38 protein-coding genes (2 of these 38 cut by a window edge) are annotated in these 57671 nt (G+C 47.1%); 28 read left to right on the forward strand and 10 right to left on the reverse strand.

The genetic code is table 11. The annotated features are described in order from the left end of the window. The 12 genes from QEH59_RS10085 to QEH59_RS10140 form a co-directional block, all read left to right on the forward strand. Positions 1-600 carry the 3' portion of a prepilin-type N-terminal cleavage/methylation domain-containing protein gene (locus QEH59_RS10085; protein WP_308985245.1) on the forward strand. The gene continues 117 nt to the left of window position 1, outside the view, so only the last 600 of its 717 coding nucleotides appear in the window; its start codon lies beyond the left edge, outside the window; its stop codon occupies positions 598-600. Further along, positions 597-1565, forward strand: a complete 969-nt coding sequence (locus QEH59_RS10090; RefSeq protein WP_308985246.1) for a hypothetical protein — start codon at positions 597-599, stop codon at positions 1563-1565. Before QEH59_RS10085 ends, QEH59_RS10090 begins: the two co-directional genes overlap by 4 nt. After that, positions 1562-3442 (forward strand): FAD-dependent oxidoreductase, encoded by a 1881-nt coding sequence (locus QEH59_RS10095; protein ID WP_308985247.1) that lies wholly within the window; start codon positions 1562-1564, stop codon positions 3440-3442. Before QEH59_RS10090 ends, QEH59_RS10095 begins: the two co-directional genes overlap by 4 nt. A gap of 89 nt (positions 3443-3531) precedes the next feature. Further along, positions 3532-4224 carry a GDSL-type esterase/lipase family protein gene (locus tag QEH59_RS10100; RefSeq protein WP_308985248.1) on the forward strand — a complete coding sequence of 231 codons (693 nt, stop codon included), beginning with the start codon at positions 3532-3534 and terminating at the stop codon, positions 4222-4224. 80 nt (positions 4225-4304) lie between these two features. Continuing rightward, positions 4305-6815 (forward strand): DUF4838 domain-containing protein, encoded by a 2511-nt coding sequence (locus QEH59_RS10105; RefSeq protein ID WP_308985249.1) that lies wholly within the window; start codon positions 4305-4307, stop codon positions 6813-6815. 48 nt (positions 6816-6863) lie between these two features. Next, on the forward strand, positions 6864-8123 hold the full coding sequence (locus tag QEH59_RS10110) for a LacI family DNA-binding transcriptional regulator (RefSeq protein WP_308985250.1): 1260 nt from the start codon (positions 6864-6866) through the stop codon (positions 8121-8123). Continuing rightward, positions 8120-9391, forward strand: a complete 1272-nt coding sequence (locus QEH59_RS10115) for a pectate lyase (RefSeq protein WP_308985251.1) — start codon at positions 8120-8122, stop codon at positions 9389-9391. The genes QEH59_RS10110 and QEH59_RS10115 overlap by 4 nt, the downstream gene beginning before the upstream one ends. A gap of 137 nt (positions 9392-9528) precedes the next feature. Then, positions 9529-10368, forward strand: a complete 840-nt coding sequence (locus QEH59_RS10120; RefSeq protein ID WP_308985252.1) for a LamG-like jellyroll fold domain-containing protein — start codon at positions 9529-9531, stop codon at positions 10366-10368. A gap of 250 nt (positions 10369-10618) precedes the next feature. Continuing rightward, positions 10619-13981, forward strand: a complete 3363-nt coding sequence (locus QEH59_RS10125; RefSeq protein WP_308985253.1) for a DUF4838 domain-containing protein — start codon at positions 10619-10621, stop codon at positions 13979-13981. Between the two features lie 73 nt (positions 13982-14054). Further along, on the forward strand, positions 14055-15371 hold the full coding sequence (locus QEH59_RS10130) for an FAD-dependent oxidoreductase (protein ID WP_308985254.1): 1317 nt from the start codon (positions 14055-14057) through the stop codon (positions 15369-15371). 3 nt (positions 15372-15374) lie between these two features. Then, entirely contained in the window at positions 15375-16625 is a 1251-nt protein-coding gene (locus QEH59_RS10135; RefSeq protein ID WP_308985255.1) for a hypothetical protein, read from the forward strand. 53 nt (positions 16626-16678) lie between these two features. Further along, positions 16679-17344, forward strand: a complete 666-nt coding sequence (locus QEH59_RS10140; protein ID WP_308985256.1) for a type II secretion system protein — start codon at positions 16679-16681, stop codon at positions 17342-17344. Positions 17345-17362: 18 nt separating this feature from the next. Here the strand turns inward: QEH59_RS10140 and QEH59_RS10145 are convergent, their stop codons facing one another. The 4 genes from QEH59_RS10145 to QEH59_RS10160 all read right to left on the reverse strand — a co-directional run bounded on the left by QEH59_RS10145 (position 17363) and on the right by QEH59_RS10160 (position 22305). Next, positions 17363-18394 carry an ROK family protein gene (locus QEH59_RS10145; RefSeq protein ID WP_308985257.1) on the reverse strand — a complete coding sequence of 344 codons (1032 nt, stop codon included), beginning with the start codon at positions 18392-18394 and terminating at the stop codon, positions 17363-17365. Between the two features lie 56 nt (positions 18395-18450). Next, complete coding sequence (locus QEH59_RS10150) at positions 18451-19653, reverse strand: Gfo/Idh/MocA family protein (RefSeq protein WP_308985258.1); 1203 nt, start codon at positions 19651-19653, stop codon at positions 18451-18453. Between the two features lie 240 nt (positions 19654-19893). Next, on the reverse strand, positions 19894-20946 hold the full coding sequence (locus QEH59_RS10155; protein WP_308985259.1) for an SGNH/GDSL hydrolase family protein: 1053 nt from the start codon (positions 20944-20946) through the stop codon (positions 19894-19896). A gap of 36 nt (positions 20947-20982) precedes the next feature. Beyond that, the gene (locus tag QEH59_RS10160) at positions 20983-22305 is read right to left on the reverse strand and encodes an endo-1,4-beta-xylanase (RefSeq protein WP_308985260.1); all 1323 of its coding nucleotides are present in this window, start codon (positions 22303-22305) and stop codon (positions 20983-20985) included. A gap of 171 nt (positions 22306-22476) precedes the next feature. Between QEH59_RS10160 and QEH59_RS10165 the strand changes: the two genes are divergently transcribed. Further along, positions 22477-23514, forward strand: coding sequence for a LacI family DNA-binding transcriptional regulator (locus tag QEH59_RS10165; protein ID WP_308985261.1), 1038 nt, complete (start codon positions 22477-22479; stop codon positions 23512-23514). Positions 23515-23734: 220 nt separating this feature from the next. On the opposite strand, the gene QEH59_RS10170 is transcribed toward QEH59_RS10165, so the two are convergent. Both QEH59_RS10170 and QEH59_RS10175 read right to left on the reverse strand, forming a co-directional pair. After that, positions 23735-24622, reverse strand: coding sequence for a helix-turn-helix domain-containing protein (locus QEH59_RS10170; protein ID WP_308985262.1), 888 nt, complete (start codon positions 24620-24622; stop codon positions 23735-23737). Between the two features lie 535 nt (positions 24623-25157). Further along, positions 25158-26177 (reverse strand): LacI family DNA-binding transcriptional regulator, encoded by a 1020-nt coding sequence (locus QEH59_RS10175; protein ID WP_308985263.1) that lies wholly within the window; start codon positions 26175-26177, stop codon positions 25158-25160. Positions 26178-26519: 342 nt separating this feature from the next. Here QEH59_RS10175 and QEH59_RS10180 point away from each other — a divergent pair, with 342 nt between their 5' ends. The 7 genes from QEH59_RS10180 to QEH59_RS10210 all read left to right on the forward strand — a co-directional run bounded on the left by QEH59_RS10180 (position 26520) and on the right by QEH59_RS10210 (position 39942). After that, entirely contained in the window at positions 26520-30158 is a 3639-nt protein-coding gene (locus tag QEH59_RS10180; RefSeq protein WP_308985264.1) for an exo-rhamnogalacturonan lyase family protein, read from the forward strand. Positions 30159-30416: 258 nt separating this feature from the next. After that, positions 30417-31313 (forward strand): hypothetical protein, encoded by an 897-nt coding sequence (locus QEH59_RS10185; protein WP_308985265.1) that lies wholly within the window; start codon positions 30417-30419, stop codon positions 31311-31313. A gap of 400 nt (positions 31314-31713) precedes the next feature. Further along, positions 31714-32388, forward strand: a complete 675-nt coding sequence (locus QEH59_RS10190; protein WP_308985266.1) for a prepilin-type N-terminal cleavage/methylation domain-containing protein — start codon at positions 31714-31716, stop codon at positions 32386-32388. 128 nt (positions 32389-32516) lie between these two features. After that, a complete protein-coding gene (locus tag QEH59_RS10195) occupies positions 32517-34556 on the forward strand; it encodes a sodium:solute symporter family protein (protein WP_308985267.1) in 2040 nt (679 codons plus the stop codon). A 115-nt stretch (positions 34557-34671) separates the two neighbouring features. Further along, complete coding sequence (locus tag QEH59_RS10200; protein ID WP_308985268.1) at positions 34672-36444, forward strand: chondroitinase-B domain-containing protein; 1773 nt, start codon at positions 34672-34674, stop codon at positions 36442-36444. A 102-nt stretch (positions 36445-36546) separates the two neighbouring features. Next, positions 36547-38577, forward strand: a complete 2031-nt coding sequence (locus QEH59_RS10205) for a sialate O-acetylesterase (protein ID WP_308985269.1) — start codon at positions 36547-36549, stop codon at positions 38575-38577. A 30-nt stretch (positions 38578-38607) separates the two neighbouring features. After that, positions 38608-39942, forward strand: a complete 1335-nt coding sequence (locus QEH59_RS10210) for a Gfo/Idh/MocA family protein (protein WP_308985270.1) — start codon at positions 38608-38610, stop codon at positions 39940-39942. Positions 39943-39969: 27 nt separating this feature from the next. Here the strand turns inward: QEH59_RS10210 and QEH59_RS10215 are convergent, their stop codons facing one another. After that, entirely contained in the window at positions 39970-40947 is a 978-nt protein-coding gene (locus QEH59_RS10215; protein ID WP_308985271.1) for a PocR ligand-binding domain-containing protein, read from the reverse strand. Positions 40948-41163: 216 nt separating this feature from the next. Between QEH59_RS10215 and QEH59_RS10220 the strand changes: the two genes are divergently transcribed. The 4 genes from QEH59_RS10220 to QEH59_RS10235 are packed head-to-tail and all read left to right on the forward strand — an operon-like array spanning position 41164 to position 47556. Then, on the forward strand, positions 41164-42741 hold the full coding sequence (locus QEH59_RS10220) for a hypothetical protein (RefSeq protein ID WP_308985272.1): 1578 nt from the start codon (positions 41164-41166) through the stop codon (positions 42739-42741). Between the two features lie 40 nt (positions 42742-42781). Next, the gene (locus tag QEH59_RS10225; protein WP_308985273.1) at positions 42782-43897 is read left to right on the forward strand and encodes a hypothetical protein; all 1116 of its coding nucleotides are present in this window, start codon (positions 42782-42784) and stop codon (positions 43895-43897) included. A gap of 28 nt (positions 43898-43925) precedes the next feature. After that, on the forward strand, positions 43926-45782 hold the full coding sequence (locus QEH59_RS10230) for an FAD-dependent oxidoreductase (RefSeq protein WP_308985274.1): 1857 nt from the start codon (positions 43926-43928) through the stop codon (positions 45780-45782). Positions 45783-45801: 19 nt separating this feature from the next. Continuing rightward, positions 45802-47556 carry a glycoside hydrolase family 36 protein gene (locus tag QEH59_RS10235; RefSeq protein WP_308985275.1) on the forward strand — a complete coding sequence of 585 codons (1755 nt, stop codon included), beginning with the start codon at positions 45802-45804 and terminating at the stop codon, positions 47554-47556. A gap of 423 nt (positions 47557-47979) precedes the next feature. Here the strand turns inward: QEH59_RS10235 and QEH59_RS10240 are convergent, their stop codons facing one another. The 3 genes from QEH59_RS10240 to QEH59_RS10250 all read right to left on the reverse strand — a co-directional run bounded on the left by QEH59_RS10240 (position 47980) and on the right by QEH59_RS10250 (position 49938). Further along, positions 47980-49317 carry a GDSL-type esterase/lipase family protein gene (locus QEH59_RS10240; protein WP_308985276.1) on the reverse strand — a complete coding sequence of 446 codons (1338 nt, stop codon included), beginning with the start codon at positions 49315-49317 and terminating at the stop codon, positions 47980-47982. 112 nt (positions 49318-49429) lie between these two features. Continuing rightward, entirely contained in the window at positions 49430-49684 is a 255-nt protein-coding gene (locus QEH59_RS10245) for a hypothetical protein (RefSeq protein WP_308985277.1), read from the reverse strand. Between the two features lie 71 nt (positions 49685-49755). Continuing rightward, entirely contained in the window at positions 49756-49938 is a 183-nt protein-coding gene (locus QEH59_RS10250; protein WP_308985278.1) for a hypothetical protein, read from the reverse strand. A 103-nt stretch (positions 49939-50041) separates the two neighbouring features. Here QEH59_RS10250 and QEH59_RS10255 point away from each other — a divergent pair, with 103 nt between their 5' ends. The 4 genes from QEH59_RS10255 to QEH59_RS10270 form a co-directional block, all read left to right on the forward strand. Beyond that, positions 50042-50860: a PEP-CTERM sorting domain-containing protein gene (locus tag QEH59_RS10255; RefSeq protein ID WP_308985279.1), complete on the forward strand. Its 819-nt coding sequence runs from the start codon at positions 50042-50044 to the stop codon at positions 50858-50860. A 305-nt stretch (positions 50861-51165) separates the two neighbouring features. Continuing rightward, on the forward strand, positions 51166-54687 hold the full coding sequence (locus QEH59_RS10260; RefSeq protein ID WP_308985280.1) for a hypothetical protein: 3522 nt from the start codon (positions 51166-51168) through the stop codon (positions 54685-54687). Positions 54688-54773: 86 nt separating this feature from the next. After that, a complete protein-coding gene (locus tag QEH59_RS10265; protein WP_308985281.1) occupies positions 54774-55439 on the forward strand; it encodes a hypothetical protein in 666 nt (221 codons plus the stop codon). Between the two features lie 71 nt (positions 55440-55510). After that, positions 55511-57671, forward strand: the 5' portion of a protein-coding gene (locus QEH59_RS10270) for a DUF4838 domain-containing protein (protein ID WP_308985282.1). The gene runs 284 nt beyond the window's last position; the window shows 2161 of its 2445 coding nt (coding positions 1-2161); its start codon is at positions 55511-55513; the stop codon falls past the right edge of the window.

Genomic DNA, 57671 nt, shown 5'->3' on the forward strand with positions numbered 1-57671 from the left:
ATTCGCAGTCGTGCCGAGTCGATGGAGTGCGTCTCCAATCTCAAATCGATTGGGCAGGCGGCTCTTCTTTATTCCGCGGCGCATCAGAATAATCTTGTTCCGTTGCGTATGGATCCAGTTGGAGACCCCGCCGGGTTTTGGTACGACCATCTATATGAGTATGTCGATCGGGAGCCGGGACGCGCGGGGCGCTATGTTGGTGGCGTGAAGCAGGAAGATCCTACCTTCCTCTGTCCCACCGTTGGAAGAAGATATGTTATTAATAGAATCTGTGGTTGGAATGGTCACGGTGATAAGGGAATTATGCCATGGTACATCAAAATGGGGCAAGGATTTGTAGAGAATGAGACCATTCAGCTGCCAGGAGATCTTTCGCGAACGGCTTGGTTTGCTGATCCGATGGAATCGGGGGATGGGTATTTTCTTCCAGAAAACTACAACGCTACAAATAACAACTTCATCGGGTTTCCGCATTCCGACTCATGCAATGTTCTTTTTATGGACGGTCATGTTGAGAATATTCCAAATCCGGATTTTGTAAATAACCCTTCTTTGCTTAGCGAGCGTAAATGGGTTGGCTTTTTCGGGAAGAATCCATGAAATATTTATCTACCTATTATTTTCACGGGCAGGATCTTTGCGTGGTTCCTCGGCATGTCCGAGAGGATGTTGCGTGGATGGTTGATCATCAGGTTGATGGGGTCTTTGTGGGGATGCATGATGCAGACTTGATGGGAGGGAATACCGCAATGGTCTGTGAGATTATTCGCAGCGCGGGCTTGGATGTATGGCTGATCCCCTCGCGTTTAGGAGGTCTGATGGCTGGTTGGGGCCGACAGCCAAGCTTCCTGTCGGTGAATCATCCTGAATGGTGGGCTTATTCTGCTGATGGTAGTCCACGGACTTGCTTCGGCCCTCAGGTGAGTGTGTTTCATCCAGAGGTTCCAGATGCGATCGCGGACACTGTTGGAGAAATGCTGAAGCAGTGTCCCGCGACTGGTATTGTTTGGGATGAACTGAAAACCCTGAGTGGGGAGGACCATAGTCAGCTAGCGATTGAATCGCTAGGACGTCCCGCCAATGAGGAGGATCTGGTCGAAGCTACTGTGAACTGCTTTTCTTTAATCAATTGTCGTCTCAAACGAAAAATATCTGACCTTCGGATTGCATGCTTTCTATTTGCATCTGTCAAACAGCAGTACGTCGAGCATTGTGCGACTATAGACTTGCTGGATGAATTTGGCTGTGATGGGAAGTGCTACAAGCCTGGTGAAAGTGATATTGGAGAAGGCGGCTCAGATAAGGTGTTGATGGGAGGGAATGATAAGCGTTTTGCCGCCGCTGCAGTGAAAAACAATTGCACCCCATTCACATTGCTTGAAACGCAGTTGCTCGATGAGAGGACCTTGGAACTCAGTCTTTCGCGAATGCCAGAATACCTGCAGACAAAAAACGGACATTTGGCATTCTATTACTATCCTTATGGTCTCGCCGATCCTGAACGTTTTATGCCAGCGATCGGGAAGATGTTGTCTACTTGGCGATCCGGAGATATTTCCTTATGAATACTAAATTAGTAAATGAAGTTCACGAAGTCGACGTCTGTGTGGTTGGCGGTGGTATGTCTGGTCTGATTGCTGCGATTGCGGCGGCTCGTCGTGGCAGTTCCGTTCTGTTACTTCACGACCGTCCAGTATTGGGTGGTAACGCTTCATCTGAGGTGAGGATGTGGATCATGGGAGCGCATGGTCGTAATAAGAAAGAGGCAGGCATTCTAGAAGAGATTCAATTGTGCAATGCACATCGTAATCCCTCTGGTAGCTATTCAGTTTGGGATTCGGTGCTATATGAGTTTGCTACTTTCACTCCAGGTTTAACTACTTTGTTGAATTGTAGCTGTAACAATTTGGAGATGAACAACGGAAGGATTTCTTCAGTGGATGCATGGCAGTTGACCACGCAAACTTGGCATCGCGTAGTGGCAAAACTGTTTATTGATTGCTCTGGGGACTCGATTTTGGCGCCACTATCTGGTGCCGATACGCGATGTGGCCGCGAAAGCAGAGAAGAGTTCAATGAATCCATTGCGCCGCTTAAGTCAGATCTCAAAACGATGGGTAATAGTGTTTTATTGCAGCTCGAAGAGACGACGGAAGCGCAGGATTTTACTCCGCCAGGTTGGGCTTATCGATTTGATGAAGCTTCAAATCTCCCCAGCCGCATAGGATCTAGTATGGGGTCTAACTTTTGGTGGATTGAGCTTGGGGGGTTACAAAATACGATTGATGATGCGGAGTTGATTCGTGATGAACTTTTCAAAGTAGCTTGGGGAGTCTGGGACTATATGAAGAATGCTGGCCCACAGGCCGAAAAGTTGAAAAACTGGCGTTTGAGATGGCTGGGCTCACTTCCTGGCAAACGAGAGAATCGCCGCTACATAGGAGATCACGTGCTGACTCAGAACGATGTTCAAGCGGGTGGCCTCTTTGAGGATATCGTGGCTTATGGCGGGTGGAGTATGGATGATCACCACCCGGCAGGACTTTATTATCCAGGGAGGGCAACGCTTTATCATAAAGCCCCATCGCCTTATGGGATTCCATTTCGTTCACTTTACTCGCGCAATGTGGCGAATTTGCTTTGTGCGGGTCGTAATATTTCTGCGACGCACAGTGCGCTCTCCTCAACTAGAGTGATGGGCACTTGCTCTATTCTGGGGCAAGCGGTAGGCACGGCGGCTGCTCTGTGTGTGGCTCAGTCGATTACGCCACGGCAGATTACGGGTTCCATTTTAGATGAACTGCAAAATCAGCTGATGCAGGACGATTGTTGGTTACCTGGTAAGATACGCGATACTTCCGAACTGATGCAGGCTGCCCGTATTGAATCTTCGGATGCAACAGATCTGGCAGCGTTGAGAGATGGACATGAACGTAATAATGACGATGCGCATGCTTGGGTTGCTTCGATAGGTTCGACTCTAACGCTTAGTTGGGATGAGCCTCGTTATGTAGATTGTCTACGTCTTGTGTTTGACAGTGATCTTAGCCGAAGGAAAGAGATGCCGTGTAAGTACCCGTTAAAAGGTCGTTGGATGAATATGCCACAACAATTGGTTCGAAGCTTTTGTGTTGAAATTAAAACTGCAAACGGAGAGTGGAGAATGATTAAACAGGTGGCGGAAAATCGTCGTCGTCTTGTTGTGCTTCCTGTGTGTGATGATGTGATTGCATTGCGCTGGACGGGGCATTCGACTTGGGGGGATGCCGAACTCCGTGTGTTCAGTATCGAAGCCATGGAAAGCTCGATGCCTTTGTCATTCGACCCACCAAAAGGTCTGGCTTGGACTGAAGTCATTTCAAAGCTACCTAGTACAGATTTGGCAGTGCCAGATAATGGCTGTGAAGAGGGGACTCGTGGCAGCTCACGCGTGGGTGCATAGAGATTGTTGATCATTTCTACACTGAGCCTCGGGCGATTATATGCATCGCAGTCATCATATTTAACATAAACCAAACAATAAGATAAAACATGAAAAAACTATTACATCTCATTTTCATAGTTCTATGTGTGAGTTCTATTTCAGTGCTCAGCGCAGACACAACTACTATTCTAGCCTTCGGTGACTCCATCACTGCGAAAGGTGGCAGGGGATTTGTCACTTACCGGCATGTGTTAATTCCTGAATTACGAAATGAATGTTTAGATTTTGAATTCATCGGCCCGAAGAGGGACCATGACTCCGCCTATGCGGGGTATGGAGGGAAGAATACCAGTTACTTGCTTAGTATTTCGGAAGAAGTTTACAGCCAGTATCCCGCGGATATTGTTATGATCCACTCAGGCCACAATAGCTTCAGTAAGGATGATCCAGTTGCTGGAATCGTTCGTGATACTGAATTGATCATGAAGAATATGAGAAGCATTAATCCAGATGTAATATTCCTACTGGCACAGGTCATACCTGCTGGGAAGCTTCCCAAATACTCATATATTCCCGATTTAAACGAGGAACTTGCGGCACTTGCAACACGCCTGACGGAACAGGGGTACAACATTATTCTAGTCGATCAAGCTGATGGCTTTGATTGGAAAGAAGATACGATCAGTGACATGGTGCATCCCAATCCTTCAGGTGCAAAGAAAATGGCAGATAAATGGATGCAAGCTCTGCTTCCTTTACTTGACATTAAGGATGTGAAGTTGGTTGAGGCAGACAGTTGAATCATTCTTTTCTTGGGAGGGAGTGTCTGAAATACATAATTAAACTTGTGTTAATACGTATTAGTAATACGTATTAATTTATGCTTATACCTATTGCTGCTATATTGGTCAAATTACCCCGTTTATTGTCTGTCGGACTAGTTTTGACTAGTTCGCTTTGGTCGCATTCGATGGCGGCTTCGGTCAAGCGGTTGGCGGTGCAGGAGTTTGTCTGGGATGCTAGCTCGGGCGTTAAGCTGGGGGCAGCGCTGCAGGCCGTTCCAGAGGGGGAGCAGGTCTTGCAGATGCTTTCTTATGTTTTGGAAGGAGCCACGGGACAAGTAGTTGAGGCGGGAGAGGATGTGGAGCGGGGTATTTACTTAGGCTTGCCAGCGGATGCTCCACAGCTAGCTGAAATGGCTTCTTTGTCGGAGGACGATGCGTTTGGTCGCGAGGACTACCTGCTCTATTCGACTGCAGACTGTGTCTATGTAATTGGAGCCACTGGCATGGCGGTTCGTCATGGTGTGGTGGATTTGGTGAATCGATGGGGCTATCGGCGCTTCTTTCCGACTTCCAATTGGGAAGTGTTTCCTGCGTTCAAAGATCTTCGGGTGAAAGTAAATGTGGTCGAATCTCCTGCCTATGTCGTTCGTGATATTTTCGACGTGAACTTCTTGCCGGGCGAGAAAGAATTATTTTTGGAATGGCGGGATTGGAATCGATTGGGGTCGGGCTTTGGGCTGAAGACCAAGCACTCCTACGATGGGATTTTTTTGAGGAACCGAGAGGCATTTGATGGGCATCCTGAGTATTTTGCTATGGTAGATGGAGAAAGAACTCCGGATGCCAAGTATAAGAAGTTTAATGTTTCGAATCCGGATTTGCAGCAAATTGTCTTAGATGATGCTCGTGCTCGACTCGAGGCGCTGGAGTTGTCAGATTCCGTGAGTATGGATCCGAGTGATTTTGGCGGCTGGGATAATAGTGGTGAGTCGTTTGAGGAATTGGGGTCGCCAACGAATCAAGCCGTCAGCCTGGCTAATTTGGTCGCGCGTGAGGTGGCGGCTCCGGAAGGGAAGTTTGTGGGGATGTATGCGTATTATCAGCATCAGAGTCCGCCTACAATTGAAGTGGAGCCAAATTTGATTGTCAGCTTTGCGACACGATTCCTGTCGCCTGGACGTGATCTCGTCGAATCAATTTCAGCTTGGAGAGCTCAGGGCTTAGAGTGGGTCGGCATTCGAGACTATGCCTCTTTTTGGGGGTGGGATCTGGGGATGCCAGGATTTGCTGAGGGAGGGAATTTGGCATATCAAGAGGATTCGCTTCAAATGTATTATGACCTCGGGGCTCGTTTTTATACTTCAGAAGTGGAGAGTAACTGGGGGGCGTATGGACTTGGCGTTTATGTGACATCGCGATTATTGTGGTCGCCCGATGCTGAGGTGAGTGAATTGGTAGCTGACTTCCTTGAGAAAAGTTTTGGTCCCGCGGCCGAGGTGATGGCATCCTTTTATGATAAATTGAACGGTGAGAAGTCTGTCTTGGCACAGCAAACACCGGTGCAGGATTACTATGCGATTCTACTGGAAGCGGGGGAGCGTGCCGTAGGCCGAGAGGATGTGCAGGCTCGTATTGATGATTTGATTGCCTATGTGCGTTATGTAGAATTGATGAGTGAGTTACAGAAAGCTCGAGAGGATGATAAGCAACAATACTTGATGGATCTATATCGTTGGACTTTTCGGATTTCTCCTCAACAAATGGTGGCGACTCGTGCGATGGCCTTTCGTCCTCGCAATGGAGGTATTCGATACACATTTCCGACGCTCAAACATCCAGATGAAGCTGAGCGAGCGGTCTTGCTGGATACTTGTGTTGGTCAAGCTGTGACTCGGGCAGAGTTGAGGCAGCTTGCGCAAGCATCGATTGCGTCGGCGAAGCCAGACGCGTGGTCAAATTTACCGATTCAAGATCGGATGACGCGTAGCCCTCGCTTGCGCTTTGGGGCTGCCTTATTGTTTCCGATGGAGCGAAATGAGCAGGTGAGCGTTTCGGTTTCTATGAGGCTCTTTGGCTTCTCCTGGTTACCTCGTTATATGGTTTTAGACCCGACAGGGGAGGTCGTCGCTAGCGGAAGAGTTAAATCACTTAATGAAGCGATCATGTTAAATAGCACTCAGGCTGGGGAGTATTTGTTGGTTTTTGAACGAACATTAATACAAATTCAGGCGAGTTCTTCGCGTGAATTCTATCTGTTGCCGTCGGCTGATTTTCAAGCCATCGCCATGGTTCGTTTTTCCGGAGACATGAATTTCTCGCTTCCTGCTGGAGCAAGTTCACAGATTGCCGTTGGAGGGCAAGGAGGCGGAGAGCGAGTGGGCGTCAGTATTATTAATGAAGCAGGAGTTCTGCTTGCGGAAGAGGGTGAGGCTTCGGGAGATGAACCTTTGATTCTTGATCTTCCGCTTCATGAGAGCATGGCGAGTTACAACATCAATTTAAGAGGACCGACGAGTGGAAATTTTGAGGATGCTTTTATCCATTTTCAGGGCGGTAATCGCGTGCCGCTGCGGATGGGGCCTCTTGATCGCGCGGCGGCGGAGTGAAGTTGTGTGACTTCGTTTGTAATTCAGCAAAATTAGACAATGGCGAAATTGAATAAAAAAAAATCTGGCGCGTCTAGCAGTCCAACTCAAAAGGATATCGCAGATGCTCTTCAGCTCTCGCAAACGACGGTAGCGATGGCCTTGAGTTCGAAATATGAAGGTCGACTTTTAGAGGAGACTGTTGAGCGTGTGCGGAAATATGCCGCTGAGGTTGGCTACCATCCTCAGCGGTTTGCTCAGATGATGCGAGGAGGGCGGAGTCGAATTGTGGGTGTAGTTGTTCGCTTGGGGGTCTATACGGATCATCATCAGCTGTTGTCGTTGCTTTCAAATGAACTTACTCGATCGGGGTATCGTTTGATTTTAGCAGATCCCGAATGGTTTGGTGGAGATCATGGATTAGTTAAGGCTTATTTATTAGATCACGGTGTGGAGGGGGTTGTTTTCTGTAATATTGTGCAACCAGAGGAAGCTCGTTCTCTCTATGAATTATTGCCTACATCTCTACCAGCAGTTTCGCTTCAGAGTTCGATTGATTCGATTCCGAATGTACGAAGTGATATTGAATCGGCCTATTATGCATTGACTCGTTTGCATTTGGCCTTCGGGGCACGACGCTTGAATTTACTTTTAAGCTTTCGAGATAAGGGGCACTTAGGCCGTCCGGCTTTCACTGCGATTGATCGCGCGAAGGGCTTCTCGCGGGCAATCTCAGAGGCAGGTGGAGGCGTCTTTGCGGATGATGTTGTGCGTGAGTTATTGGAACTTCCGAACTGCTTAAATCCTCAGAATCAAGGGCCGTCTAAAATCGCGGGGAAGATTATTCATCCCGAACGACTTCCCATGATTAATAATGCATATGATAATGGTTTTTATACGGCAACTGAGTTGATCCGCTCTGATGCGATTCCTGATTCATTGATCTGTGCCAATGATGATACGGCTATTGGCGCACTTGCGGCATTTTTGCGATCCGATGTCCGAGTCCCCGGGCAGGTTCGGATTAGTGGACATGATAATACCGTTGCTGGATCCTATGCCACCGTGCCGCTGATGACAGTAAGTGTGCCGTTGTTGGAAATGGTAAAGAAAGCTACAGGTCATTTGGTTTCGATGATTGATGGAGCAGGGGAGCGCGAAGTCTCTTCCATGTCCAAGCTTCCAAGTGAAATTTTGATTAATCTGTCTGCGAGTTGTGCCGAAAGAGTTCGTTCTCTCAGTGGAAATCCCGACCTGCAAATGATTGATGGAAATCGCGTGGTCTGGGAGACGATGGATTCATATCAGTATGAAGATTTAAATTTATGAGAGAAGTGAATCAACGTTTTAGCAAACTCGATACTTCGAGCAAGGTCTTGAAACTCGTAAAGAGGGACATGGTTTTGGATTCGTTACGCGGAGCCTCTGCTTGGCTAGATGCTGCGGTTGATGGCGCTGGGGTCGTGGGGAAATGCTGCCGTAATGCTTTGTATCATGAAGATGGTCGAGTGACTTGGTTGTATCCCAATAGTAATACGGCAGAGTCGATCTCGGCATGGTTGAAACTTGGAGAGTTGTTGGGGGATCCGACGAAAGTGGATCAGGCGAAGTTGTATGCGGATACCATGCTCGATGATACAGTTCGAGGCTTATGGAATGACCCCGCAGCGCCTGAGGCGTTTGGGCTTCCGTGGTATTGGACTGATGGGGGAACTTATAGTTCCATATATGCGATGCGGATACCTATTTATCTAAGCCAGCTCTATCAGGCGACTGGTTGTGATCGCTACCTTTCGGTTTCCGATGGGATAGGAGAGACGCTCCTGAATCGTATGTTGGATAGTGGAATTGTGAGTGCAGCATGGGATCCGAAGACTGGGTGGATGCATGAAGTACGTGTTGGCGCGCGGGTCATGTACTCGGTTGCTACCTTTGCGAAACTGTGGCAGATGACGGGTAAGGAGAAGTATCGAGTTGGCTATGATAAATCGGTGGCGGCTCTATTGAGAATGCAAAATGAGGATGGATCTTTTTATCAGCAGTACGATCCTCGGACGGGGGAGGCCCTGGATACTTCTATTAAATTTCACTTTGTTGCCTATCTGCTGAATATTTTGCAGTGCGCTTACGAGGCAATGGGGGATACACGATTGGTTGATTGTGGAGCACGTCTCGCTGATCACCTTTGTGGCACTTTCTACTATCGTCATACAGTCCCATATTGTGGTGGTACTGGCCTGGAAGCACCAGACCAGATGGAGGCGGATGGTTCTATTCAGGATTCCTGCAATGGGCTCCTTTGGTTGTTCGAAGTCACGGGCACTTCTGTCTATCGTGACGTGGCTTTGAAGTTGTGGATGGAATTGTGGATGCATCAGATTCCTCAGGATAATGAAGCAGGATGGGCCGGTGCTATCATGCGGGGAGTGACTCCGTCATACACAGAGACCTTGGCGGGGGTTCCCTCAAATAGAAAGCATTTACACTTTGATCCTACGGTTGTCGCGCGATGTGATATTTGGTTCGTCGCCAACCATGTTTTTGCATCAGAACGACTGTTGCAGCTGATTGGTAAGGATTGCATCTCTGAAGCCTGAGGGGGCGCGGAGCATTCTAGAGGCTAGATTTTTTTAGTGTGTGAATTTATTTTTTTTAAGAATTGGAAAGTTACTTGACAATATTAAATTTACTATTGTAAATTTAAAAGGAACTATTGATTAAACCTGCTGTTACTATGAAAAAAATATACACGATTCTGACACTTAATATTGCTGGCTTCCTGCTCTCGGCTCAGGCTGCAGATCCTGTGCTTCATTATGCATTGGATGAAGGGGCTGGTTCGACTGCTGCCAATTTGGGGACGGCGACAGGGGCGAATGGGGCACTGTATCATGGGAGCACTTCTTTGGTCGGCGCGGCTGGCGACGGATATTGGGTCGCTGACTCCCCGTCGGGGAGCGGTTCTTCTTATTCAATGACCACTCCGGATAGTTATGTTCAGGCTGGCGTGCTGTCTGATCTATCTGGAGTTGGTGATTTTACTTTTACAATGTGGCTTAAGTTAAGTGATGTTCAGTATAATGATCGAATCTTTAGCACTCGTGGGACTGCTGGAACTGGCTTTATCGATCTACTTGCAGTGAGTGGTTCCACGGCGTCGGCACTTAACCTAAGTCTTCAATTGAAGGGAACTGGCGGTTCTGCTACTATCAATAGTGTTGCGTTTGATGCCACTGAATGGACGTTTTTGAGTGTTGTGAGAGATGGGGATACTGTTACGTTCAATACTGGTAGTGTGCTGCTGGGGTCGGCTCAGTTGTCAACTGAGAGCGGTCTATATGAAGGTACTGTCGGGCAGTCTGCTGGGAATTTTGAGATTGCAGGGACCGCGGCATCGGGCTCAGATCGCTCGCCTCTTGGTGCTATTAGTGACTTTAGGTTCTACAACGAAGCGCTTAGTTTGAGTGCCATCGATGGGGTTCGACAATCGGCGATTCCAGAGCCTTCAACAACTATGATGTTGTCGGTGATTGGTATCATCGCTGTAGGCTTGCGCAGGCGTGGCGCTAAGTAAATGTAAAGTGCCTGCTGTTAAGTGGGCGCGAGTAGAAGTCTGCTTGTCTGGGATGTTCTAGGGCTCTTTTGTTGGGGGGTTCGAAGGCCTCTTGGGAATCCGGCTAAAGGTACTATCAGTATCACTATTACTCTTTCAAATGCCAACAGAGCTGCCTTCTGACGGCATTTTTAGTAATTAATCTTGTGAAGCAAATATTTGCTTTAAGGGCGGAGCTGTCGTCCGCTGCAACGAGTCCGTTTTTATAGAAATGAATATTTTGTTTAGGTTATTATTTATACTTGGAGCGTTGATTGCTCAGATTGCTTCAGCTCAAGCTGAGCTGTTGTTGCATTACCCTCTAGATGAGGGCAGTGGCACTTCAGTCAGAGATACTGGAATCTCGCCTGCCGCACCTGGTAAACTGTTCGGTCGGGGCTCAAACTGGATCTCAAATAGTCCAACCGGAGCCGAGTATGTGTATTCTGTAGGTGATGGTGAGGGCTATATTAGCGGGGGGACGATTGATAAGTTGGAGGGCTTGGTAGACTTTAGTGTGACATTCTGGGTTAAGGCTGATCAGATTCGTTATAATGATCGTATCTTTAGCACTCGGGCAAAGAGCTTCGACGAGGATAAAACAACCGGGTTTATCGATCTAATGGCCGATGAAGGCTCGTTGCACGATTCATTGAAATTTCGTTTTGAGTTTCGTAATGGTGACCAGCCGGGCTCGAGTATTCACACTGGCAGTTTCGACGCGAGTGACTGGACCTTCGTTGGGATTGTTCGTCATGGACGTACTGTCACTTTCTATGTCGGAGATGGAGATGATTCTCTACGTATCTTACCATCGCGCGGCCGAGTGTCCGGACTGGGGGATATAAATGTCAATAGTGGCGAGTTTCGTTTATTGGGAACTGCGGCTAGCGAGCGAAATCGTAGCCCGAAGGCCTCGTTGAGTGATTTTCGTATCTATGACGCAGCTTTAAGTGTGAACGAGTTAAAGTTCATTGGTTCGGCTTCCGCTTCAGTTAGTAATGAGACGGAAGTCAGGCTGACTCCCGAGAGTCTCGAGACGTCCGCGCAGGATATTCAATTGTCTTCCTCTGAGCAGGCAGGAATCAACTGGGACCAATTGTATGTGTTCTCGAATGAAAATACATCTTTGATCCAGAGCCCTGGAGCTAGCCTCTTTGATATCTCAAAGCCTTATACTGCAGCGACGGGGGCAGGGTTTGTTTTTTCTAATGATACGGATGTATCCGAAAACGGGCAGGTCATGTTCCGTATTCGTAAGAATCATGAGCAGCGTCAAGCGGTAGCGGTCGATGCTCGTCACTATGGGAAGCCAGCGTTAGATCGAGCGGCATACACGGTGCGCATTGATTTACCTAATGGTTGGTATCGAGTTGGCGTGGCTGCGGGCGACCCAGCAGGTTCGACCGCGTTGCTGGCTCATGTGGGGGATACATTTAAAGAGGTGAATGGGGTGGACGTGCTCGATGACGAAGCGATCAATACGCTTAGCCTGTTCAACGGCAGTGAAGGGCTTAGCACGGGGAGCGTGATGGTTAAAGATACGCCGTTCAATGTGACTCAAGGATATGTGTTGGTTAGTTTTCGCCGTCCTCCAGAATCGCGGGCGCGTTGGGGCAGCTGCGCTGGGATTGCGATTGAAAAAATGGAATCGTCTAGCACTGGGGAATCCGCCGTGCTGTGGCTGATTCAGCAGGGACGATTTGTGCCAACGTTGAATGTGGATTTCGATGGTCCATCAGCCGACTATATTCGCGATCAATGGGTAGAACTTGAGCATCGGCTGACGGGGCGTCGTGAGACCGGAGTCGAGGCTTCACGTGAACCATGGCGCTTGTGCTTTCGTTTGTCAGATGATAGTCATGCCGAGCAGTTACTGAGTGAGCATGGCGTGACTCGTAAGCAAATCGGTAAGGATGGTTTTGTCATTATTCCTGATGCTGAGGGGCTGACGGCAGTTGCGAATAATCCATACGGTTTAATCAGTGCGATGTTTGAAGTGGTTCGTCTTGGAACTGGTTTTGAATGGGTGCGGCCTCAGGCAGATCAGCCATTGGTTCCCGTAAATCAGGCTTACCTCGCGTTGAAAGGCCCCGTCCTTAAGCGCCCTGCGTTTGATTTGAGAGGGCAGGCTTTGACTCAGTATGATGCTAGTCGAGAATATCCTACGTATTGGAATTGGTTGGTGCGTAATGGATATAACTTGGTGGGAGGTAGCATCATTGGTGAGCGCTTTCGCGTTGCGGGACCGCTCAATGTTGAGCGCGACATGGTGCATAACTTTTTCGGCCACACGCTGCATGAATTAGTCCCGACAGAGACTTATTTTGAGAGTCATCCAGAATATTTTCCGATGATAAATGGAAAACGGAAAGGTGGCTATAAGGGCGCACAGGTCAATATGGCGAATCCTGAAGTTGTCGATGTGGTGGTCGATGCATTCACGCAATACATGATTGAGAATCCATTATTGAATGTTGTGAGCTTAGGCACAAATGATACTGGCAGTGATGGTTCCTCTGGTTGGGGCGAGGGTGCGGATGAACTCGCGATGGATGATCCGAGAGACCTGTTGCAATCCAATATGCGAAATATCCGCAGTTACTCGACGCGCTATGTGAAATTTGCGAATGCGATCACTCAGAAGTTTTCTCAGGCATATCCAGATGTCGCTACCACGATTTACGCTTATCACGAGACACTACCAGCTCCGTATGTGAAGCCGGACCCAAAGCTGTTGGTTCAGTTTTCACCGCTGTATAAGAGTATGAATCAAGCGATGAACAGTACCTCTAGTGCTCGTAATCAACAGTTTAATGCATGGTTAAAAGGATGGGCAGAGTTGACCGATAATATCTTGGTGCGTGATTACTATGTCATGTTCAGTCGTGCGGGCCGTACCGTTCTGCCTGTTTCGCTCTATGTTGTTCAGCAAGACTTGAGCTATTATCGTGAGTTGGGACTCAGAGGGATTGCTCCAGAAACGATTCCCGATGGACCCGTCGGTGGGAATTCCGACCCTGAGAAATCGTATCCTCCCTTTGTGCTCGATCCTCAAGCTTATGAAACCTATTGGGATGCCAGTTGGTTAGTGCACTATGGCTTAGGACGACTGATGTGGGAGCCTGATCTGCCGATTCGAGATGTTATCAAAAGTGCCTGCGACGTCTATTATGGTCCAGCATCGCCTTGGATGACTGAATACTACGATCGTTTGAATCGTTATCTGTATCAATCAGGACGACCTGAAGAGGTGATTGAAGAGAGCCAGATCGATAAAAGCTTGGGTGGGCGTGTCCATACTGGGCCTTATGATATGACTTGGAACTGGTTGCCAACTATTAGTAAACACGCGAGTGCCATGTTCGATCTTCGAGGCTTGGAACAGGCGGAAGCCAAACAGCGCTTGTATGGCATGGCTGAGCTACTTGCTTATGGGCGTAGTGCTGCTCGCGGAAGTGGCTTGAGACCAGTTATTGAACGCGTCGAGCGAGATGTGGCTTTGTTTGATCTATACACGTCCAGTCTTGGATACGGTTTCGAATTCCGGACCGGTCGAACCACTCCGCGAATCTTAGATGAACCAAGCTTGTAAGTTAGGAAACTACTGAGACTGCTTTGGTTCAATTGTGAAGTCTGATTTTCTCTGCACTTTTAAAATATATAGAATGAAAAAAAGACACTTTGATATTGTCGTCGTCGGCGGTGGCCCTGCTGGGATTACTGCATCTATTGCTGCGGCTCGAATGGGCCGATCCACTGCACTGTTGGAACGCGGTGAAATTTTGGGAGGTATGGGGACGCTGGCTTTAGTTAATAACTTCTGCAAAGCTCACCATGATGGCTCACAGTTTATTATCGGGGGCATCTTTGCGGAAATTCGCAATGCTTTGATTCAACGTGGTGCATTGTTTTTAACGGATGGCCTAGAACCTTATAACCATCATGTCTTCTTGGATGTGGTGAAAGAGCTGTGTGAGGAGGCTGGGGTTGCGGTCTTTACGGGAGCACATGTTAAAAAAAGCACCTTTATTGAGGGGGAGTCGACCTTATTGGAACTCGAGCAAGGGGAGTTGATTGAGGCAGATGCTGTAGTGGATGCGTCTGGGGACGCAGTGATTGCAGCCGCAGCAGGAGTTCCTTTTCTTGCTCGGAGAAGCGATAGTCGTCGTTTGATGCCGCTTACATATTGTTATGTCGTGGGTCCAGTGAACCTCGATCAGGTTCGTCGGGAATTGCCCGAAGTTGTTTTACAGGATCGTCTCAATGGAGGCGATTATCTCTACCTAGGTGGACAAACTCAGTTGCGTGAGTGGGTGAGAGCAGCTCGTGAGTGTGGCGATTTGACGATTCCTCGTGAGCGGATAGCCGTTGCTTACTCAATACCAAAAACACCGGAGAATATTGCCGTAAATTTCGGTCGAGTCGTGGTTGAGGATCCGACAAATCCAGAGCAGATGAAACAAGCGGAGTTGATGGGAAAGCAGCAGGTCGATGAAGGTGTGAATTTCTTTCGTAAGTATATTCCGGGCTTTGAGAATGTTGAACTTTTAGAACTGGCACGACAGATTGGTGTGCGTGAATCTCGTCAGATTGACGGACTGTATTGCTTGAACCAAGAGGATGTCTTGGGCTGTCGCCAGTTTGAAGACGGTATTGCTCAGTGCTGCTACGCGATTGATATTCATGAGGCAGATTCGGATAAGACAACTATGATTTCTATCCCTAAGGGGAAACATTATGATATACCTTTAAGAAGTTTAATTCCAGCTTCTGGTCCCTCCAATCTAATTGTCGCGGGGCGTAGTATTTCAGCGACTCAGGAGGCCATGAGTTCCTTTCGTGTATCACCTTCGGCTATGGCAATCGGCGAGGCGGCGGGCGTGACTGCGGCCATCGCTGTTGAGGAGCATTTAGCAATATGTGATGTCAGTAGCATGCACGTGCGTGAACGCTTGGTCGCAACTGGAGGCATACTGGATTAAATTATGGATACAAGTTCACATCATTTCTCGCGCCTAGTGACGGCTGATCGTCTCTCCGATATCGTCGGACGCAAGCGCCTGAAGGCATCTTTGCATGGTGTGGGCATGTGGCTGACTGCCGCTTCGGAAACAACCGGGGCGTCCGGTAAACTACACCGTAATGCGGTGTATCATCAAGATGGTCGTGTGACTTGGTTGTATCCAAATAGTAATACAGGCGAACTGATATCGGCGATGTTGGATCTGGGGTTTGTGCTGGAAGACACTTCATGGACAGATGCTGCTAGTGCTTATGCGGATGCACTTCTGGATGATAGTGTCCATGGTTTATACCGAGGTGAGCGCCTGGAGGCGCATGGTCTTGCTTGGTACTGGACGGATGCAGGGACCTATACCGGTGGCTATTCCATGCGTATGCCGGCTCATTTTTTTCGTTTGTATGAGGCGACCGGAAATCAACGTTATTTAGATGCCTGTGACTGGATTGGCCGCACCATGCTAGATCGCCAGTTAGAGTCAGGTCTAGTGACGGCTGCGTGGAATCCGCAGGACGGATGGATGCCTGAGCCCCGAATGGGTAGCCGCTATATGTATCCATTGGCGACTTTTGCGACGCTTTGGAAAGTGACGGGGGACGCCAAGTATCTATCGGCTTATGAGCGTGCCTTGCCGACAGTGCTTGCGATGCAGAATGAAGACGGATCGTTTTTTCAATGCTACGATCCGATGACAGGGACAGCGGTGGATGATTCGATTAAATTCCACTTTTATGCCTATATTCTGAATGCACTTGAAGAGGCATTCACTATCACGAAAGATGATCGTATCTTAAATTGCGCCGTTCGACTTGCCGATCATCTTGCTGGGGTCTTTTACTATCGTCATACTGTGCCTTACTGTGGGGGCAATGTGGCCTCGCCGACGGATCAAACCGAAGCCGATTCCACCATGCAGGATTCTTGCGCAGGCCTGCTGTGGCTGGCAAAGCTAAAGGGACAGAGCGTCTATCGGGATATTGCTTCAAAATTATTGATAGAAGCGATGGTGCATCAACTGCCAGTGACGGCAGACGATGGGTGGGCGGGAGCACTCTTGCGTGGGGTGAATTCTAGTTTGGATGGAACGATTGCCGGAGTTCCTAGCAATCGACGCCATTTAAACTATGATCCTACTTTGATTGCACGTTGCGACCTTTGGTGCGTGGTGAATCACATCCGTGCCTGCCGTCGACTCTTGGATGAGTCTTGTAGCTAAAAATAACAAGATGGTGATAACCAAGTATAGTAAATGCTTAAGAGGAATAGATTATGATGATATTGTGTGACAGGAAAAAATATAGTCGTAGGGGATTCACGCTAATCGAGTTGTTAGTTGTCATCGCGGTGATCGCAGTGCTTGCGGCCATTCTGCTTGCTGTTATCGGCCCTGCTCGTGAGCGAGTGGATCTTGCGAAGTGTGCGAACTCGCTACGCTCTTTATATGTGACCAATGGCGTATACATGCTGGATAATAGAAGTCAGTATCCACCAGTTCATGCCAAGGATCATGCGTTAACCTATTGGAGACGTTCCTTTCTTCAATACGAGGGGCTTCCGAGCGATTCAGCTAAATATCTGGCAGCTATGTCGAAGACTAGTTTTGTCTGCCCTTCGGTTGGGGATTTCCTCGCTGAGAGTGATCTTCCGGATACCTTTATTTCCTATGCGATCAATGACTATTTACATCAGTTGAACAGTGTTAATGTTCGAGATCCAGCCAAATGCCTATTCGCTATGGATGCAGGAATCAGAGCTGGTAATTTACCGACAGAGTCGGTCACACCAGCTCTTTTAAGGCGAATCGGCAATAATTATCATAATGATTCTGTCAATTTGATCTTTGCTGATGGGCATGTTGAATTGTTCGGCGATGTAACACTACTGACATCCGCTTCATATAATGTCGGGGGAAGTAAAGACATTTGGACTCCATAGTTTGTGTTCTGTTCGGAACTAGGAGTTCAGGTCATGCATATGATTCAGTAGCATCGCTTCGGTGACTAATAGGGCAGAGCCATCGCGGTTGAGTTGTTCTCCATCTTTAGGAAATACAAGTGTAGTCAGCTGTTTATTTTCGTAGGTAAAATGACTTTGTTTGTGGATTCTTTCTAGTCCAAGATTTTTGATGCCATGTTTGTGTATCTGAGCATCCAGTGCTGTAAATAACATTTCATCGCTGGCTTTCCCTGCCCTTAGTAGGGCATCTAGGCAGCTGGTGTTTCCACAGTAACACTGTCCTCCAGATTTGCGGACAGATTGATGCAGAAAGGGGCCTGATGTTCCCATCCGTCCAAGTTTTATGATTCCATTATGCATTACTGCTAGGTGGAGATCGCGTTTGTATCTCTCGACATAAGCGATGTTGTTGTCTGTCCCTAATTGTTTGGCTAGGCCGTGAAGCTTGCTGGCTACTTGAGTCCATTGGCCTATTACGGTTATGTCGATTAGTTGTGGGTGCATGAACTTGGGAGAGCAAGGCAGCCATTCATCAATACCGTTTAGGGAATAAATTAATGCGGCATTGTTGTCGGAAACGATGCCGTCGACCTCAAGTCCGATGCCAGTCAGTCGCTGATCCTTTGACTGTATCCACCCTTGAGCCTTCGTCACTGATTTGCCTATAGCCGTGAATACTGAGCGCTGGGTGGGGCGGGACACCTTTTGGTGGAACAAGGCTAACTGCTCTGAGGTGGAATTGATGACTTGAACGGTTACGTCAGAAGCTCTGATGTGAACGGCGAGTGTCACCCATGGCAGGCAGGATAGGGAGAGTGCTTCAACGGGACGCTTCGAATGCTTCTTACGCACCGTGACTTTGCGGATCAAACCGTGTTTATCTAGCCATTTTGATTTCTGCGTTATCGATGCGGGAGAGAAACCGGTTTGCTCTGCAATCTTTGAGCGTGTGACCTCTTTGTTCAATAATACCAGTCTGACAAAGCGCTCTAGCGATAGTGAGTTTCTTGCTTTGGAGGTTTCTGCCATGATGTTAGACATTTGAGTGGGACTGGTCATCTAATAAAAAGAAAGGAGGCGATGAATCAAAGTGCTGTTAATGATGATGGGGTTGTATGGTTTGTTTTCTCAATTTCTTCTATTGTTAATCGTCGATTACTAATAAACGACTTTTTTATGCAGTTTTCAATGCCTTGAATCGAGCGGTGTGCGTGATCTTCAGAGTTGTATGAGCAATCGATTAGATCCGAAGGTATGTCTTCTATGACACACTGCGCATGTAGTTGATTGATGAAGTCTGTATGGGTGCGTGCGACTTCTAAGCTGGCCCCTGCTGCTTCTCCTGTTCGGATGGCATGTAATATCTTACGAAATTCTGTGCTTCGTGCTTCCATACTATCGACTGTTGGGATCAGCTCTCCAGATGGGAAGATTCTAAAATGTTTGCGAAATTCCCAATGGACACTGCCTGTGCTGCCTGATATTTCGATTATTGGCTCAATCAACGTTGAGCCACTATGTGTCACATTATAGAGAATCTCGACTCCAGTATCCGTTCTCATTTTTGCTGAGATGGTATCGAAAGTTTCAATTGACTGAGCTCTGAAAAGACTTGCTTCAAATTCAGCCACATTTGCGGCCGAATGTAATTTGTTGCCACTGAAATAGAGCGATGCCATCAAAAAGTGCGCGAGTGCATTGTTGGCTGGAGAATCGTAAACAAAGTGGTCCCCATCTCGAATTTTTCCAGCCCAATTATTCCTTTGATAATAGTAGATGGGACGTGGCCAAGACGCCATTACTTTGATGTGTGAAACTGTGCCAATCGCTCCGGCAAGTAATCGGTTTTTTATGTCATTTGTGGCATCCTGATACAGGTCCTGGTAACCGACGAAGACCCTGAGCTTTGCCTGGTCCCGGGCGGCAATCATTTCGTCGACTTCAGCAATTGTTCCAGCTACTGGCTTTTCTACGAGGACATTCCAGCCGGCTTCCAGCGCTGCAATTGTCATGCGGCAATGCAGAGCAATGCCAGTCGGGATGACACATAGATCCAATGCATGGGCTTCGGCCTTTACCATTTTATCGAAGTCATCATAGATACGGCAGCCGATTTTTTGGAGTTCTTGGCAAGCTTCTGGCTCTTCAGATTGATTGATGATGGTGGCACAGCTGATTTGAACTTCCTGATTGGCGGCCAGTGCATGCAACGTCTTTAAGTGATTGCGGGCAAATCCAGAGACGCCCACTAGGCCGATCTTAGGTATCTTGTTTGATGCGTGTCTCATTGTATGATCTTTGATTGATTTTAGCTGTGAGCGATTGGTCCTATTAAATTGAATGCTCGGGGTCACTTCATCTGCCCTATCTGAGTCGAATCACTGTATTTAAATTTCTAGTGTTCTTAACAGTCAAGGATGAGAATGAGCTTATTTTTCGTAGTGTGATTTTTGGAGTGATTCTAATGAAAAAAGAGACGACTGATAACTCCAGTCGTCTCTGTGCCTAATAATAGAAATTTGTAATTTCTAGAAATCTGATTCACTACTAGTGAGCAAAGCCTGACGGACTCCTTTTTCAACAATATCAACCATACGCATAAATCCCAAGTCATTTGGATGAACGCCATCAAAAGTCCCCTCAGAATCGGTCCCGAAGAGATTAGAGCCTTTAATGTAAAATAGTTTTGAAAAACCATCACCACAGAGCTTGCGATAGGTGTGTGCAAACGCTTGCCACTTGTCGTCTTGGTCTTGCACCCAATCAGGTCGAAGCCATGCACGTGCGTTGGGGGCGTCTTCAATCATGACGATTGGAGTGTCTGGATGGGCTGCGCGTAGAATTCGCACAAACTCATAAGCTTGAGATTCCACCATTTTCGTATCCATATTTGGCAAAGAATCGACCACGAAAATACGAGCATCGATTTCGCTCATGAGATGAGCAACATCAAACTCCATCTTGGCTGACCCCGAGAAGCCGAGGTTAATTAGTGGCAGGTTAAGCTTTCGCGCAAGCACTTGCGGGCAGCCCAGTCCCGCGCGCGCTGCATAAGCTCCGTGTACAATGCTACTCCCGTAATAGACCATAGGCTTGTCAGTGCGCGGGGCGACCGGCTCAAAGCTTGAGCCCGCATCGATCCCAATCTCTAACTTAAGAATGGGATTACGTAACGGAAGGTAGAGTCGAAAACGACGCATGTCAGCAGGAAGTCCTTCATAAAGCATGGCTTCAGGATTTCTATCTTTAATCGAGAGCACTGGAGATGTGCCGGCCCAACGCCAAGTGGAATTCGCTGTGTCATAGGCATATAAATCAACGCCACTATAGCCACGCACACTGAAGTTTTCGCCCCCTAACTCGTCGGAGGCCAAACTCCAGCGAGTATGGATGCTCGACGAATCAGTATTGAAGTGAACGCACATACCTGTGGCAGAGTGACTGTGCTCCCAAACCAAGGGAGTCACTGTGTCCTTTGCTCGTGCTGGTAGGCGATCATAAGGCGCATCGGTATCCGACCATGCTTTGCCCTCAACGCCCCAGTCTGCTATGTTAAACCATTTTAACTCTTTATTGTTCATTTTTTAATTGTTTGATCGCTTTTGCGTTTATTGAGTCTAGATTAGCTTAATTGTGACGGTTGAGGCCTCGTTCTTGGCATTGACTGCTATATTACGAATCACTTGTTTGTCGCCATGTTGGACGGTGATTTTATAGTCACCAGAAAATCCGCGGAACTGTAATTGTCCACTCTCATCCGTTTCATCTTGGTGATGGGTCCTCCATTCGTTGTGAATTAGATCTTTTAGCGCATTGTAGGCCAGCTTGGGCATTAGGTCGCTGTTGAGCAATCCAGATAGTAGGTGATCTTGTCCCTTGACTGCTCCAACGTCGGTGAAATTCCACCAAGTTATGCCATCGACTGCTGGATGACTAAACCATAGCCGATAAAAATTGCGTGCAATCTCAGCCTGAACCGCTTGACCTTGTGGACTATTGTCAACGGCAGGCATCGTTATTTCACTCACGTGAATAGGCAAATTAAAACGCCCCATCGTGTCCAGTCCTTTGAATAGCATTTCAGGGCTCACGTAGGTGCCGTCTAATATTTTGGGCACACTAATATTTGAGAAGTGGAATTGCATGCCGACGCCACCTATAGGCGCTTGCGCGTCAACGAGTTTTTCGACCATCGTTGAATAGGTTTCCAAGCCTTCGTCGATCCAGATAGCAGTGACGTCGTTAATGTCAAATCGAGTTGAGGGAGGGAATGCTTCTGCGCCCCATTCGAATGATTGCCTTACATAGTCTTCGGGCATTGAGCAACTTTTTCCAGATGCAATGCGTTCTGGGGTGCGAAAGGCTTCGTTGACGGCATCCCAACGATGGATGCGATGTCCATAGCGTTTGCCTATTTCTAGAATACGCTCCCGGAAGAGTTGGGCATTCTCTTTGGCTTTGGCAGGATCACTGGATACCCAATCGGGGGCAGACCATGTGTATAAATCCCAAACTAGATAATGGCCATGCATGCGTAGGCCATGTTTCTCGCAGTAGGAGACGACTTTGTCTGGTGGAGGGCGTCGTAACACTGGGACGCTGTCTGCGTCGAAGCGTGGTTTGCCTCGCTCTAGTTCAAGTGTTTTCCAGTAGAAGGGGACTGTGGCCGCGTTGAAAAGCTCTAAGTATGCTTTTTCATAACGGGCATTTAGCTCGTCAGTTTCGAATTCATCTAATTTGAAAATATTGGCTCCGAAGTGAAAAACGGAGTTGGTTTGTAAGCACTCCACCTTGGCGCCTTGGAGTGGTTTGCCATCTGCATCTAGTACCAATATGGAAGATGAAGCCTTACGGTTCTTTTCGATTCCGGATTGAATCCGTTCTGATATTTCAGGGGCACTCCACATTGCATTATATTTTACTGTGCTGATTTCTTTCATATGAATTGAGTTGTTAATTAATTTTTTATTTAGGAATGTAGTGGTTTAGTTGTATGTCTTGTTTGTGTAAATCCCACGGCAATTGAACCTGTTCAATTGATGTTGACAGACTTCTAACAATACGTGGCTATGAGCTTGGAGTATATGTTTGAATATGGAATGTCGTAGCATATGAGTGAGGGAGAAATATCGACGCTACGTGAGGTTGCGGCACAGGCTGGTGTGAGTCGCGCGACTGCGAGTATGGCATTGCGGGGGGATGTTCGTATTGCAGTCGAAACGCGTAAACGAGTGAAGGCTGCGGCTGAGGTTGTGGGCTATCGGGCCGATCCCGTGCTGGCAGCCTTGAGTACACGTCGTTGGAATCGACGCAATGCGGCCAACCTAGCCGTGTGCGTGGATGATGAGTGGTTAACTAGGCAGTCGCGGCGTCGACCCTCATGGATGGAGGATTGCTTGGATGGCATGAAAGAGACCGCAACTCAGTATGGTTACACTTTAACAATTGTGAAGTGGCGAAGAGAATTAATGACTTGGAAAGATCCAGACCGCGTGTTGCAGGGACGGGGAGTCAGTGGGGTCTTGGTATTGCCGTTTAAGCGAGACGGGACGAAGCAGCTTTCGTTGCTTAATTGGGATTCGTATAGTGTGGTGGAGGTGGGCCGCGTGCTCTCGCCTTTTTCGTGGCATCGTGCGGGGACGGATGCGTTCGCTTCTATGAATTTGGTTTGTGAAAAAATGTTACAAATGCATATTTCCCGCGTCGGCTTGGTTCAGCCTTTACAGGCAGAGGAGCGTTTAAGGTTTGAGAGCTTGGGAGCGCTAGCCAAAGAGTGGTATTTGTCTTTAGATCGCAAAGGCTTGGCTATGGTGAATCCGTGTATGCCAGCCGTGCTGGATAAAGAGAGTTTTTTAGAGTGGTATTTTCAAGAGCACCCGCAAGTGATTGTGACGGCGACTTCCGGCGTGCTCACTTGGCTAAGTGAAGCTGAAGTCCGAGTGCCAGATGAGGTCGGTGTGGTGTTGTTGAATCGTGATTTTTCTCCGCACGTGAATGCCGCTGGAGTTTCACAGCATCTTGACGAGGTCGGTCGGGCTGCAATTGAGCTTATGCATGGGTTAGTGTTACGTGGACAACGCGGGAATGTTGAGCGGCGGCGTGAATTGCTGATTTATCCTGATTGGATAGACGGTGATACCTTAATCTAGCTGATTGTTCTCACGTTCGAATCAGAAATAGAGCATTTCATAGGACTGCTCTAATAGTTTCTGCTAGAATTGATGTGGTCCTCTAGAGTCATCAGCGTTTTGTTCCATGGGCCGGAGGAGGTGAGGTTATTCGAACCTTTTGTTCACCTAGACTTTTCTGGAATTATTCACCTTACCGATGTTGCTAATGCTGGGATCGCGAAATGTCATTGTAGTGACACTAATTACTGCCAAGCCCGCCCAGTGTTTTACGGTAGTTTCGTGGTGTTTGTCCGGTCAAATCTCTAAAGCGTCGATTAAAGTTTGAGAGGTTATTAAAGCCTGACGCATAAGCGATTTCGGCTACCGACTTTTCTGTACTCAAGAGGTTCGCGCATGCATTAGAAATGCGTAGTTCATTTAAGTGGTGTTGGAATTTTCGTCCAGTTAACTGCTGGAAGTAACGGCAAAATGACTGAGGAGACATATTGATCCACTGTGCGACTTCGGCTTGAGTGATCTGGGGTTCGTGAGAGACCTCTTCAAGCTTTTTAAGTACCAACCTAAGACGGGCATCGCTTAATTTTACGTCATTAACATGACTTGCCGGTTGTGCATTAATTTTATGCCCATTCTTATCTCTAGCGAGCATTTCAAGTAAATCTAGTAGTCGCGCCAAAGGCATGTCTCCTGATTTTCGATGTTCTATACGCTGTAATAAACCAGCGCAGGAATTACTTGTTTCTCCTGTATAGGCATATCCGCAAACGGCCTCTGTTAGTAATTGCTGGATGCGATTGTTCTCGGGGAGTTGCCAAAAATGATCACCCCATGAAGATGGTCGGAAGTGGAGCACTGTCCATTTCGCGCCATGTTGCTGATTTTTGTTCGAACCAAAAGCATGTGGCATGTTTGCCCCTAATAGAATTAATTGATTGGATTTGTAGGGGAACACTCCGTCTCCAGCATGTAGTATACCTTCTCCACGTTCGATCCAAACTAATTCGACTTCGTGATGGTAGTGCCAATGAGAATCGATTCGTTCCTTTTCGAAGGTGGAAACTTTGACTCCATGCTTACTGGCTGCGAGAAGTTCGATTTGAGGTTCGCTTATGAGCTTGGATACCATTTTTGATGTAGATTTATGGTTGAGGTTGTTAAGTCTGGAAATGTTGGTTTGTGTGACTTTTTCGAATCACATACGAATGTGATTTTTGGTTAAATTGTTAATTTATGATTCAGGTAGATCGTTCGTGACTCGCTGATGAGGTATGTGGATTTAGCATGGTGCTAGAGTGTCTGTGATTGATTGCTTTGAGTTTGTGCAGTGTTTTTTTAGGGCACTGGTCAGTGTGAATGCAATTTTCAGCTTCAATTTCAAGAGGTGAGGGGATTCAATGAAAGTGATAAGGTTGGGGGCGTGGATGATGTCATTTTTTTATAAATCACAGACGTATGTGATTTATGGGGTGTGCGTTGATCATTGCAAGTAAATTGTTGCACTAATCAGCTGCGGACAAAGAGGGCTTAACTCGCGTATCAACTGTCTTAAGGATGTCTCTGGAAGTTGATTACCGGTTGTCGATGATATGCATGGCTGAGCTACTTGCTTTTACGTGCTCAGGATCGTTTAGCGTCATTTTCGCGTATTGAAATTACACATTTTACTGTGGGGCCTGTCCTGTTGATTCTCCGATGATTAGTTTTGGGGGGACAACCACTCGTTTCTTTATTTTTGTTGTTTTGCAAATTCCTAATTGTTTAAGTAACATGCTTCCCACTGCTTCCATTAGTTTTTGTGGTTGGTGATCGACTGTTGTCAGCGTTGGGTTTAGGTGATCGGCAATTTCTAAATGATCGAATCCTGTAACTGAAAAACGCTGGGGGACTGAGAACCCATGGCTAATTAAATATTGAGCAGTGGCAAGTGCCACGCTGTCATTAATTGCAATCAGTGCCGTGGGTGCTTTAGGATCATTAATTACCATTTTGGCATAGAGTGCGCCCATTTCATATGATTGTGCGGGGCTCTCAAGTGGGGGGTATTGCTTGAGGTGGCGGGATGGGATGAGTCCATGACTCTTGAGTGCTTCAAAGAGTCCTGGCCAGCGCCACATGTTCTTTTTGTGGATGCCTAGCGTACCGAAATTTCGATGGCCTAGGCCGACTAAATGATTGATGAGTAATTTTATTCCGTGATTCCGGTTCATTTCAACCGTATGGTCGTGTTGTGACTCTATCGGATCTACATGTACACAGGGTAGTCCGGATAGGGCCTTTTCGACTTTATCAGGTGAGAGATACGATTGAACTAGTACGACGGCATCAACCCGGAGGCTGCGAAAGTCGGCAAGACCTCGTAATTCGGTTGCTCCCATTCGCTCGTTGTACATTAGTATGCCGCGTAAGCCATGTTCATGTAGGAAGTCGTTAAATGAAGCTAGTTTTTCTAGTAAGATGGAATTACGTAGCGTATTGACAGAGATGCCGACCATTCCTGTTTTCTTGCCTCGTAGTGCCCGTGCAAATGGATCGGGCTGGAAACTCATTTCTTGCGTGGCTGCGATGACTCGTTGGCGAGTGCTTTCCTTGACGGCGGGATGTCCGTTGAGTGCTCGTGAAACTGTCCAGTCGGATAGGCCTAAGTTTCGTGCTAGCTCCGATTGGGAGAATACTTTTTTCATTGGGTGTGATGATGCATTGCTGTGAGAGTTAGCCATTGGATGAGTTTTGTAATGGGCCTAGGTTATAATAAGAATTATTTATAGAGGTAATGCCTCTTTTAGGATGGGGAGATGTGATTTTTTATCAAGTGGGACAAATCTAGAAAAAGCAACGCTACAGAGCGGAGTTGAAGGCAGAACTAGGATAATCATGATTGCCGTAGCTGTGGTTTAAGGGGTCTGTAGTTTTTTTCTGTTGAGATAATAGCTGCTAGATGTGCTGAGTCTATGTTTGTTAATTAGGTATTATGAATATGTAAATAGAAGGGAGATTGTGTTGCCGAAATAGTATAGAGTAGGACTATGGTTAAATCATTTCTTAGTCTCTGTCCGCTGTGTCGAGTGCTATTTGTATTGTGGGTTTGTGGTGTTTTGTGCGTTAATGCAGAAACGCATGTTGAAAATTGGTCTTATCAAGGAGAACGCGGGACTCTTTCAATTGAACCACGTACAGGGCAATTAGTGCATTGGAAGGTTGGGGATAAGTTATTAATAGATTCAGTCGATTTGTCCAATCCACTGGAGTTTAGCCTGATGGATGGTAGACTAGGTATTTTTCGAGTTTCACGTACGGAAAGAGTTGGGGAGCGTCGCCTTCATGTTGAAGGTGCTATAAGTGTTTTCGGTCAGGACCCCGTGCCGATGTCGATTGAGTATTCTGTAAATTCGGGAGGGGATGAAATATCTATTTTTTTTGCTTACGGGGTAATCGAGGATTTACCGAGCACTTTATCATGGCAGCTTCCGCTGAATTTGAAACCGCGTAAGCGTATTTTTTATCTGAGTGATTACGCGTTGCCTTGGGAATCTCGCTATTTCTATCAATTTACGTATGAGCCTAGGCGCAACATCTCTAGTGTTCCTACTATCCCGGACCGGAATATTTGGCGTTATTTTGCATTGGATCAAATGGGTGAGAGTGGTTATCGACTCTGGAAATCCGAAAGTCATGACACCGCTCCCTTAATTATGCATGAGGGGCGTGTGGCGGCTCCCGTTGTGCAGGTATTTGACCATGAAGGTGGTCTTAGTGTGACCTATCCAGATTTAGTTCAGTCGCGTGGTGGTTCGATTCGAGTGGATGCTGCCATGGGCGGCGAAGTGCAGGTATCCTTTTTGTCGGATGAAATTATTCCAGCAGAACACGAGCTGCAAATGGGGCCATCTACCACTCAGAAACTAGTATTGAAAGGATATGCGTCCGAAGATGGTGTATTGATTGGGCGTGCAGAGTTGACCAGTCAATATCAGGACACTTTTTCAGAACAGCCTAGTATTGCTGATGTGTTAGGGGAATCGCCGTGGTTGCTGGATGCGCCACTTGCGGATAGCCAGTCAATCACCGCGGGCTATCCCTTTCCGCAGGGGAAACTTAAGGATGTTTCTAGGGTCGGAGTTCTTGTTGGCGGAGAGCCTGTTGCTATTCAAGCCAGCCCTCTCGCGTGGTGGCCGGATGGTTCATTGAAGTGGGTCTTATTGAGTTTTCCGTTTGACGCCTCGAAAGCTGTGGATGATTGCGAGCCACCGCGCATTAGTTTGCGCAATCAACAATATTTGCCGGTTTCCATCCAAGTGATGCAGCGGCCGCAGGAGGTGAGTAAAGTAAAGCATGGGACGTTCACTGCTGAGCTAAATAATGATGTCGTGCATGTGCGCAACGGAGACTTAGAATTAACTTTGGGGACTGGAGAAGATTGGTTGCGAGGTCTCAGTTGGCAAGGGGAGGCGCTTGTTGATGCGTCGCAGTCTGAGTCTAGAGCAGTCGCCTACAGTGATTTCGTCGTCGATACAGACGTTATTTTCCCTTTTTCCTCAACGCCGAAGGGAGCTACGATTGATCAAGGGGTACTGGTTGTGGAGCATATCGAGCTTGAGGAAGCGGGGCCATTGCGTGCTGTGGTGAAGCTAGAGGGCTTAACGACGAATCGTGAACCGATGAGAATAACTTTACGTTTCACTTTGATGGCTGGAGTGTCCGAAATTCAATTGTCGCATACTGCTTTGTTTCGCTTCAAGGATCCACGCAATACCTTTTTGACTGGTTTGGGTATCGATTTGCCATTGGCCTCAACGATGGTTCAGACGGAGGCTACAGAGCAGATCCAGCTCTTGCAGTTGGCAACTTATCATCGCGAAAAAAGAATAGATCATAGTGTTTTTTCGGAGCCCTCTGATCAGCCTGGATATTTGCAAATTCGTGGTAAAGAGAGTGGACTGGTCGCTTCGATTCGAAATTTTCGAGAGCAGGGGGCGAAGGCGCTTACATTGGATGTGGCCGATAATCGACTAAAAATCGAATTGTGGCCTGAGCTGGCACCACTGTTGGACATGCGTCGCTATTCGAACCTGAGCCATCGAGGGCAATTGGAATCGGCTCCAGCGACTAACGACGATTGGGTTCGCGGTGTCTTCTATGAGACCGATCCAGTTTATGGAATCGCTCGTAGCCATGATATTTTATTGGCCTTTGATACCGGCGAACAAGCGTGTGAGGATGTCATGTCGGCAGCAGGTATCGCTGCGGACTTTCAAAGCCCTCCGCTGCTGTATGCGGGCTGGCAGTATTATGGGGATGAGGCTCAAGTCGTCTTGCCGTCGGCTGCTCAGGAGGAGGCTCCACATTCTTGGCAAGCTTGGACGAATCTAGCGACCTTCTATCTGTTTCACCAGAAGTTACATGCGTGGTATAGTTTTTGGAACTATGGCGATGTTCGGCATCGCTTTGCCCACGGTTATGGATGGATGTATTCAGGCGATATTCTTGCATCGCTGCTAGATAAATCACGAGAAGACAATGCTGAGGTGCGCAATCATCGCAAGTTAGCCTATCGCTCCCCCAATGATTGGAATTACGATAATGGCGCGTATGGCTGGACTAATACCGAAGGTTTGCCGGGATTATTTTTGCATTACGAGTATCTGCGTCATGGAAACCGTGCCATGTACTTTGCTGCCGAGGCGATGGCACGCTATGCGCGTGATGTCATTATTCGGCATGAAGGTCGTTGGTTAGGGACGGGGACGCGTCATGGGGTGCAGCCTTGGAGTGACGGGAATCATCAGGAAAGGCAAACGGTGGCGACTGAATATCGACTCAATTATTTACTCAGTGGCGATCCACGTTCTCGGGATGTGATTGAGAATTTGTATCAGAATGTGTACACTCATGGAGTCGTTGATCGAGCTGAAGCCCACAGTGGGCGACTGAGTGGCTTGCTATTTCACTGGGAGCTGACCGGCGACCCCGCTGAAGCGGAAGTTCTGAAAAAATATGTGCATACTTTCTTGGGGGAAGATGGTATTTATAACGCACCATCGGTTAAATTTCCTGAAGCTGAAGTGATTGCTCCACCTGAGTATTTGAATCATGGTAGCATCTTTTTTCATACCTTTGGAGCGATGCACTCGCTGATCGAGTATCAAGCCATGACTCAAGATCCTGAATTGCACGAATCCTTAATTGCCTCTGCATATGATTTAATCCAAGCACCTTCTTTAGTTGAGGATCGTGAATTAGCTTATAGAGATTTTAGCTATGGGCTTTTGGCTTATGCGGCCAAGCATGCTGTTGACCCCGAACCTTATCGAGAGGTTTATCGAGCGTTTATGGAAGAATACGGTTGGGTTAAAGGGTATCAGTTCGTCACTGCAAATCCTGAACATTGGACCGGCGATACGCGAATGATTCGTGGATCCGTTTCCCATGGATTTTTCTGGGTGAATTGGGCACCATACTTTACTTGGGCTACAGGAAATAATGAGGTGTGGACTCCTAAAATTGAAAATGAAATTCAAAAGGTCGAAATGTCTGGCACCCGTGACAAGCCTGCGCGTCTGGAATGGCAAACGGATTACAATGATTATCCTGCAATTATTGAATTCATTTCATGGCAATGGCCTTGGTTGCATGAGGATGACTTTGATGACGCAGATGTGGAGTAGGTTATCTCCGCTGGGGGATAAATTATTTTAGACTGAATCAGTGGCTGTTAATGTAATATCACTGTTAGTCTAATAGGGGGGAGCTCATCTTTTTTAGAGACGAATCTCATTTGCAAAATAGTATTGTTATTATGCAAATGAGAGGAAGATGTTTCATTCAGACTATAGTATTATATACCTTATAAGTTTAGGCATTGAGTTTACAAATCTCAAAATTCCACTCCGTTTACTTGAACTTCAAAAGACTAGCGACAAAAAATGATACATACATATACTAAATATATCTTAACAGTTACCTCCTTTGCCTCAATTTTAGTGTGCTCGATGTCTGCGGATACAGTCACTCCTGATGATTGGTATGGCTATTATAGCTCAGACCGGATGACAGATATTACTGATGGTAATACTGGTTCTCCGACAGTGAATTACAATTCAGGTAATACGAATCGGCAGTCGACTGGTGCACTTTGGTCCTATTTTGACGATATTTCGATGGACGATGGTGTCACCGTGACGTTTACCACCGATATTACTATTAATTATTCCAATGCCACTCCCGAGGCTGGCGATACGGCTGACTTTGGCGTGACACGCTTCGGGCTGTATCAAAGCAATCCAAGCGCTAGCGCAACGACAACAAATATGGGGATTGATCGCGTCGTCTCGACGATGCCTGATGTTTCTCCTGAACTAAGTATTATAAACAATTGGGAAGGTGCGATGATTCAATCACATGATGGGCAAGCCTATCGTATGACGGGGGGAGATTATCTCTATTATACGACTACTGCGGACGCTTATTCTGGATATATTAGCTCGTTAGGAGGTGTTAATATAGGATTCATTTCTGACGTGGCTGTGAATTTAACCTATTCGATGACTCGAAGTGGTGACGATCTGACGATTGTAGGTAGTTATGGTGGTAATGTATTCTCTGGGACATACGAAGATTATTATGTCGGAGGCTATGGTGAAACGCTTGATGCTTTTGGTTTTTGGACCAGCAATACGGAGGACAATGATATTGATATCAATTCAGTCACCTTCAGTAATACCAGCATCAACGTTATTCCAGAGGCGAGCATTTTGAGCTACTTGGCTGTTATCGGCTTTGCTTTTATTGGGATGCGATTGAGAAGAGCTCCGCGTCAATAGTGCTTATTGCACTATACTATTATTTTGCTTAAAAGGGGAGCGGCTTATCGAGTCGCTCCCCCTTTTTTTGATACTCCTATTGCGATCATGCCAGAGCCGATTTCGTCGGTTTGTTTAACTACTTTAGCCTAGCTTTAATCGTGGATCCTGATGGCAGAAATCCAACTCATAGTTATTTGCTAACCGCTTTCTGTAGAATCTGAAGATCATTCGATCCATTTTTAACAAATTAATTGATATAGTGTTATCAATTTGAGTGAAGAGGCGTTTTGTGTCGATTACAAGTAGTTCAGTGTAAGTCGTTAATTTAGTATTAATGGTTTTACAATCTCGATGCAGACAAAAGTGAAGCTTTCTGATATCTTTAGTGATACTTTCAAAAATACTTTGCTGATAAATTATGAGTCAACGCGTTAAGCACAAAACTATAAGAGGATTTACCTTAATTGAATTGTTAGCAGTCATTGGTATTATTGCGATCATGGTCTCTATTTTGATCCCAGTCATTGGGGGAATTCGCGAATCTGCTCGCACCACCAAATGCGCCTCGAACATGCGGCAACTTGGCGTCGCCGCACTTATGTTTTCGCAAGAACATGACAATACGACCGTAGCGCTTTATTATAACTGGGCTTTAGAATTATGGCCTTATGTGTATCCCGACAGGGCAGATGAGCCTCTCAGTATCTCCGGGAATCCGATTGAGAAATTTGTGGGTACCATTTTCGAATGTCCCAGCATGTATTTTGATGGTGCCACTACAATGCGTAGCTATGGAGCGAATCGCAGATATGATTCGTCTTTAGCAGTCTACGGTACACTAGATTCTTGGCGGCCTGGTAGCCCGGTGAGGCGCTTTCATGCCTTAAGACTGGAGAATCCATCGAAGACTATCTTATTAGGTGAGACTTTTAACGGAAGTGATTTGACTCCAACATCAGCTATTGCTCGGCATCATGGTAAAATGCATGGAGTTTTTGTTGATGGTCATCTTGAGCTCATTGAGTTGACTGGGGAGATTGTGGAAGACCCTGCCAAGGGGATTTTTTGGAAGGGGAGTAGTCAATCGAATTAATATAGTAAATTAGATAGGGAAGCGATCGGAGAAGCCCCCCCATTTTTACTAGCTGGCTGTGGTGACGGTATGCCCGAAATTCTCATCATTTACCGTATTTCTTATGAAAAAGACAACTTTCTTATACTATGAATATGCATCCTTTTGACTGGGCTATCCTACTTGGATCGCTTTTTCTATTATCCTTTATTTGTTGGTGGTCATCTAGACTGACGAAAAGTGTCGCTGACTTCTTGGCCGCGAATCGTTTGGCGGGTCGCTATCTATTGGCCGTAGGGCAAGGCATGGCAGGTCTGGGGGCGATTACAATTGCAGCTAATTTTGAAAAGTTTTATCAGGCAGGTTTTGCGGCTACATGGTGGAATCAAATGTTGGTTCCAATTGGGCTGATTATCTCACTGTCTGGCTTCATTATTTACCGGTATCGTGAGACGCGAGCGATGACGATGGCGCAATTCTTCGAAATGCGCTATAGTAAGCGTTTCCGGATTTTTGCTGGACTGTTAACCTGGTTTTCAGGAATTCTTAATTACGGCATATTTCCATCTGTTAGCGCTCGGTTTCTGATTTACTTTACCGGACTGCCAGAAACCTTTCAGTTTGTTGGTATTAGTATCTCAACATTTGCATTTGTCATGGCGATCATGCTAACGATTGCTGTTTGTATGGCGGTGTTTGGGGGGCAAATCTCGATCATGGTTACAGACATGATTCAGGGGCAATTTGTTGTGATTGTCATGTTACTGGTGCTTGCCATTTTGTTTTATCATATGTCTTGGGGAGAAGTGGTTACTGGACTTCACCAAACACCTGAAGGACAATCTAAAATTAACCCATTTGATCAGTCCAACCTACCAGACTTTAACGTCTGGTTCTTCCTGATGATGGGGGCGTTGAATATATATGGGACGCGTGCATGGCAGGGCTCGCAGGGTTATAATGCTGCCGCAAGATCGCCACACGAAGCTCGCATGGCTGGCATTTTGGGTGATTTTCGTGGCATGATATCGGGCTTAGCCATCATGATGGTACCGATTTATGTATTTGCTTATATGCATTTACCACAGTTTTCCAACGAAGCAGCTTTGGTCGCCGATAACCTTGCTAAAATTGATAATGTGCAGATTCAAAAGCAAATGCTGGTGCCTATGGCATTAGGTGACATTCTTCCTGTTGGTGTGATGGGACTGTTTGCTGCGGTCGTTATTTTGTCAGCTGTGTCTACGGATAATACGTATTTGCACTCTTGGGGCAGTATTTTCATTCAGGATGTCGTCAATCCTTTTTTAAAGAAGCCGCTCTCGCCGCGAGCGCACATGCTGGCCTTGCGCCTTTCTATTATGAGTGTTGCGCTGTTTGCCTTTATTTGGGGACTTGTTTTTCCACTCCACGATTACATTTACATGTATTTCCAGATTACTGGGGCCATTTATCTCGGGGGTGCAGGTGCCGTCATCATTGGAGGTTTATACTGGAAAAGAGGTACGGCTGGTGGAGCTTGGGCAGCTATGATTTGCGGTTCAATTTTGGCTGTTTTGGGGATTGTTGTTCGAAACATTATTTGGCCTTACTGGTTGCCTGGGTGGAAAGAACAGTATGTTGATTTCGAATTACTACATCAGTTTCCGGATAAATTTCCGCTCAACGGTATGCAGATGTCATTCATCGCAGCGTGTGTGGCTGTAGTCGCCTATACCGTCTGCTCTTTGCTCTCAAAGCGAGAACCGGCAAACATGGATCGATTGCTACACCGTGGAAAGTATGCGATTGATGCAGATACCGTCAATGGTGCGACGCCGGCCCCTGTGGAGGCGCCACACATTCGTCGTACGATCCTACAACGACTCGGTATCGGTCCTGAATTCACTAAAGGTGACAAATTCATTTATTTCTTCAAGTTAACTTGGGCACTTTCATTTGTGTTTATATTTATTATTGGAACGACTGTTAATTTCTTTTGGCCCATACCTGACCCTATTTGGGAAAAGTGGTGGGCTGTTAAAACGGCTCTCGTTTTTACCGTTGGGTTAATTTTTGTTTTCTGGTTTCTATGGGGAGGATTTAGAGATCTATATAGAATGGCGGCGGACTTGCGCACTTTGGATCGGGATTATTCGGACGATGGCACCGTTGCCGCGAAAGATCATGTGCAACAGCAAGTAGACTGATCAACCGTAATTTTTTCATTAACACAGTCGATATTTAACTATGAGGTATTCTTCTCACTTTCTTTTATTTCTCTCGTTCTCTGTTTTGGTTGCATGTAGCCAGCAATTGCTTGGTATGAATGTAATACATGGTTACCCGGAAGGAGTGGATCGAGTGGACATTGTGCCTGGGGACTTAGTTGTTGATACGCCGACATTGGAGAATCTAGGTTTTCGTTGGTTTGTTGAAGGCGACCGAAATAGTAATGCTACCGTCGAGGTAGCTTACCGTCGTAAAGGTGAAGTTCAGTGGAGCCCAGGCTTGTCGATGCTGCGCATCAATCACGAAATTGCCGCTCGGCATCAAGGACGGGATTTTCGTACTGAAAATTTATTTGCTGGCAGCATCATGTTTCTTCAGCCCGACACTGATTATCAAGTTAAGTTTATCATGCATGATCCTGATGGTGGTGCTCCGGATGAGGCGAAAATTATTAATACTCGCACTCGCTCAGAACCTTTGGCCCGTAATAATGGAAATGTTATTCATGTTTATCCGGTTGAGCATCCTGATTATAAATTGGTGGGGTCAAAGCACATAGATATTCGTGAAGCTTTTGACACCGTGCAAGCAGGTGATCTCATATACTTGCACGAAGGTATCCACAGTAGCGGAGACCTGCCCATTATATTGAAGAATAGTGGAAGTCGTAGTCATCCCATAGTCATACGGGGAGCAGGTGCTGGTAAGTCAATCATCGAAGGCGAGGGATTAGAGACCGATATATTTCGTATTCCGGGAGCCTCTCATCTTATATTTGAAGATCTTACTTTGCGTACCGCCAATGCCGCAATCAGGACCAGTGTAGACGGTTTAGCTGATTCCAAAGGACCTGGTGCGTCATGGCTTACAGTGCGACGCTGTCATATCGAAAATGTTCGTATTGGTATTTGGACATATTCACAGAATTCGAAAAATTGGTATATTGCGGACAATATCATAACTGGGATTGATGAAGAATGGTATCCTAGGCCGCGTAGTGGATATATGGATGGATCCCATACGGGGATTAATGTCTATGGGCAGGGGCATGTTGTCTGCCATAACCGTATTAGTGGTTTCAGTGATTCGATCGCTATCGCTAATTATTATCCACCCTCGCTCGATATACATAAGCAGGCTTTGAATATTGATTTCTACAATAACGATGTTTCCTGTGCTACCGATGATACGATTGAAGCGGATTATGGCTGTCACAATATTCGTATTTACAATAATCTCTGCTACAACGCACACACTGGGATTAGTGTGCAACCCGCATATGGCGGCCCAGTCTACCTAATCAGAAATGAGATTTTTGGTATTAGCGAATTGTCCTTTAAGTGGAATATGGCCCCCTCTGGTGTTATTGCTTATCATAATACTTTGGTTTCAGCTGGGGTGGGCTTTCGCTCTCCGTTGTGGAGTAATAGCCATCTGAAAAACAATTTGATCTTAGCTGGTCAAGGTCGTGGAGCTTTGTATACGGGCGCACTGGATCCAAATACTAGTACCATGAATTACAATGGTTGGTTTGCTGATTCGTCTCTAACAGACTGGTTTCGTTGGCGCCAGAGCACGGCCGAAACCACGGCATATTCCTCGTTGGAAGCATTTCGTGATGCAACTGGCTATGAAACCGATGGAATCATGGTGGATTACGACGACTTTGTTGGTCTAACTTTTGTGGAGCCAGGTAGAAGCTATCTGCCTAGTGAATTTGATATACGCCTGAATTCTAATGCTAAGGCTGTCGATGTCGGTGCTAAGCTTTCGAATGTTAACGATAATTATACTGGATCTGCACCGGATTTAGGGGCCATCGAGTATGGCAGTCAACGTCCTCAATATGGCCCGAGAGAAAATTGATGCTCTGCCATTTATCTAGTCCTAAAAGATAGAATCATGCGCGCAATTTTTTATACAATCCAAGGTTCACAGAGGCTTAGCCTTTGGGGCGGTATCATAATAATGATTCTGGGCACTCAACATACGCTTGCCCGTGTATCGCTCTCAGCACTTTTTACCGATGGTATGGTCTTGCAGAATTCCACCGCTACGTCGGTTTGGGGATATGCATCTACGGAGAAACGGGTCACAGTCAGTTTGGGAGAGCTCAGTCAGCAGGCGAAGGTTGACCGTGATGGGCGCTGGCTGGTCCGTCTAGACCTGACGGATTTAGGTGTAGGGCCCCATGAATTGAGCATCATCGGGGATGACACATTAGTTATTCGGGATGTGCTGATTGGCCAGGTCTGGCTGGCTTCGGGGCAATCAAATATGGCTCGCACTTTGTATCATTCTCGTGATGCGGAGGCGTTTGCTGATCCAGCAAATGATATGATTCGCATATTTGCAGTGGAGCGAAATCCTTCAATTGAGCCGACTGAAAAAATTGTAGGACAGTGGTATTCATTTAATAAAAATACACGTACTCACTTCTCCTCGGTCGCTTATTATTTCGCACGCAAGTTGCAAGCTGAGCTCGGTGTGCCGGTTGCAGTGATTCACGCCTCGTGGCCTGGTACGAATATTGATTCTTGGATCGGTCTAGAGGCATTGCAGTCGGGGACTCGCTTGAAGCGTATGATTGAACCAAAGCTGCGCTCTGATCGTGACTTCCCTGAACAAAAAAAACTTTGGTTGGAAGCTACAAAAGCTTGGTTGGTCGCTTGCAATCGTGAGGATGTAGAGCCTGATGTCGCTACAGTCGAAGCTTTTGCGGTTCAGCCTATTGTAGCGGATGTGGACGGTTGGACTACTGTGAAAATGCCTAAACTACTGAAAGGTGGACGTGTCCTTTGGTTGCGTAGAGACGTGAGCGTGTCGAAGTCGCAGCAAGGCAAAGACTTCGCAGTTAACTTTGATGAAATCGTTGGGATCGACACGATCTTTTGGGATGGAATCCCCGTCGCAGGTCGAACGTTGGAGTCATTTGGTGGCTCTGGCTTCCGTAGAAGAGATGTTTTACGGCAGTATCATGTCCCTGCAGAGTTAGTGACAGAAGGCACACATACCTTGGCTGTTCGTTTGTATTCGCCATGGGATCAGCTTGGCTTTGGCAGGCGTTCACTCTCGGCGGGAGGCAAAGCGATCACTGGCGAATGGTTTGCCAAAACGGAACGCAGTTTTGATCCGATTCCGGCGGATGTTCAAGTTGTCAATCCCAGTGTTTTTCGAGCTCCACTTCGGCTCTTCAATGTTCCGAGTTCGCTTTATAATGGCATGATTCATCCCTTACTATCTTATAGAATCAAAGGAGTCATTTGGTACCAGGGAGAGAATGATGCGAAGAATGCAGATAATTATCGTTTTGCATTTCCGCTTATGATCCGGGAATGGCGCAAGGCTTGGAATCAGCCAGATCTGGCCTTCTACTGGTGTCAAATTCCTAATTATGGCAGTAAAAAGGATGATCCTGCTGCGGAGTCCAATTGGGCAGAAATTCGGGCGGCTCAATCGATCGCCTTAGATCTTCCGAATACGGGGCAAGCCATTTTGCTGGATGCAGGCGAGGCGGGGGATATTCATCCCAGCGACAAACGGATACCGGGGGCTCGTTTGGCCGCCATTGCTTTAGCTAAATCCTATGGGCAGGATCGAGTTTATTCGGGGCCGCAGTTTAAATCGATGGCCATTGAGGGAGCGCGTGTTCGCGTGACTTTCTCGCATACAGGATCTGGTTTGCTGGCGCAGTCCATGGCTTCGGACTATCTGTATAAGAGCTTACCAGGGCCAGATGACAGGCGTCCATTGATTCGCAACAGTCCTCAGTCTGAAATTGAGGGCTTTGCGATACAAGGCGAGGATCGAGTTTGGCATTGGGCCAATGCTCAAATCGATGGCGTTACCGTGGTGGTGCACTCGCCTGCGGTGCCTCAACCAGTTGCCGTTCGGTACGCTTGGGCGGACAGTCCCACCTTCAATCTCTACAATTTGGATGGCTTTCCCGCCTCTCCATTTTGGGCTGACCGTGATGAGTCACTACCCGCATTCCCTTAAAATAATAAGATTTAAAAAAAGTTTATAACAATGAGTAAAATAAAATATGCTGTAGTCGGCACTGGTGGCCGTATTCCAATGTTTATCGATCCGATTGCGGAAACATACCATGAGAACGCACAAATCGTTGGATTTTGTGATCCGAGTCCAACGCGCATGAAATGGCACTTGGATCGTCTGGTTAAGGCGTACGACTATGCGGATATTCCATGCTATGGAATTGATGATTTCGATAAGATGCTGGTAGAGCAACAACCAGATGTTGTGATTGTATGCACGCCAGACTACTTACACCGAGATTACATTGTGAAGAGTATGGAGCACGGTTGCGACGTGATCACGGAAAAGCCCTTAACGATTGATGCTGAGAGTTGCGCAATTATCATGGAAGCAGTTGAGCGCACGGGGCGGCATTTACGGACCGCCTTTAACTATCGCTGGCAACCTGGCGCAAGTAAGGTGCGTGAGCTAATTGGGTCTGGTACCATTGGTAAGGTGATTCACGTTGATTTCGAATACATGCTGAACACGATCCATGGTGCCGACTACTATCGTCGTTGGCACAGTGATAAATCCTGCTCGGGTGGATTATTTATTCACAAGGCGACTCACCATTTTGATCTGATTAATTGGTGGTTAGATGCGATTCCAGAGTCGGTGTATGCGTTGGGTGAATTGGCATTCTATGGCAAGGAAAATGCCATTGCACGTGGTCAGGAGGCCTGGACGAAGTATGATCGTTATACAGGTGTCGAAGCTGCGAAAAAGGATCCGTTTGCATTGCGAATGGATGAGGATGAAACTTTGAAGCAGCTTTATTATAATGCGGAAGCTGATAGTGGCTACATTCGTGATAAGAATGTCTTCAGAGATGGGATTACGATTGAGGATACTATGAGTGCGCTGATTAAATATCGGACTGGCGTGGTTGCTAATTACTCGCTGAATTCCTACTGCCCACGTGAAGGCTTCGTCGTGACTATCAATGGTGATGGGGGACGGATCGAATACGAGGAACGCAGTGCTTCACACATCATTACTGGCGATAAAGAGATTAGAATGGAAGCGAACCATAAGCGTAGCTTGCACCTAAAAGTTCAGAAACTCTTTGGTGAGCCCTATGAGGTGCCGATTGAGGAAGGCCCGGGAGGGCACGGTGGAGGCGATCCATTGTTACAGGAACAGATGTTTGCGAAGAAGCCGACAAAGGATGAACTAGGACGTAATGCGGCGCATGAGCAGGGGGCTGCCTCGATTCTTGTGGGAGTGGCTGCGAATCAATCTATGGAATCTAAGCTTCCTGTGAATTTGAATGATCTTTGGTCACTCTCACCCGAAGCTAAGCATTTGCATGAGTTAGCATAGTAATTCTGAGTCAATCAATTCACAGGATCAATAATCACTTTTGCTTGAGTCGGGGTTGAGTAGCCATCCCATAGGCTGCACTGACTTGAGGGCGAGGATGCTCATGCCTGTTTCGCGTTTGACCATGCGCATCAAGGATGCGGGTGAATCGTAGGCGAGTATTTCCGCTATCTGAGTAATGGAGAATGTTGTGCGTTTACTGAGGAAGAGAACTGTTTCGAGACGACAACGGGTAATGCATTCTCTCCATGTCATATTGGTGTTGGTGCGAAAAAGGCGGCTGAAGTGGGATGGGCTGAGGCCGGCTTTACTCGCAATCTCTGGCAGGCTGATCTCATCCCAATGCGATCCTCTGAGAACTTCTAGACTTTTCTGTATGCTGGGGTGAGTGGATCGCATCGTATCTAAAAAACGAGTTGAAATATCACATACGCGCGGCCGTGACAGGTCTGAGAGTAGGGAATCACTTGAGGTGGTCTTCAGGAACACCCGTTCCTTGAGTTCCCAGTATTTACAAATACTGAGTACCAGTGGGTAGAGTGCCTTTAGCCGCTCTTTAGTCGTATAATTGTTTTTGTCCGCTGCGCGTCGCAGGCTTGCCTGATTGAGCTGAAATTCTTGGCTAAGACGACTAAGGTTTGCCTCCTGCTCTGCAGCGGGAGGCATCCATGCTTGTCCAATAAAAATAGCGCCAATCGCTCGCTCACCCAGTCGGACAGGGACTATCATATCTGTCAGTCCTGCATGGCAACTGTGAATAAAAGGGCCGTCTGTTTTAAAAGCCATTTGAATCCGTGCATATTCATTTTTGATACACTGTTGGTGTGCTTCAGGCTTTTGTTTGACTGCCATACAGAAAGGTGAGCAATGCTTCAATAGATCTTCATGCAGCTGAGTCTCGGATAGATTTGAGGTGAGAAAGCCTAAGTCATAAAAACATACCTCTAATCCTGTGGCTATGGATAGGCTAGTTAATACCTGTTCTAATTCGCTTTGTTCTTTCATACTGTCGCTTTATTGCGGATTGTCTCGATCTTTGTGTGAGTGCACAAAAAATGCAACTATTATGATATATCTTGCTATTGTCGAATGCCGAATATCTGTGTATTATATTTATAACATTAAAGATGATTTCGGATCAGCAATGCGGCCTTTGAAGTATCGATTGTTTATCCAGGCAGCAGGGAAATACGAAGAGCTGCGGTCTTAATTTGGAATGAAATGAAAAATAAATATAGATCTTATCAGCAGCTGATGTCTCTTTTTATCTTCTTCGCGACATTATGTTCCAGCGTGACAGTTCATGCGTTGGAAATTAAGCGAGTCGACGATCCTTGGGATAACTACTATGCGTTGGAGGATGAGTCGCTCGGGGAGGTTATTGGAACTGATGGCATTGAGCTATCCGTGGCTCGTAATGAACATCCTGTAGCCGCTGTAGAACTCTTCAATGATACGAACTCTACGCTGTTTTTGCGATTATTGGTCAAAGGACCGCAGGATGTGCTCACATTGCGTGAAGGAGTGCATGTTCGAGTTCGTTTGGGACAGCTGGTAGCCGATGTCTTACCGGAAATTGGTGCGGATGGGGGGCTTGCGATTGCCGCAGGCGAGAGTCGGCAATTGTGGGTCGACTTCGATACCGAGCAACTCGAAGTCGGTCAGCATGTTTGGCAGTTGCAGGTGGTTGATCTCGTTGGCGGAGCGCTACATGAAATTGACTTTGAATTGACTTTGAACTCATTAATTTTGCCGGAAGAGCATCCTCTCTCGCTAGTCGTATGGGATTGCAGCTTACAGGAGTCACGGGGGCTGGCGCAGGAGATTCGGGCTGACGAACTCACCAATGGCTATGTGAATGCCTTTCACGTCATCGATAAAGCCCCGGCTCTTTTTTCAGCGGTTGGCGAGATGATTGAAGCCCCCGATTTTACCGAACTAGATGCAACGATCATTCCGTTGATTGGTAAAGGACAACTGTTATTACGTTGTGCGACACCTCGACTGTTCCTTGCTGGCGGGAATCGTCTTTCAATTGAGACGGAACTGGGACAACAGGCTTATGCTCAGTGGGTGCAGGCTTTATTAGTGCACTTAGATAAGCTTGGGCTGACTTACGATGATTGGGTGCTTTATCCATACGATGAGGATATTCGGGACCATTATTACTATACTGTAAAGGTGGCCAAATCAGTTGACTCAAAGATTCGGACTTATGCCAATCCAACTCTTAAATCCAAACGCGCACATTTGGACCGACTGATTGACGAGGACTTAGTTGACTATTTACAGCTTCACCATGCCTACTACCAACTTGGAGATAATCCAGCATATATAGAGCAGCTGCGCCAAAAGTATAATGGCACTCTATCGATTTACTGGTGCCCAGTCGTTCAAAAGCGTCTCGATCCAGTAGGTTTTTATCGCAGAATGGCTTGGGTCGCGTGGAATCACGGTTTATCGGGCACTGGCTATTGGACCGTGTATGGTTTGGGCGGTCATCAGAACCAGGGAGATTGGGGCGGTACTGCTTGGGATGATTTTCGATCTAGGACGGCCAATCCCACAACGCTTTATAACGGTAGAAACGATATCCTCATCCCTAGTCGTCGTTGGCGAGGATTTCGGGCCGGCTTGGAGGACTATCTCTATCTCGATTTATTGGAGCAGCAGTTGGCTACGCAGTCGAGCGACGAGGGTAACCAGTTATTACGTCAGGCCCAGCGAATTTATGTCGATGATTTCTCTCCACAAGAAATCAACAGTCTCCGTAAAGATATAATCGCTTATCTCAATTAAGATGCAATCCACTTTAACTTTTTTGCTAGTCATTCTTATTATGATTGGATCGTTAACCAGGGTTCTCGGCGAGCAGCAAGTGTTGCAAGTTGGGGCTTATTCGCCTGGTGAGAATCTCTCCGCTTGGCGGTCTGAAATCCGTCGAGGAAGCATTGAGTCCAAATTACTTGGAAATTCAAAAGTCGCTGCTTTGCAGGCCGATGACTTGAATTCCTTCGTATATCTCTCGGCTCCGCTGGTCGAGGCGACGCTTGGTAAATCCTATGAAGTGACAGTGTACACTTTTAATACGACGACGGCGGCCCAGTTGATCGTGACGGAAGGATTTATCTGGGGAGAGCCTCATGGACTGGCCGGGCGCTATTTTCGAAGCCGTGGAACAGGGGATGGCGAGATGGATGAACTGCGTGTGAAATTCGAGGTGAATGCCTTGCCGGCTTATGTGAATATTGGCATTCTAGATGGTGAGGGCGAGATGACCGTGCAAGAAGTCACCATTCGTGAAATATCGCGTTCTGAGGCCTTGGAGGATTCTGCTGAGGCGGGGGCCTATCGAGACATTAGTCGGGAGCAAACTCTACGTATTGGACTGGTTCGATTTGATGAAGTGGCACAGTTTCACCTTGAGAATCCGCAGTTATCTTCAACTTTACGCGAGGCGTTGTTCAGTGATCTCAAACGTGCGAAGGCAATAGAACGAGAACTAGAACTAGATCAGAGCGACGAATCACTTGCGAGGGCTGATCTCGCCCTCAGTGAGTTTGAGAAAATTACGGTATTTTTTAAAGATGAAGTGAACCCTGATGTGATTCCCATTTCTAGGGCCGAGAGTGAGGTGACTGTAGGACTGATGAACTTATTTCTAGATACTTCAGTGTGGGCTCGATTGGAATCTTCTAATCCGGCAGTCAACTATCGACAGGTGATCCCCGGCACTTCGCTGTCCTTTGACTTAAACGAGGGAGATTTAATAAATTTACCCGTTGGTGAAATGGTTCACTTACGAATTATTGGGGCAACTGAGAAGAGTGAATTGACCCTCTATCCGCTCGATCATTTCGGATCGGATGTCAGGCGTTCTTTACAGTTCGTTCTTCAAGACTCAAACGCGACTGCATCTCCTGAAGGTGCGAGCTCGGGCGAATTGAGTGAATAATAATTAATTGATCAAAATCGATACGACTATGAAATCTGAATATTCGAAACATAACTTGGAATGCGACATTTTGGTTGCAGGTGGGGGCGCTGCAGGTGTGCCGGCTGCGCTTGCTGCTGCGCGGCAAGGACGTAAGGTGATTCTTGTGCAAGATCGACCTGTGCTGGGCGGCAACGCCAGTAGTGAGGTGCGGATGCATATCGTCGGAGCGGATTCCTATCGTCCGAATGCGGACTTGGTTTTAGAGCCGCGTGAAAGTGGTATAGTCGAAGAGATTCGCTTGGAAAATGCGCTGCGTAATGCGCAGCGATCACCTTCCATGTTTGATCTGATCTTGTATGAAAAATGTCGTGCAGAACCGAACCTGACACTGATGCTGAACACCTCGGTGGTGGCTGCAGAGGTCGAAGGACGCAGTATTCGTCGCGTGTTGGCGATGAGAGCGTCGACGGAGGATTCTTTTGAAATCTCGGCGAATGTATTTGTTGATTGCACGGGTGATGGTGGATTGGGAGTCGCCGCAGGGGCGGCGTTCCTGAGAGGGCGTGAAAACAAGGAGTTTCGTGATGAGTCTCTGGCCTTAGATCAAGCGGATGAGAAAACACTAGGTTCTACTTTGTTGATTATGGCTCGTCGTCATGAACAGCCGATGCCCTTCATTGCGCCTCCATGGGCACGGAAGTTCACGGAAGAAGATTTAAAGCTCCGACCTCATGCGACTGCGGGGGCTGACTATGGCTTAGAATATGGTTTTTGGTGGGCCGAGTGGGGCGGGCACCTCGATACGGTTAAGGACAACGAATACATTCGTGATGAGCTGCTTGGTATCATTATGGGAATTTGGGATCACATCAAAAATGATGGAGATCATGGTGCAGACAATTGGGCCTTGGACTGGTTTGGTGCGATTCCTGGTAAGCGTGAAAGTCGCCGTTTTATAGGGCAATATATTTTGACTCAGGACGATGTGCTGGAATCCAAACCACAGATGGATGCCATCGCCTATGGTGGTTGGCCTGTTGATATACATCCGCCAGAAGGTGTGGATGCTCCAGAGCAACCACCCGGCACCCCTACGGAGGTTCCTTATTTGTATGACATTCCGTTGCGCTGTTGCATTGGCCGTGACCTGGATAACTTAATGTTCGCTGGGCGAAATATATCTGCCACTCACGTGGCTTTTGCGTCCACGCGGGTAATGGCTACCTGCGGCGAACTAGGAGAGGGCGTCGGGATCGCGGCATCCGTTGCGGTCGAGCTCGGTGTTGAGCCAGGGCAACTTTGCGAGACTGCAGGCGCTGTTGAAGAGATTCAGCAACGAATCCTAAAAGCAGACGCTTATCTAATCGGTAAGGAATTTACGGATACTGAGAATTTGGCTGCGGTCGCATCGATTACTGCGTCGAGTGAGCAAAAGAATGGAGCCGCTACAAATGTGATATCGAGTCAGAATCGAGCCGTCATGGGAGCTCTGGGGGGCATTGAGGCGGGCCGGGAAGTTCCGGGGACGCACCGATGGATGAGTGACCCCAAAGTGACGTTGCCTGCTTGGATCGAACTGCGCTGGCCTGAACCCGTTACGGCCTCAACTCTGGAAATGACCTTTGATACAGGGCTCCATCGCTTATTGACGCTGAGCCAATCCGATGGCTATGCCTGTCAAATGTGCTGGGGGAAGGGGCAGCCGGAATGTGTTAAAACCTATCGGGTGGAAGTGGATACTGGATCTGGTTGGGAAGAGCTGGCTAAGGTCGATCTTAACTGGCAGCGACAATGTAAACATACACTGGATGTTGTAAAACCAATCCAAGCGATCCGTATCCTGGTTGATGAGTCTTGGGACCTGGATCACGCACGTATCATACACCTGGGTGTTTACGCCTAAACAACAAAGAATTTAGACAATGACTAAAGTAGACTGTTCAGAAGACCTATCCATGATACAAAGCTATCAACTTGCCTTAGAGCCCGTGCAAGCATTCGATTCGGCTAGAGTCCAATTTATATCTGCGGGGCGCATGGAAGGGTGGCGCGCGACGGTTTCAGTGAAGCTACCGGATACCGCTGCTTTCTTTATGCGAAACCGCGAGTCGTTGGTTTCATCTGAATTTGGACCGGATGTCAGAGCTCAGGTGTCCTGCTTTGATGGTGACTTAAATAGTCAGGGATTGGTCATTCTCGGTGATACCCAGAGCCATATCTATGTGTTGATTGGTGCATTGTCTGCCGAGCGGTCTTTGACCTATTTTTCTGTGCATGTTAGACAAAAACGCCTAAATCGGGTTTCTATTTGGCAACCTGATGTCAAGGCAGAGGCGGATGTGGAACCTATCATCGTATTAGAGGGCAATGACTGGCGTGAGTTGTTGAAAGCGTATGCAGAACGTACCCGCGAGTATGCAAAGATGGAGCCACTTGCAGTGGAGTCAGCTTCTCGCCTCGGGTATTGCTCTTGGTATTACACTTACCAGAACGTCACGGAAAGTGAATTCACTGAAAGTCTCGCCGTTTTACGTGAGCACAAGGAGGCGTTTCCAGTGAAATATGCTCAGATCGATGATGGCTATCAGAGTCATCATGGAGATTGGTTGGTCACCAATCAGAATTGGCCCTCTTCTCTGGAGCAGGTCGCAGGCAAAATATCGGGTACCGGCTTCGTTCCCGGTATTTGGGCGATGCCTTTGCTGGCGACCACGACCAGCGAACTTTTTAAGGAGCATCCGGATTGGTTTATACAGGACCCGCATGCCGAAGGTGCCTTGATCATCCCGGGGTGGTCACCGCCGCCAGAAGAGCGTTGGGTGTGTCTGGACGGGAGTCATCCCGGAGCACAGGGATACCTGAAGCATGTCTTTTCCACTCTTTATCGTTGGGGGTATCGCTATTTTAAGTTAGATGGCTTGGGCCTGTCTTATCCCGATGGTCGACGTCATGATCCCCATTCAACTGGTATTTCCTGCTTACGTGAATGTCTTCGTATTATCCGTGAGGCGACGGCGGATTCGATTATTCTTAGTTGTGGTGGGCCGCTGTTACCATGTCTAGGACTTGCCGAACACGCGCGCATCAGTGGCGACACTGGGAAATTTTGGAAGGCGGAAGGCGTGCCTGGTCTAGCGGGCCTGCGTGCGATGGATGATTGGGAAACGCAAGATCCGGCCATGCCATCGCTTTCCAATGCCTTGCAGCAGTCTTTACAATCATGGTGGCGCTATGATCGATGGTTTCGAGCGGATCCGGATGTGGTCATGTTACGGGATGAAAACACCAATTTGACTGAAGGTGAAGCGCGTATGTCTGGCTTGGTCGCAATGATGACAGGTGTCGTATTTACCAGTGATCGACTCGATCGGATGGGGCAGGAACGCATCGATTTATTGGCACGAGTCTCCGCATTGAGACTGCATGACATGGAGCCTTTACATCTTGAGCAACGGGGGCCTTTAAGTCTTTTTATCGGACGACAGGGGCAGCGCAAAGCACTCGCGATCTTTAACTGGTCTTCGAGTTCAGTTACTTACGATCTCGCCAACAGCGGTTTGTTTGCTGGGTCAGTGCAGGAAGTATTACAGCCTTGGGGACATTTATCTGACTTGTGCGAAATTCCGAAGCGCGATGCAATCTTACTCGTCGAATTGGAATGCGAACCAGAATTCTAGAGCTAGAGCGTTTCTCAGAAGTCTTTGCGCTTATACTACAACTAAGAATTGAGAATATGCTCAACGGCTAAAGCCGTCACTCTTACCTCTGACTGCATCTCCTCAGGTAAGAGTGAGCGCTTTTGGGCATGAGGCGGCTCATTTAGATTTCTTCATTTCGTAATACGATTTACGTAATTACTTTTGAGAAACGCTCTAATCTCATAAGTTTTCTGAGATTGAGTGGAGAGATCTTGTCAAAAAATTGTTCCTAGTCTGAAAGAATGTTCTCCCAGCTGTAGCGATTCAATCGTGGGGTAAACCCGCTCGCTACGTTGTTTGTCACCAGGATCGATGATTCGTTGACCGACCTTAGTATTCTGGCGTCAATACTGGGAAATTGAGAGAGGTTGTCTGTCAGGTTTATTGTGAGCTTTGCTCTACTTACGGCTTAGCTTCTCCACTGGGGCGGCTGAATTGTGAGGCGAGTTCGGGTACTTCGACTTCCATTAAATTTAGGACCCATTGCGCGACTGTGGCACTGCCAGAGGTAGAAAAATGAGTGCGATCTGTCGTGCCGCTTGGGCTGAAGCTTAGAGCTTCTTCCGCAGTTAGTTTAGAGAATTCATCGAAGCTATATTGATGCAAGTCCAGGCAGGGAACTTCCATCTCTTCAGCGACAATTTGCACCGCTTCGGCATACGCTTCGAGGCTGTCTTTAAGCTGACCATTGCTTTGATAGCTCCGCCGGCAAACGGGTGTGATGAGGATTGGCTTTGCCCCTTGTTCGCGTGCTTCTTTGATGTAGCGTCGCAGATGATCACGATAGTCGGTTTCAGGCGCACTTTCACGTTCAGGGCCTTTGCCTTTTTGGTCATTGTGCCCAAACTGAATGAATACCCAATCAGGATTGAGCGCCATTGCGGCATCCCAGCGACCTTCGCTGCGGAAACTGCGGGAACTGCGACCGCCCACTGCTGTGTTGATGACTTTGACAGGATCCGATGTCCAATGCTGTAATGCCCAGCCCCAGCCAGCTTGATCCTTGCCTTTGCTCTTACCTGTTACAGTAGAGTCGCCTACTAGAACAACTACGATTGGCTCTTTGGTGAACCCTTCCTGCGTATTTGTATTTACCTTTGCTTGCTGTTGGGGGACTTTAAGTTGTATGGTGTCCCACTCATGACGCCGATGATAGCTGGCTTTGCTCAGTGGTGCCGTGGATGACAAAGTTGCTTTTTCTTTACTATGGTCGGCGTCGTAGCGACAGAAGGCTAGTTCAAGTGTATATTGATGTTGGTTGCGGGGCAAATTAATGGATTCCCAAGGGAGAAATACGCGAGCCTGCCAGCGATTGTTTTCTGTATCTACGGTGACTTCGCTGTGAATGAATTCTGGGTCGGATATTAGGAAATCTTCAAAAGTTTGTGTTCCTTTTCTATAAGCTTTAAAACTGTGCTCGTCCCACGCTAACTGTAAACGTTGATTGTTGGGCGTGATGTGTAGTTCCCAATAAGCGGACTGCCCTGGAGTGCCTACAAAAATTTCTAGAACGTCGCCGAGTTCCCAGGTTTTTTGATTCAATTCTGTGGCATCGCTGTAAATGTCTTCGTCCTCCAAGTTCACAACAATATCGAGGCCCGCTGTATTGGGTGTCAGCTCTACTGTCGCCGGGCGGAAGTCTTCGCTTTCTTTTTCCAGCCACGTTTGTTTGAAGCTTAGTTTGTGCTGCGGCGTATTATAGAGCATGGATTCTGAATGCGAGGAAAGTGATGAGGACATAGCAGAGAGTAATGAGGTAATAAGTAGTGAGCAGACGAGTACTATTGTATAGAGATTTAGATGTATCATTGTTAAATTTATAGTTAGCATTAATTGTATGGGGACTCGTCGACTAGTGTCGATGTCGCATTGTCTTTCCGGGATTCCATTTGCCTTCTAGCATGTGAACCCGCCGTTGAGAAGGAGTGCCTCGCTCGTTTTTTGGGGTATGAGCAACTAGTGTATCGACCGCCAGCGCGCCGACATTGTGCAAGAGTTCGTTCACGCCTGAACAATTTTTATAATCTGGCCATGTTGGGGAGAGTGCCAGTGAGACGAGGGCAATGTCATCGTGAATTTTTAATCCATAATCATTACAGGCAGACATAATTATGGGATTGTGGTAAAAGATCGCATCCGGTAGCCATAATGATTTGCTTGTTGTATTGCGCCCTAATACTAGGCTTTCGAGTGTTTTTCTGTCTGTCCTGTGATCCACGCGATTGTTTGACCACTGGCAATGGGTTGTTTGGTTTCGTCCGAAACTAAAGGATTATGGCTCAAGGTTCTTGATACAGTGACCTGACTCATGTTGAGTAATTGAGCGAGATCCCTTTGGAGAATACGTTTGGGAGGTTCCATGAGTGTAGCGGTAGCATTTTGTGCTCCAAAAAACAAGTCTATGAATCAGTATTCATCGAGGAATGCTTGTTATGTACTAAATTTCGGTGTGGAATTATTATCTATGACATCTACTAACCAAAATTCATATTCCTTCTTTTCAGTTTTTCAAAAAACACTAGTCGGTTTCGCTGGTTTATCACTTGGCTTAAGCGTTGGCACAGCTGCTACGGATATTTCGGAGTCTTTTACGTCGGAGACACTCCCTGCCGATTGGACGGATAGCTACTACAATGGGACTGCGCCTGATCCGAATTATGCCATTGATATCGTGGGTGTGGGTGGAGGCATCGATATGTTGCGATTACAACGTTACTCAGGCCATGCAGCTGCTAGTAACGTGGCTTACTACTACACGGGGACAACTGGAGATGTAACAAATGGCGTGCTGGGGGATTTTTCTGCGACATTGAATGTTCAAACCAAACAGACGAGCAGCCAAGCCGCTAGTACGCAAGGAGTCATGGTTGGAGCTCAATCGACGACTTACGCGAGTACTGGCTTTTATGTCGCCTATGATCTAGATGGACTTTATATCTACGAGAATCCTACGAGCCATACAAGCAACGGGACTCTCCGAGATTCCGACGCTTTTGATAGTTCGATTCTTGCAGATACCACTTATGAACTGGGGATTTCGGTGAATGGTAATGAATTGATTGCTTCTTTATCATCTGGAGCCACCGAGTTGGGCACAGTCTCATATACTGCGGGTGCTGATATCGAAGGCTTATTTGGTGTGCGATCTGCATTTGGTAATTCGGGAATTAGTGCCTATTTTGGAGACGTTGAAATTACAGCAATACCTGAGCCATCGAGTTTTGCTTTGCTGGGTGCGATGGGAGCGCTACTCTTCGTCGTTTCTCGTCGATCAGTTCGCTAATCGGTTTACCTTAGCTTGGTTACTTTCCGTACAGTTTTCGTCATCAGACATTAGGATTGAGAGAGCATTGCTTCAGAAGAGCTTCTCTGTCCTCAGCTCCTAATGTCGACGGATTTATTGGGCACTTATCTACTGCGGACAGTTCGCCTGAGGATAGTCTATCTAAATTTTGCATTAAACAATTTAGATTGGCTCTATGTCTGTAGCTAGTGATCAATTACTAGTTTACGCTTCTTTAGTGCTAGAGTCGAAAGCTCTTTTTCTAGGTTTCATTCTTATTGATAGTTACTCATAACAAATAGTATATGTTGATCACAAGCTATAGAGATTTAAAAGAAGCTCGGAGCATTCCATCTAGAAAAGGTGGCTTCGCTTTGGTGATCAGTTTGACGCTAATGGGCTTCGTTTTGACGCTATTGATTACTTTAATTGCTATGGTGCGTGTGGAAACTCAAGCTTCGTTCCAGCGTCAGTCGATTGCGCAAAGTCGTATGAACGCCTTATTGGGTTTAAACGTGGCACTGGGGCAATTGCAGAAATTTGCGGGTCCAGATCGTCGTGTTTCAGCACTTGCGGATTTGGGGCAAGGTGGCAGCGGTGCTATCACTTCAAAGTCTGGTGCCCACTATTGGACTGGGATTTGGGGAAATGCGGCAGAAGTTGAAACCTTGAGTAGTGAGCCTCGGTTGTTGAATTGGTTAGTTAGTGGCAACGAGCACATTGATTTTACGACATCTGCATCTGGGAGTGTGATTACCAATACTGAGGCGACTTTTACGCCTGATATGGGAGCGATTCCAAGTGTAACTCATGGCGCGTCTGCCCTAGACGATTTGGAGAACGGAGGCCAACGCTGGAGTTTGTTGTTGGGCGGCAATACTCGCGGGGAGTTACCAGGAGATGAGAATGGATATGTTCTGGCTCCGATTGTTGCTGTTCCTAGTGAAGGTCAAGGAACTGGTGGGTATGCTTACTGGGTTGGCGATGAAGGGGTGAAAGCTCGTGCCAACTTGATCGAAAGTGATACGGTTCTTTACCCTAGATCAGAGGATGAGGAAGAAATGTCTGAACTGAGATACCGACGTCCTTCTCGCTATGGTCTGGAATCTATGGAGGATCCTTGGTTAGTGGATTTTTCTGTGATGACTGATCCGGATGGTTCACTCGGGAATCAGCTTCGTGGGAAACTCGATCGCCTCTCTTCGGTTTCTGGCTTAGCATTACTAGATGAGATCAATGACGTTTTCCCTAAAGAGCATTTCCATGATGTGAGTTTATGGAGTCGAGGCGTGCTTTCAAATACTCTAGGGGGAGGCCTTAAAAAAGATCTGACTGCAGCCTTTGCTATGGGGACGGATCAGAGTGATGAGCCAGTGGGGCTCATCTGGGAAGATGTCAAAACTCAGGTCGCTGGCAATCTGGGTCCAGCATGGCAGTTGTTGCGCTCATGGTATCAATTTTCTGATATCGTTGGAACTTCTTTGCCAGTCAAGAAAATCGATTGGGATGGTAACCATGCATTGACCCCTGTGATCGCTCACTGGCAGTTTTTCGTTGAGGGCAGGGTCGAGGTGGTGAACGCAGTGACCAATGAATATCGATTAGGTTTTAGAATGTATCCAGCACTCGTGTTGTGGAACCCCTATGATGTGGCGCTTCAGGAGCAGACCTTTACATGTGATTATGCGAATGGAACGATCAATGAACCGAATCGCATGGCATTTATGTTGCGCGTTTGGAAAAATGGCAGCGAGGATTTACCAGCAGCTTTTGATGCAGATGCCCAGATGATTGCGCCTTGGACACTAGAAAGTGATAGCGGTGGGGATCCGGTTCCATTTCGCTTTACTGTAGATAGTGGCAGGATGGAGCCTGGGATGGCTTACATTTATACTATGGAGCAGGATGTTACTTATGCAGATGCTGAGGGTGCAGATAACTATCGTTTGGTCCGTGGATGGAATTTCGACGGAGTGAATCCCGCAGCAGTGATTGCTTGGTCGGGGCAAACTTTCACATTGCCGGAGGCGGATGATCCAGATGATTACACCGTCAGTTACTGGATTAGTGGTGGTTCAGCAGGTGCTGATTTAAATAATCTCGATTGGAATGATTCGATCTCAGGAGTGAACAACAATTTGGACTGGGGCTTGATTGGAAGAGAAGCTTTGGAACTCAATATCCCTGGTACGAGTGGCAGCCTACGCGTGCAATCGATCGAGGAGATTAATGGCTCTTTCAGAACCAGTCTTTCTCCGGACCTGTGGAAACGCGGTTCAGCACCTTCACTGTCTACTGCCTCGAGTCGTGGGAATGCTGGTTTTTATGGGCAACGTTGGACTTTAAAGGCAACGGAAACTTCGCCTCTGTATCTTACTGGATCTTCAACTGAGTTGGAATATAACAATCCAATTCGCTGGCTCGCTAATTTTAATCCGCGAGCATTATTTTCGACACGTTCGCCATTCGAAAATCAAAGTGTCGCTAGTAATGGATATTTTAATAACAATCCGAGCTATAATCGAGTGACCCAGCAAAGTGACCGAGCCAGTTCGTTTTTTGACCCAGCCAGTCCGTCCTTCTTGATTGATTTCGACCCAGACAGTTGGACAGTTCCTGTTGGAATGAGCCAATCTCTTCTCAGTGCGAGTCCACCACCGGTGATACTTTTTTCGGTGCCACGACCAGAGTCTCGCATATTGTCAATTGGGGCCTTGCAACACGCTAATCCATTTCGACCTGCCAGCACCTCCGGGGCCATCTGGGCGACCAACACTGCGCCCGCATACACGATTGGTAATTCTCTTGCGAACCCACGGATTGGTTTGGATCGGTTTCGATTAAAGGCCAACGAAGTCACTCATAAAAATGGAATCTATGGATCTTCGGATTACATGCTCGATCATTCCTATATCTTGAATCGATCTTTGTGGGATAAATACTACTTTTCGAGCGTTCCTCAAGCACCTGAAGAGGTTTCGTTTCCATTAGATAATGCTCTGTATTCTCGTTATGGAGGCGGTAGTGATTTAGATTTACGCAACTATGACGAAGCGGCGGCAAACCTTATGGTCGAAGGGGCTTTTAATATCAATTCGACTTCGGAAGCAGCCTGGCGTGCACTACTTGCGAGCTTTAATAACATCCCAGTCAATGGAGAGGTGATGTTGAATCAATCGGCGTATCCGCGCACTGCGATTCCTTCAGCAACTTCATTTGACCCTGATTCGGTGACGGAAGCTAGTATTTCCGAAGGAGCCTATAATGGAGGATTTCGTTATTTGACGCAGACTCAGATTAATGCACTGGCTCAAGCGATTGTGAGTGAAGTTAAGCTTAGAGGACCGTTTGTTACTTTGTCAGACTTTGTGAATCGTTCACTCGCTGGAGGCGAACACAGCCAATTGGCGGGGGCCTTAGCTTCTGCAATCGGGCAGACTGATATCAATGCTGGCTTCGATGGAGAAACTTCAGAACTGAAAAGTGGGGCAAGTATGGATGCTGCCGAAAATCTATCTGCGGTCGCAAATGAAGGTCAAACTGCCAGCCATGTTCCAGGCTGGGTGAGTCAAGCGGATTTACTGCAGTCTTTAGGGCCGATTTTATCGGCACGTTCGGATACCTTTATTATTCGTGCGTATGGGGAAGTGCTTAATCCAACTTCAGGAGAAGTGGAGGGGCGTAGCTGGTGTGAGGCAGTCGTTCAACGCTATCCCGATTATGTCAATGGTGCTTTGGCTTCAGCCAATCCAGATGCCAGTAATCAAACTTTCGGCAGGCGCTTTAAAATCGTCTCATTTAGCTGGCTATCTTCCGATGAAATCTAATGCGATTCCAAAAAACAAATTTTAAGCTCATTCTGCTATTCTCGATTTGCTCGTTGTTTTCGACCAGTCTTTTCGGGCAGAGTCATTTGGTAGATAATGAGCGCGTTGGAGTTCGTTCTATCCGGTTCTTTTATTATAGTAGTGTTTCTAGTGATACGATCGGGGAAGGAGATCCATTCGCTGATTTTAAATTCATCAATGATAACGAAATCGATGCGCGCGCGCTGACTCCGAATGCACTCTCGGAGGTGATCAGCTATGACGGAGCTGTGCCAGTGGAATTGTTCCGTGAAGAAATGACCGAATCCGGAGTGGAGCGTATTCCTCTGGCTGAACTTAAATTTCCAAGAGAGTGGAAAGGTGTACTGTTTTTTGTAATACGTGATTCCTCAAACCCTCATTTTGGTTTTAAGTTTTTTCCAATAGAATATTGGGGGCCATCTATTCCAGATCATAATATTCGTGTAATGAATCTGTGTGGGAAATCGATGGGGTTTCAAATTGGAAAAGAGAAGGCGAAAGTTCCTAGTCTTCAATTTGAAGATGTACCGATGTCTAGTGGGGAGCAACCGATGCCATTTCGTATTGCGATGTTTGATGAGGATCTTGGCGGGCGCATGCTGCTTTCGTCGATGATTCCTCCCTTTCGATCCAGTCGAGTGCTGATGATTACTTATCCTACTGGACGTTCTGGAACGGGAGTTCGAACACTCAATGTTACTGATTTACCCGGTTTATCTACTGAACGGTGAAGTCAGTCGCTACGGCGAAGTTATCAGTGATCTACTGAGCTAAGTTTATACCAAGAATATATAGAGAAAATATGAAGTTCATAAGAATTACTGAGCATCTGCTAGGCAGATTTTTACTATTGATTGCTTCGGCTGCATTCCTGTCGGCTGCGCCGTTTGTGTTAGTCGAGAATGGAGCTCCCGCTGCGGTTATTGTAGTTGCAGGCTCTACGAGTGAATCGGTCAATGACGCGGTAGATGAATTGAATTATTGGCTAGAGCGTATCGCAGGTGTAGGGCTGCCTGTTATTGAAGCGTCCGAATGGAATGGTAGCGATCCGTATGTCGCTATTGGGAGTAGTTCACTCACCGAAACTAAGGGATGGAGTCGTGAACCTTTTTCGCAGGAAGAGGCCCGTGTATTTATTGAAGAAGATGGCATTGGGCTGCTCGGGAATGATTCAGCGCCTTCGCCTGATGTTGAATGGACGGGCACGTATTATGCAGTCCTTGAGTTTGTTCAGCAAGAACTCGGAGTTCGATGGATTTGGCCGGGGCCCAGTGGCGAAGTATTCACGCCGCGTTCCCGAGTCGTTGCTGAGTTAGGGAGTTGGTCGTGGAGCCCTGATTTGTTTGTGATTCGGATGTTGAGGAATGGGTACTCGGGATCTCTTGCACGGTCCAGTGCGCGAAGCATGAAAACATATTTTGATATTACGTTAGATCCTGAAAAATGGGGAGGATTAGGTGAGGAGCATGATCAATGGCTTAAGCGGGAGCGCATGGGATATCCAACTAACATTGCTTTCGGTCACGCGTTTTCAAAGTGGTGGGATCGCTACAGTGAAACGAAACCAGAATGGTTTGCACAACCTCCTGAGGGCTTGACCCAGAGGGGAGGGCATGGCGTGAAACTGAATCTTTCTAATTCTGAATTGCAGGATAAAATCTATGCGGATTGGTATGTTGAATGGCAGGAAGATCCGATCAAAAATCGCAACCTGAATTTAGCTCCCAATGATAGCCGTGGCTTTGATACACGCCCGGAGACACGCGCATGGGATGCTCCTGAGGTTAGAACCATGACTGACAAGGAGGTTTATAATGGAAGTGAGACAGTGCTGACAGATCGCTATGTTAAGTTTTGGAATCTTTTAGCACGTAGAATTAAGAAAGTCGACCCTGAGGCGACCGTTTCAACATACGCATACCGAAATTACCAAAAGCCACCTCTTGATCAGGAACTTCAAGTCGAGTCAAATGTAGTTATCGCGTATGTTGGTGGGGAAGGTTATTATCCGGATGAAGGGTTTATTCGTGACGAGTGGAAAGGCTGGAATGATCAAGGTGCTCAACTGAGTTGGAGACCTAATCTATTACATGGCGGGCATGGGATTCCTTACAATTACTCTAAGCAACTTTTTGATGACTTTGATTTCTTCCGCCAGCATGGTTTATTGGGGACCGACTTCGATGCATTAGTAGGGAACTGGTCCGGTCAAGGCTTAGCTTATTATGTTTTAGCAGAGCAACATTCGCGACCTGACGCTAGCTATGAAGTGTTGTGTGAAGAATATTATTCGGCTTTTGGTCCTGCTGCTCAGCAAATACAGGAGTTCAATGAATATTTTGCTGAGCTGACCCAGAATGGTCCGGATTTGTTGCGACGTCCTGGAGTGGTTCCTCGAATGACGTGGGGTGGATGGTGGATTGGACATGTCCGAATCATCCCCATGTTGCTAACCCCTGAAGTGATTGCTGAAGGTCAGCGTATTCTTGCTGAAGCTGAGGAAGCAGTTAGCGTCGCTCAACCGATTTACTCAGAACGTGTGGACCTGATCGTGCGTGGCTTCACGCATACTAAATTAATGAGTGAAGCCTTTGCACAGTTGAATCTTGATGATCCCATGTCAGCGATTTCGCATGACGACGCTATAGATGTATTAAGGCCTTTGTGGGACTTCCGAATGAATCATTTGACTGATTTGGCGATCCCGACCGCACGATATTTTACGATCGAACAGCAAAAGCTTCAGTTGTGGAATTCCTTTCGTGGGAATGTTCCGACTAAGCCAGAATCTCGAAAAATTTATCCATTGCCGGATGGATGGTTCTTTAAGGCAGATCGTGATAATCTAGGAAATGGTGAATTATGGCAACAAGACTGGAGTGATGAAGCCTGGACTCCAGTAGAGGTTGCAATGCCTTGGCGAAAATCACTTCCTGATGAAGACGATAGCCAAGTTGTATGGT

This window comes from Thalassobacterium sedimentorum (assembly GCF_031127905.1).
Taxonomy (GTDB): Bacteria; Verrucomicrobiota; Verrucomicrobiia; order Opitutales; family Coraliomargaritaceae; genus Thalassobacterium; species Thalassobacterium sedimentorum.

Excerpts from the sequence above, each read along its gene's own strand:
- QEH59_RS10090 (WP_308985246.1), top strand. The coding sequence starts at position 597 with ATGAAATATTTATCTACCTATTATTTTCACGGGCAGGATCTTTGCGTG.
- QEH59_RS10095 (WP_308985247.1), top strand. The coding sequence starts at position 1,562 with ATGAATACTAAATTAGTAAATGAAGTTCACGAAGTCGACGTCTGTGTG.
- QEH59_RS10100 (WP_308985248.1), top strand. The coding sequence starts at position 3,532 with ATGAAAAAACTATTACATCTCATTTTCATAGTTCTATGTGTGAGTTCT.
- QEH59_RS10105 (WP_308985249.1), top strand. The coding sequence starts at position 4,305 with ATGCTTATACCTATTGCTGCTATATTGGTCAAATTACCCCGTTTATTG.
- QEH59_RS10115 (WP_308985251.1), top strand. The coding sequence starts at position 8,120 with ATGAGAGAAGTGAATCAACGTTTTAGCAAACTCGATACTTCGAGCAAG.
- QEH59_RS10120 (WP_308985252.1), top strand. The coding sequence starts at position 9,529 with ATGAAAAAAATATACACGATTCTGACACTTAATATTGCTGGCTTCCTG.
- QEH59_RS10125 (WP_308985253.1), top strand. The coding sequence starts at position 10,619 with ATGAATATTTTGTTTAGGTTATTATTTATACTTGGAGCGTTGATTGCT.
- QEH59_RS10130 (WP_308985254.1), top strand. The coding sequence starts at position 14,055 with ATGAAAAAAAGACACTTTGATATTGTCGTCGTCGGCGGTGGCCCTGCT.
- QEH59_RS10135 (WP_308985255.1), top strand. The coding sequence starts at position 15,375 with ATGGATACAAGTTCACATCATTTCTCGCGCCTAGTGACGGCTGATCGT.
- QEH59_RS10140 (WP_308985256.1), top strand. The coding sequence starts at position 16,679 with ATGATGATATTGTGTGACAGGAAAAAATATAGTCGTAGGGGATTCACG.
- QEH59_RS10145 (WP_308985257.1), bottom strand. The coding sequence starts at position 18,394 with ATGGCAGAAACCTCCAAAGCAAGAAACTCACTATCGCTAGAGCGCTTT.
- QEH59_RS10150 (WP_308985258.1), bottom strand. The coding sequence starts at position 19,653 with ATGAGACACGCATCAAACAAGATACCTAAGATCGGCCTAGTGGGCGTC.
- QEH59_RS10155 (WP_308985259.1), bottom strand. The coding sequence starts at position 20,946 with ATGAACAATAAAGAGTTAAAATGGTTTAACATAGCAGACTGGGGCGTT.
- QEH59_RS10160 (WP_308985260.1), bottom strand. The coding sequence starts at position 22,305 with ATGAAAGAAATCAGCACAGTAAAATATAATGCAATGTGGAGTGCCCCT.
- QEH59_RS10165 (WP_308985261.1), top strand. The coding sequence starts at position 22,477 with ATGAGTGAGGGAGAAATATCGACGCTACGTGAGGTTGCGGCACAGGCT.
- QEH59_RS10170 (WP_308985262.1), bottom strand. The coding sequence starts at position 24,622 with ATGGTATCCAAGCTCATAAGCGAACCTCAAATCGAACTTCTCGCAGCC.
- QEH59_RS10175 (WP_308985263.1), bottom strand. The coding sequence starts at position 26,177 with ATGAAAAAAGTATTCTCCCAATCGGAGCTAGCACGAAACTTAGGCCTA.
- QEH59_RS10180 (WP_308985264.1), top strand. The coding sequence starts at position 26,520 with ATGGTTAAATCATTTCTTAGTCTCTGTCCGCTGTGTCGAGTGCTATTT.
- QEH59_RS10185 (WP_308985265.1), top strand. The coding sequence starts at position 30,417 with ATGATACATACATATACTAAATATATCTTAACAGTTACCTCCTTTGCC.
- QEH59_RS10190 (WP_308985266.1), top strand. The coding sequence starts at position 31,714 with ATGAGTCAACGCGTTAAGCACAAAACTATAAGAGGATTTACCTTAATT.
- QEH59_RS10195 (WP_308985267.1), top strand. The coding sequence starts at position 32,517 with ATGAATATGCATCCTTTTGACTGGGCTATCCTACTTGGATCGCTTTTT.
- QEH59_RS10200 (WP_308985268.1), top strand. The coding sequence starts at position 34,672 with ATGAATGTAATACATGGTTACCCGGAAGGAGTGGATCGAGTGGACATT.
- QEH59_RS10205 (WP_308985269.1), top strand. The coding sequence starts at position 36,547 with ATGATTCTGGGCACTCAACATACGCTTGCCCGTGTATCGCTCTCAGCA.
- QEH59_RS10210 (WP_308985270.1), top strand. The coding sequence starts at position 38,608 with ATGAGTAAAATAAAATATGCTGTAGTCGGCACTGGTGGCCGTATTCCA.
- QEH59_RS10215 (WP_308985271.1), bottom strand. The coding sequence starts at position 40,947 with ATGAAAGAACAAAGCGAATTAGAACAGGTATTAACTAGCCTATCCATA.
- QEH59_RS10220 (WP_308985272.1), top strand. The coding sequence starts at position 41,164 with ATGAAAAATAAATATAGATCTTATCAGCAGCTGATGTCTCTTTTTATC.
- QEH59_RS10225 (WP_308985273.1), top strand. The coding sequence starts at position 42,782 with ATGATTGGATCGTTAACCAGGGTTCTCGGCGAGCAGCAAGTGTTGCAA.
- QEH59_RS10230 (WP_308985274.1), top strand. The coding sequence starts at position 43,926 with ATGAAATCTGAATATTCGAAACATAACTTGGAATGCGACATTTTGGTT.
- QEH59_RS10235 (WP_308985275.1), top strand. The coding sequence starts at position 45,802 with ATGACTAAAGTAGACTGTTCAGAAGACCTATCCATGATACAAAGCTAT.
- QEH59_RS10240 (WP_308985276.1), bottom strand. The coding sequence starts at position 49,317 with ATGTCCTCATCACTTTCCTCGCATTCAGAATCCATGCTCTATAATACG.
- QEH59_RS10245 (WP_308985277.1), bottom strand. The coding sequence starts at position 49,684 with ATGTCTGCCTGTAATGATTATGGATTAAAAATTCACGATGACATTGCC.
- QEH59_RS10250 (WP_308985278.1), bottom strand. The coding sequence starts at position 49,938 with ATGGAACCTCCCAAACGTATTCTCCAAAGGGATCTCGCTCAATTACTC.
- QEH59_RS10255 (WP_308985279.1), top strand. The coding sequence starts at position 50,042 with ATGACATCTACTAACCAAAATTCATATTCCTTCTTTTCAGTTTTTCAA.
- QEH59_RS10260 (WP_308985280.1), top strand. The coding sequence starts at position 51,166 with ATGTTGATCACAAGCTATAGAGATTTAAAAGAAGCTCGGAGCATTCCA.